Origin of the sequence: Hyphococcus sp., assembly GCF_041986965.1 — a bacterium.
GTDB lineage: Bacteria > Pseudomonadota > Alphaproteobacteria > Caulobacterales > Parvularculaceae > Hyphococcus.
The window spans coordinates 1-56881 of sequence record NZ_JBHIXB010000002.1; the positions used below are offsets into that span (position 1 = coordinate 1).

The window sequence follows — 56881 nt, forward strand, 5'->3', positions numbered from 1 at the left end:
CGCCGCTCGCACCTATGACGACCTCTGGCGTGCAATCGGAGACGTCTGCGATTTCTTCAAACCCGAAGAATGCTGGAACTTCTTCAAGGCGCAAAACTATGTCGCAGATTAATTGCTCGACGCTCTAAAGCAATCGCAAGCCAAACAAAAAGCCCGCCGGAAAACCGGCGGGCTTTTCTCTTTTGTGCGTTGTCACGCTAATGCAGCGGTCTAACGGTTTAGATCGTCAATGGCGCTAGTGGCGACCATTGCCCCAGCCGCTGCCCCAGCCATGATGGCCGCCGCGAGCGCCGCGGCCGCGATCGAAACGCTTGAGCGCAGCTTTGGCGTCGACCATGCCGAAGCCGGAGTCGAAGTCGAAGCCCTGGGGCCCGACTTCGTCAAAGATCTGGATGGTTTCGCCCGTGCCGTTATCCGCGCGAACGCTCATGTCCTGCGCAGTGGAGCGCATGACCCAGTAGACGCCTTCAGGCTCGGTCCGGTCGCAGGGGCCGAGCAGCACGCCTTCTTCAACAAGGTCAAGGACTTCATCCGGCGACACGCGCAAATCACGGCCGCGGATACGTTCCGATTGCGGGTGGCGTTTGCGGAAGAGACCGCGTCCTCTCGGATTGATTTTGCGCGGTTTGCACATTCTGTAGCTCACCATGCCGTTATGCGCGACTCTCACAATTTGAGAGTCCTCTGAGTCGAGCATCAGCGCCGCAACAGCCGCCGCATGCGGCGCAGCCGCAGAGGTGCCGAAGAAGTTCGGGAATTCGCCCGGTTCGCCGGTCTGATAGACGCCGTCGCCGTCATCATCGTCACGGCTCGTATCATTCGAGAAGAACGATGTGTTCGTGCCATCTGGCGCTGTGACGCCCGGCTTCAGACGAATGTCCGGACGTCTCAGGCGGTTGCCCTCCGTATCGAAGAAGATCGGTGTGCCGCCAGCGGAAGAAAAGTCGTTGAGGCAGGCGGGTTCGCATTCCGGTTCGCCGGCCATGGCCCGCAATTGCAGCGTTGAGGGATCGCCGATGAACTCTTCGGTGAAGTAAAATGCTGCTGCGCCGACGCCTTCAGCGCCAGCGGCGTTGTTATGACCAAAACCGGAAGGCGCATTGATCGGATATTCCGAGGCGACAATACCGCCGCCGAAGATGACGAATTTTGCGTATCCAGGCGCATCGCCGGATTGCGTTTCGAAACCGATCTGCACTTGCTGTCCGCCGATGAAGTCAACGAGAGACACCAGTTCAATTGCATCTCCGCCATTTCCGCCATCGATCGGCACGCCGCCGCTGGTGAATGTGAACTGACACAGTCCATTCGGCTGGCTCTGGCCGCCCGGCTCAAAGCAGTCAAAGACGCGATTGCCCTGCATGTCGAACATGATGACATCAACGTCGTTCTGGGCTCCGTCGCCGCCGGAGACAGAGAAGTTCGGGCTATCCCACTGGAAGGTAAGATTCGTTTGAAGCGCGCCATTAAGCTGCACGGTCATTAACGGATCTTCGCCAGCGCCGGGATCGAAGTCGTGAAAGGTTGAGTTGTCAAATGCAACCGGCCGGTATTCAGCCTCAAAGGCGTCGCGCGCGCGGTTGCCGTTCGATGAATAATATGGAACGCCGAGACGGGCGACTTCATCCGCCGCCTGGGCGATGATGCCGTCCTGGAACATTGGCTCCGTGAAGTAGATCACGTCATCGACGATCACGTCGGCGCCGGCGAGGGCGAGTTCGACGATGCCGCCCGCGAAATCCGCTTCGCCGCCAAAGGCGGTGTGGAACAGGATTTTTGCTTCCGGCGCGATATCGTGAATGAGTTGCGCCATGCCGCGGCCTTCGTCGATGCAGTCACTTTGATTGTAATCTGCAAGAATGCCTACACCTACCGGTATGTCGCCATTCGCTTCGTCTTCTGCGGGCGTTGTATAAACGCCGGCGGCGTTGAGCGGGCCCGGATCGCAGGCGAAGCTGTCTGAAAGCACGCCGATAGTCAGGCCGGAGCCGTCATATCCGAGTTGCTCGCGCACAAAGTCAGTGCGCATGGACCGGTCGCCTTGCGAGGTGACAAGACCGACATTGGTTGTCGCCATGGCTGGCCGCGCGAAGGCGAGATAATTGCTGGACGCCAGATCGCCGAGACGGTCCACGGGAAACTGTGCGGAAACAGTCTTGCCCATGCTTGAGACTTTGCGCGCGCCCATGGCTTCCATCGTGGCGGAGAGGTCGTCGGCCGATCCGGCTGCGATCGCGTCGAGAACGACGAAGCCGTCAGCGGTGACGGTTGCGACCTGAAGTTCCTTTGCGCCGTCAGTGCGTCCAAGCGAGACGCCTTCGCCCGACCAGTCGGGACGTTCTTTTACGGCTGGCGCCGCGCTGCGGGCGCTGCGCAGCGCGACCGCTGACTGGTTCTTGTTGTAGACGTAATTTAAGGCGCCGCCTATTTTCTTCATGCTGGAATTTGTTTCGCCGCCTTGGGCGGCCGCCAGCGATGGAGCAGCGCTTAAGACTGCAGCCATGCCGACGCCGAGAAATATTTTTCTAAGCATAGTCATTCCTTTCCGGTGTGACAGTAATCGCTCTTGCATCTCTTGAAGATGGAAGAGGTGTGAGAGCAGTTGCTTATGCGGAAGGCGCCCGAATATACGAACGATCTCCCCCAGAGCTTGTGAATATCATGAGCGCGAAATGTCGCGCAAGCGATCATTCCATCACATTATGAAATTATACGATTGCTGCATTTGCGCAGATTTATTGCGCTAAAATTGCTTCAATTTTTAGAAGCAACGCCTCTTTTAAAAATCGTCACTATACGAATTATTTCGATATTGCAGCGCCCGCGATATAACATAACTCGTTACTTTTTGGGCGCCTGGCAGAATCCCGCGTAAACAGCGACGCCGTCTTCCGGCGCCGGTCCGTAAGCAAGAAAGGAAAGATCTTTTTCAAATATGATCGTAACGCCGTCCTGATGAAAAACATGCAAATCGCTGGAGCGCAGTGCGTTGACCGGCGCGGCGAAAAGATCGGCGCTTATGCTTGCGTTAAAAGTTCGTGCGGGTTCTGGCTCGTACCGGTTGGTTTCACCGCTGAGGTCGCGATCGAGACCGCGCAAGGGGCCTTTCTGCAGTTCTTGCGGCGTGACCGGCGATTCATAGGCCGAAAAAACAAAAGTCTCGGGACTGCCCTTCAGATCATAGTATTGAGCCGAAGCGGAAATCCCCGCGACTTTATCAATTTTGCACTCATAGTCGCCAAAATCTGAAATGGGCGGCTGCGGGACTTGAGCGGACGCGCAAGGGGAAGTCATGGCCGCCAAGACCGGGCCGAATAAGAAAGACCAGCGGCGAAAGCGTTGCACGGCGGCAAGCCTCCATATGTTTTCGTATTCTGGGCGACGCTATAATCGGACCAGTTCAGCGACCGGGCAGTAACCGGGCAGCGACCGGGAAGGCCGGCGCCTGTATGCTATACAGACTTTACCGCCGAGGCGGCATTAACATAAAGCGAGTTTTGCATGCTGCGCTGCAGAGGGGCGCAGATGTCTAGGCGACACTCACCTGCGGCGCGGCTTCGGGCAGGTCTTCGCCAAAGGCGCGCTGGTAGAATTCAGCGACGGTCGGCCGCTCCAGCTCATCGCACTTGTTGAGGAAGGTCACGCGGAAGGCGTAGCCGATATTCTGGAAGATCTCGGCGTTCTGCGCCCAGGTGATGACCGTGCGCGGGCTCATGACGGTTGAGATGTCGCCGGCGATGAAAGCATTCCGAGTCATATCGGCGACGCGCACCATCGCGTCGATCGCCTGGCGGCCTTCTTTCGAATCGTAAAGCGGCACTTTTGAAATGACGATTTCCATCTCTTCGTCATGTTCAAGATAGTTGAGCGTCGTGACGATCGACCAGCGGTCCATCTGGCCCTGGTTGATCTGCTGCGTGCCGTGATAAAGGCCCGTCGTATCGCCGAGACCAATGGTGTTGGTCGTCGAGAAAAGGCGGAAATAAGGGTTCGGCGTCAGCACCTTGTTCTGGTCGAGCAGGGTGAGACGGCCTTCGGCTTCAAGGACGCGCTGGATGACGAACATCACATCCGGCCGGCCGGCGTCATATTCGTCGAACACGAGCGCGACGGGACGCTGAAACGCCCAAGGCAGGATGCCTTCCTTGAACGCCGTCACCTGAACGCCGTTTTCGACAACGATGGCGTCTTTGCCGATGAGATCGATGCGGCTCACATGGCTGTCGAGATTGATGCGGATGCAGGGCCAGTTAAGGCGCGCCGCCACCTGTTCGATGTGGGTCGACTTGCCCGTGCCGTGATAGCCCTGAACCATGACCCGCCGGTTTTTCGCAAAGCCCGCGAGAATCGCCATGGTGGTTTCCGGGTCGAACCGGTAGGCCGGATCGAGCGGCGGCACATAGGAGTTGGGCTTCGAAAACGCGGGGATCTCGATATCCATCGCCACGCCGAAAGTCTCCTTGGCGGAAACGGTCTTGTCGGGCGCATCTAAAAATTCGTCGTCGGTAATCACGGCCATGGAACGGACAATCTCTTGAAACTGATTTCGCAGCCGCAAACTCGCCTGAAAGGGCCCCCAAGACAAGGCCTTGTGGCGCCTTAAAAGGGTGTGGCGTGAGGCCGCGAAAAAAGCCCTAAAGGAACTGGGCTTTTTTCAGAATCTGATGGGCCTTGACCACTTCGGCGAGCTGCTGCTCGGCGCTGCGGTCGCCGCCATTGGAATCGGGGTGGAACCGGCGCACGAGCTCAGCGTAGCGCCGGCGGATGTCCCCCGCGGGCGCGTCGAAGGGCAGGGCCATGGTCTCGAACGCGTTGACCTGAAGTTTGGTCAGGCGCTTGCCGCCGCGATGCTGGCCGCGGGTATCGATCTGGACTTTCGCCTCCGAGCCGAAGACGCCGAACGAATCAGCCATATCGGCGGGGCCGCGGGCGTTGGCGGCGGCCCGGGCCCGGTCGTTTTTCCCCATGGACCATGTGGGGCGATCCCCATACTGGCTCGATTCACGCACTTTCTTGGCCTCGTCATCGGAGAGGCCGTCAAAATAATTCCAGCTGCGGTTGTGCTCCCGGGCGTGCTCCATACACAGCCAGACGCGTTCGCGGGGCTCACGCGGCGATTTCGGCAGGCTGCAGGCGGCCTTTGACTCACATCCCGGCGCCACGCAGTCATGCTTGGACGGATCTTCGCCCGATTGCGCCGCGGAGGCTGTCTTCTTCTGTCGTCCCGGGGGCTTCACTCTGATGTCGAAGCCGAGGCGGGGTTTGTAATTTTCACGTGCCATCGCAGCAATATGGGGGCGGTCGCCACTTGACACAATCTTGACGTCTGTGGCTGTTATGCCATCTCTGGGGACATGCGTGTTTCTGATTCAATCCAGCAAAAACTAACCGAAGCGCTCAAGCCCGAACGGCTTGAGGTGACGGACGAGTCTCACCTTCATGCGGGCCATGCCGGCGCCCGGGAAGGGGGGCAGTCCCATTTCCGGCTGCTCATTGTGGCGTCCGCTTTCGAGGGGCTTACCCGCGTCGCCCGTCAGCGTATGGTGAACGATGTCTTGCGCGAGGAGCTGCAAGGGCAAATTCATGCGCTCGCCATGAAAACGCTGACGCCGGAAGAGGCGGCGGCGTAAGGCCGAATGGAAAAGCAATAAATATGGAACTCCCTGGCGCGCCTGCAACCTACGCCATCATCATCGCGAATCTCGTGGCAAGCGTTTACGGCCTTTCTTTCGACCGGGGCTTTGTGCGCTCATTCGCCTTCAATGTGGGCGCGCTTGTCAACGCAAAGCAGCACTACCGGATTTTTACGTCATCGTTCCTGCACGGAGATTATTTCCATCTCCTGTTTAATATGATGACGCTGTTCTTTTTCGGGCCGCCGGTAGAGCGCCTTCTCGGTACGGACGGTTTTCTTGTGATTTTCTTCGGCGCTGTGCTCGCGAGCGGCATCGTCTCTTTTTATGTGAACCGCAACAATCTCGCCTACACCTCTCTTGGCGCGTCAGACGGCGTTTCCGGCGTTGTGCTGTCGTTCTGTCTCTTCGCGCCTTTATACCCGATTTATTTCATGTTCGTGCCGATCCCCATTCCGGCGATCGTCTATGGCGTGGTCTACATCCTCATTTCCGCCAATATGATCGGCCGCTTCGGCGGGCGCGTCGCTCATGAGGCGCATCTTGCCGGGGCGATCGCCGGCGTGATTTTGACCATCGCCATGCGGCCCGGCGTCGTCGCCCAGATCTTTTCCTGAGCGCCGGTTACAGGCCAGCCTTCTCTTTGCCCCTTAGAACAATGGGTTATGCCTCAAGGTGGGATGGCCTTCTGAAGGCTTCGGCGGCGAACTTTCCCGCGCTTCAAGGCGTGTTATAGTCGGCTTCACAGTCGTGGGGGCGTAGATGAGTCGCTTTGAACTTCCCGAAGGCGTTCCGGCCGATAATGAAGGCCTGAAGGCGGAGACGCGGTTTTCCGCGCCCGATATGGCCACGCCGAAATTCGACGGGACCGGCGCCGACTATTCCCGTGTTGTCGTTGTCGTCGATGAGGATGAGGACGAGGAAAATGAAACCGAAATCGTCGTCAAAAAAGAAGACGACGACGAGGACGAAGCCATCACTTTTCCCATGCCGCCTATGCCCTGGCTTGCCGCAGGCGGCGCGGCGCTGGCGCTCGTGGTGCTCGCCTTCATTGTGTCTAATAATCAGGTGGAGCCGCAGCCCTATTGTTCCCAGCAACCTGAGTGGAACCAGTATAACTGTATTCCGGACTAGAGTTTAGGCGGTGCGGTCGGTTTGCGCGGCGCCGCGTTCGCGCATGATCTTCTGATAGGCGTAATTGACTTTCTGCGTCGCGAGAACGGCGGCTTTCGAAATTTCTTCGTCAAGACCAAGCGATGCGAAAGTGTCAGGATGGACAGCCTTCATGCGCGCCTTGTAAGCGGCGCGAATTTCTTCGTTGCTGGCCGTTGGGGCGATGCGCAGCATGGCGTAGGGGTCGAAGCTTTTCTGCGGCGCGTCTGATTTCTGGCTTGTCGAAAAATCCTCGCCGTAGATTTTCGATTTGCCGCTTTCTTCGCTGCTCGCCTTGCCTTCCACAATCGTTGCGATCTGGCTCTTGGCGATGATCATGGTTTCACCGTCGCCAAGGCGGACAGGGATAAAGGCGCGGTCGTCATTAAGCAGATCGGAAGCGCGCTCGCCGAGGCTCAAGAACATGGTGGCGGGGACAGGCTTGTCGACGCCTGCGAGCGTCAGCAAGACGGTGGCTTCATTGCGATGCCGGTAGGTCTTCTGCTTTGTGTCGAAAACGCTCATTTCCGTGTTCCGTTTCGCCTCGCGGCGTTTCGAAACAGGACTTGCAACGGCCTTGCCAGTTTAACCTTTAGGAAAATTAACCGTCCAAGCCTTTGGGCTCGTTCGGGTCGCGCTCCATCCAGACCATGAGGTAGCGGGCCGGAAAGGCCCAGGCGATCCCGGCGACAAGGAAATAGGCGGCCTTCAAAAGCTGTATATTCGGCACAAGTTCGCCGAGCGCCGCCGCCGCGAAAAAGTAGAGGATCAGCGCGGGCAGGAAGAGGAGAAAGCCGATCAGTTTCTTGATGCGAGGGCTCATGGACGCTTCCGGCCGGGGCCGCGACGCGGGGTCGCGGGCGGGATTGACGTAAATGTCCTAAAGGACCGTCATGGCCTCTAGCATTTCCAGCACGCCTTCGCAAAACGGCTCAGCGCAATCCGTCAGGGCGGGCCGGCGCATCGCGCTCTGGCTGTTTTTCATGTGCGGGCTCATCGCCGCCATGGTGATCGTCGGCGGCGCCACGCGGCTGACGGATTCAGGCCTTTCCATTGTCGAGTGGCGGCCTGTCACGGGCGCGATCCCGCCCTTGAGCGAGGCGGACTGGCTGTCGGAGTTCGAGAAATACAAAACCATTCCTGAATATGAGGAAGTGAATTTCGGCATGAGCCTCGCCGAGTTCAAACAGATTTACTGGTGGGAGTGGGTTCACCGGTTGCTGGGCCGCGTCATTGGAGTCGCCTTCCTCCTGCCGCTGATTTTTTTCGCCGCAACAAGACAATTGACCCGCAATCTTTCATTCAAGCTTGCCGGATTGTTTGTGCTCGGCGGGATGCAGGGCGCTCTCGGCTGGTGGATGGTGTCGTCGGGCCTCGCTGACCGTGTCGATGTCAGTCAGTACCGGTTGGCGGCGCATCTGTCTTTGGCGGTGCTTTTATTTGCGGCGATGTTCTGGCTGGCGCTCGATCTCTGGCCTCAGAGAAAAATCGCGGCGCCGGAAAAGTTTCGCCTCGGCGCCCTTGCGCTGGCCGGCGGCGTTTTTGCGCAGATGGTGCTCGGCGCTTTTGTGGCGGGGCTCAGGGCGGGGCGCACATTCAACACTTGGCCGTTGATGGACGGCAAGTTTTTCCCGGACGGTTATTTCCGTGAAAACGCCACGTTCCATGATCTGTTTGAGACCATGGCGGCTGTGCAGTTCAACCACCGGATTGGCGCCTATCTCCTCGCTGGCGGCGCCCTCTGGTTTTATCTCGCCGCGCGCAAGGCGGGCTATGAAACACGGGCGCGGCTGGTGCTCGCGGCGGTGGGCCTTCAGATCGTGCTCGGTGTGTGGACCGTGCTCGCCGCGACGCCCATTTCCCTCGGTCTTCTCCATCAGGCGGGCGCCCTGATCGTCTTTGCGTCGGCGCTTTACGCCGCGCATGGATTGTCAAAAAACTGACCTTTGTCAGATCTTGGGCGGCTGGACCATAGAATACGAAGGATATTTATAGAGGCTTTGACTTGACGGTGTTGCTTATTTATACAATTAATTGCGCAATTAATTGTATATAAGAGCATTCCATGAAATCTCGGTCCTTTCTTGACGCTCATGCACTCCGCCACGCATTTGTGGGCAATGCGCTTGGACGCCTAGTTGATGTGATTTCCGAGCAGGGCGATACGCTGCTCGAGGCTGCGGGTCTAAGCTTTCCTTCGCGGGCCTCTTCAACAATGTTGTTGATCGAGGAGCGGGGCGATCTTTCTATCGCCGATATAACGCGTGAATTGCGCCAGCCTCATCAGCTTGTTGCGCAGCGCATTGACCTGTTGGCTGAGAAAGGGCTGGTGGTACGCATGGCCGATCCGAGTGATGGCCGACGCAAGATCTTGAGATTGTCATCAAAAGGCAAAAAGGAAGCGGTGATTTTGAAAGAGCGCCTTCAAGGCGCTGCGATCGCTTTTGATGAAATTTTTGATGAAATAGGCGTCAACCTTTCTGAGGCGGCAGAAGCTGCGTCGGTTGCATTAAAACATGTGAGCCTTGGCGAGCGAATAAATGCGCTGAATCAAAAGCCGAGACAGAAGAAAAATCAGAGAGCAACAACGAGATAAAAATGTTCGACAAGGCGTTCAAACTCAGCCGTCTCGCTTTTCTTGTTTGCCTGACAGGGTGTGTAAGTTATGCGCCGGTTGCAAATAATGAACAGTCATATAGTAAAGCCGCCGTCACGGAGGATTTCGATGCGTTTTTAAACTTTGTGAAAAGAACGCATCCGGATTTGTCTTATTCGGCTGACTTGTCGGAGCTTGACGAGATGGCCGACAATGTCCGGCGTTCTTTTCATGATGGCATGACGATGCGTGAAGCCTGGATGGAAATGGCGCGCGTGAATCCGTCTTTTCATGACGCGCATGTCGGCTTGCGTCGCCCCGTCGCTGCTTTGGAAGCTTATGAAAAACAAGGCGGCGCACTTTTCCCTGCGCAGATTGTCTTTGATGGAAATGGCGTGATGCATCTTGGCCCCGGCGTCGAAGGCGTCGCCGGCGCTGAAATTCTGTCAATCAATGGCGTCAGCTCGGACGCCATAGTAAGAACGCTTCTGCCTCGTATGCGTGGAGAGACCGAGGCCCTGCGACAGCTCGTGTTGGCGCGATATTTTTCACAATATTTCTGGATCGCCTATGGCGGATTCGAAAACTACGCTGTGCGCATCAGTAAAAATGGGCGAGCGCGCACATTGATATTGAACGCAGATGCAAACAGCGAGGCGCAAGAAGACGAAACGCTGTTCACCTATGAGAAAATTGATTTGGCGACAGGCTATCTCAACGTCACCACTTTCGAGATTGAGCATAAGGAGCGGTTTGAATATTTTCTGGAGACTGCTTTTGCGCAAATCCAGCAGGATGGTGTTACACGTCTAATTATCGACCTTCGCGAAAATGGCGGCGGCGCCCGCGATCTCAGTGATCTTTTGATGGCCTACTTAACAGATAAGCCGTATTCTGCGATTTCCGGGGTTAAGGCGCGTGTTACGCCTGAGAATGTCGAGCGAATTCCAGGTGCTAAAATCGGCGATGTGATTTCCCTGCCTTTTAAGCAACCGGTGTCACCACCAGAGGCATATCCATTGCGATTTGATGGAGACGTCTACGCGTTGATCGGTGGGATCACTTATTCACAGGCGATCGTGTTTGCTGCGACACTGCAGGATTTTGGCATTGCCCCCCTTGCCGGCGAGAAAACACAAGGGCCTGCCAATCAGACCGGCCAGGTGCAAAAGCATACTCTGACGAATACCACGCTCGAAGCGTTGGCCCCGATTTACATCTTTACAAGAGCAAGCGGCGATACATCCCGTCAAGGCGTCGTTCCCGAGATCGACATCGCCAACGATCCATTCGATCCCATGGGAAGCGTGCAGTTGTTGCTCGACAGCATTGCCAAATCCACGGACTAGGCTCTTCCAAAGTCAAACGAAGTTGGTCCGGCATTAACGTTTGTGAAGAGGCGTAAAGCCTTTCACGGTTGTGTTAAGGAGCAGGCCGTTTAATAGAAGCATACATTCACAGATTGAGGCCTTTGACGGCGGCATACCATGAAGATATCGCGCAAATTGACGTTGGCTACGTTGCTGACGGCGTTTTTTTTAACGGTCACATATTTTGCTGCGCCGGTTTATCACTTCTTTGCCGAGGATCATCCGGGCATGACCGGACCTTTCGGCTGGATGACGGTTCCCGATGAGGCGCCTTATACGGAAGGTGTTGTCGATCCGCGTTACAGCGCCGCTGCGAAGAAGGCGCAAGCCATCATGGCTGAGCATCGCGCTTCCATTCATGCGCCGGCGCTTTCCGCCGCGATCGCGATTGACGGCGAACTGGTCTGGTCTGCGGCCAGCGGATGGTCCAATCTCGGCGCTGAGACATCGGCGACGCCGCATACGCTCTTTCGCATCGGCTCCACCTCCAAGGCGGTGACGGGGACTCTTTTTGCGCGGCTGGTGGACGCCGGACTTGTCGATGTCGATGCGCCGATTTCCAACTATGTGACCAGCCTGCCCAATGACGCATGGGAAAACATCACGCCGCGCCAGCTTGCGTCGCACACTGCCGGCATTCCGAGTTATGAAGGCAATCGCGATTATGCCGGAATATATCGCGCGCTTGCGCTGCGTGAACATCATGATGATGTCGCCGAGGGGCTTTCCTATTTTGACGGCTCGCCGCTGATGTTCGAACCCGGTGATGATTTTGAGTATTCATCCTTCGATACGGTGCTTCTCTCTGTCGTCCTGCAGGAAGCGGGCGGGGCGCCTTTTCAGCAATTGATGAAGACTTGGGTGACAGACCCGCTTGGCATTGAAACGCCGGCGCCCGATGCGCCGGGCGAGCGGCATGCGCAGTCTTATTTGCGCAATGGCGACAAGGTCCGTCCCTGGTGGAAGGTCGACCTAAGCCACAAGCTTGCGGGCGGCGGGTTTATGGCGACTCCATCCGACCTCGCGCTGATGGGGTCCGCCTGGCTTGATGACGGGTTCATATCCGCTGAGACGCGCGACATGTTCTGGACGCCGCAACGCATCTCCGACGGCAGCGTCAACGAACAGGGTTATGCCATGAACTGGCGCTTTGCCGATGAAATGTGGTGGACGGACGATATGCCCTACGCCAATGCAAATCATGGCGGCGTGTCCAAGGGTTCACAGGCATGGCTGATTGTCATCCCGGAAAAACGCATGACGATTGCGTTCGCCATCAATACGCGGACCGACCCGTTCAGTGACTTTGGCCGGGTGCATGCGCCGTTGGCCGCGGCGTTTCTTGACGGCGAATAAGAAATCCGCCTTAAGGCGATCTATTCCTGATCGATATTGATCGGAATGATGAGACCCTCATCCGCTGTTTCCGGCGCTTCGCCGCGCGGCGACACGGGATCGCCGACAGGGATAGAGAGCGCATTTTTCATACTGCTTGCCGGGGCGATACGGATGACCGGTCCATCATCGCCATTGGCGACCCCAAAGGCGATGGCGCCGTTACGGTAAAGCCCGCCAAGATTGCCGCCGGTGACGCCGAAGGCTTCGCCGCTTTCGACGCCGGGCAGGCTGTCCGTCGCGGACAGCTCCACAGCGCCATGGGCCTTGCCGTCGACGCGGTCGAAAACATGGATGGCGCCGTTCGATAAATCGACTAGCAGGATTTCACCGGTGAGGACGGAAGGGTCGTCTGCATTTGCGGCCGTGATGACGGCGAGATCTTCCGGCAGGCTGACAGACGCCTGTGCAATGGGCGCGGCGAAGGCGTTTTCGCCGGAAAGGCGGTAAATATTGCCATTATCCGCCGCCACGATCAGGCTTCCGTCGATATCGACGGCGCAGCTGACGAGATTGTCGGGTGTTTCAAGCGTGGGCCCGTTTTCTATGGCGACGCCGCCCTCTGACGGCGAAAGGTTGAAAACCTGCACCTTGCTTTTCTGAATGGCAAAGAGCGATGGCGCAGGCGCGGTCATCGCGCGTCCCATGCAAAAGCTGCGCACGGCGCCGCGGATCGCCGGGCCGCCGTCAAGCGGCAGAAACGCCCGGCTGTTATTGTCGACGCCGTAGAACCGGAAGGTGTTCTCCGCCGCGTCGAGGAATGCGATAAAGCCGGCCGCCTGCGGCCCGAAACCGAAATACCCTGTCTCGACGCCATCTGCATCGAAACCGTCAATGCGCGAGACTTCATTGCCGTCTTCCATACTGTAAGAGACGACGCCTGCCGACGTTGCGACGATCATGGTGCTGTTGAAGGAAAGGGTGGGGTGACGCCAGAAGGCGATGCCCGTCGCCGCCGCCGGAAGGCCGGGCAGTTCGTCGCTCACCGGCGCCGGGTCGACTTCGGTGATCTGGGGCGCCGCCGGGGCGGCGTTTTCCGTTTTCCGGTCGCAAGCGGCGATGAAGGTCAGCAGGATGAGGCAGGCTGTTAGGAAAGCGGGGGGCAGTCGCATTCAATGCTCCGTGTCAGGATTTTTCGTCAGTTACAGTCTTGTCGCGTTTCCAGGTGTAGGTGCGCCGTTTACTCCATTCGCCGTCAACCACATCGAAGCTGGTGGTGACATGGATGTCAGCGTCGGGATTTGTGGCCTTATGCCCCTGTTCGGCGGCGGCGCCATCGGGCGTGTAAAAGGTCTGGAGCAGCTTGTTCGCATCTTCTTCCGGCCAAAGAGATCCGATCCCGAAAGCGCCGCCAATGCCGAACTGTTCGAGTACGGCTTCACCCTTGCCCGGATGCCAATATTGGCGGAAGCGCCAGAAATCCTGCGTGGGCTTGCCGTCGACGATCCCGTAGAGGCGGCCGGTGATCGAATTGGCGTAACCGGCCTTCCACTCCATCACATAGGCCTCCATGGGCTCATTCTCGCCCTGGTAATCGGCGTTGGACGTGATCCAGCGCCCGCCGTCACGGGAAAGGAAGTCATTGTCGTCAAGGAACCATTGCGGGGCCGGGACGCTTTGAGCGGCCTCGGGGTCGCGCGCCGAGGCGGGCGCGAAGGCGGCGAAAATCAGAAATAACAGCGAGAACAGGCGCATAAGGATGCTCCTCCGATAGAGATACGGTTATGCGCCCCCGTCCGGATTGGACGTGGCGGCAGCTTCCTGCGACGCGGTTTCCCGGTCAAGTTCAGGCGGCTTAACAGTTTGGACAGGCGCGGCCCATTTGTGAGGTATTAAAATACCACACAAATAATCGCCTGTTTTCCATATATTTCTTGGAAGGGTGTTGACCAAAATGAAAGAGGACGGTACCTGCCGCGCTTCCAATGGCGGGAGCGCCTTTCGCGCCTTCCGCCCGACAAGTTTTAACACAGGCAGTCATGCCAAGCCCGCAGGGAATAAGACCCATGAAAACCTACGCCATGAAACCGGCGGAAGCGGAAGCGCAGAAGAACTGGATCGTGATCGACGCCGAGGGCCTCGTTGTCGGCCGCCTCGCATCCATCATCGCCATGCGCCTTCGCGGCAAGCACAAACCCGCTTATACGCCGCATGTGGATTGCGGCGACAATGTCATCGTCGTCAACGCCGAGAAGGTCGTCTTCACCGGCAACAAGCTGAGCGACAAGAAATTCTACTGGCACACCGGTTATCCGGGCGGCATCAAGGAGCGCACCATGAGCAAGCTTCTCGGCGGCGCGCATCCCGAGCGCGTGCTGATGAAAGCCGTCGAGCGCATGATGCCGAAAGACTCGCCGCTCGCCCGCAAACAGATGACCAATCTTCGCATTTACGCCGGCGCGGAGCACCCGCATGAGGCTCAAAGCCCAGTCAAACTCGACGTCGCCGCGATGAACTCCAAGAACCAGAGAGACGCTTAATCATGAGCACGACTTCCCTTGAAGACCTGAAAGACGTCGCCGCGGAAGCGGGCGTCATCGCCGAAGCGCCGGAAGAAGCGACGCTGCCTGAGCCGAAAATCGACGATCTTGGCCGCGCTTACGCCACCGGCAAACGCAAAACCGCGGTTGCGCGCGTCTGGATCAAGCCGGGCTCCGGCAAGATCACGGTCAACGGCAAGGACCAGGCTGACTATTTCGGCCGCGCGGTTCTGCGCATGATCATCAAGCAGCCGCTGGTCGCCGCCGAGCGCAATGACCAGTTTGACGTCGTGTGCACCGTGTCGGGTTCGGGCCCGTCGGGTCAGGCCGGCGCCGTTCGTCACGGCATCGCCCGGGCGCTGACCTTTTACGAGCCGGGCCTTCGCTCGGTCCTCAAAAAGGGCGGCTTCCTGACCCGCGACTCGCGCACCGTCGAGCGTAAGAAATACGGCCGCAAGAAAGCCCGTCGGTCGTTCCAATTTTCCAAACGCTAGGAATTACGGGGCTTTTGGCCCTTTGGCTGTCCAAATCGTAATGTTGGACAGCCGACTTTACGAGGCTGTAATTTGCGTTTTGGGCCTCAATGGGGGATTTTTAAATCCTCCCACGAAACAGTTTCTCGCAAGCGCCGCCCCCCTAAACCGGGGCGGCGTTTGCTTTTGGGGAGCATTGCCGGCGGGGATCAAGCGCTGACGGCATAGACATAGCTCAGCAATCCGTCGCCATTCTTACGCTCGCCGATTTTGACGCCGCCGATTTTCTCAACCGCGCGCTGCGATCGCGTATTGTCAGGCCCAACCAGAAAAACGACGCGCTTCACGAACTGAAACGCATGGCGCAGCATGAGCGCTTTCATTTCGCCGTTGTAATCGCCGCCCCAATAGCGTCGCGCGAGAAACGTCCAGCCAATTTCAACTTCATTCTGTTCGGCATCGTATCCATGAAATCGCGAGCTTCCGATCATGGCGCCCGTTGCATTGTCGATGGCGGCGAGCGCGCCGCCGGACGCCATGGCGTCGTCAAAGAAGTTTTGGAAGACCGCGCGCTGGTAACGATTGCTGGCTGGATGCTGCGCCCAGATCAGCGGATCGGCGGCAGCGGTATGCAAGTCAGCAAAGTCTTTTCGCTCAAGCGGCCGCAGGAAAAGCCGCTCCCCACGCAAAACCGGCTGTAGATCGAATGTCATGCGCAACAGCGTAGCGCTCTCCAATCCGCCCCACAACGGCCTTCATTTATAGGGGGCAGGCGTCACTCATCGTTGTGCTTTGCAAATCCGATCGTCTCGCCCTTGTGATGGATCATGTCTTCACGAAGAACGAATGACTTATAAGTTGGCGTCAGCACCGTATCGACCGCAATAAAGCTCGCCGTCGCCGCTGCCGGCGTCAGCACGACGCGCACATACCCCTGATGGAAATTGTCGGTCCATACGACCTCTTCGAGTTCCTGCTCGAAAATCCGGTCGAGCCGCTCGGCTGTATCATGGTCCCAGCCGCTGTCGACGAAATCACCCGGTGACGAGACGCCTGCCGTGCCGAGCTCGAGCCCCATGGAGCGCCCGTCATCGTCATAAAGTTCATTCGCCCAAAAGCTATGACTATCGCCGGTGAGCACGAGAAGATCGCTGGCGCCGGCCTGTCGGCAAGTGTCGTAAAACGCCTCGCGCGCCGCCGGATAGCCATCCCAGGTATCAGTGTAGAAGGGCATGTTCCAGCGGCCCTTCCAGAACAGGTCCGCTGTTGCGCCGGGAACCGGCGCGCCATTCTGTTTCGCCGGATCGACGCCGAGCGCTGCGACATCGGGAACCAGCATCCGCGCAATCGGGCTGGCGTTGCCGATCATGCGCCAGGGCTGGCCGGCGTCGACCGACGCTGTCAGGCTCTCGCTCAGAAACTTATCCATCTCCTTTGAAATCATGGAGCGATCTGGATCGTCGATTACCTCGCGCTTGAAGGTTGCGGCGTCTTCCTCAGTTTTGATCTGGTCGAAATATGTCGAATAATCGACCTGTTCGCCGCGTCCCGTATGGCGCGTTTCCAGCGTCACCAGCGTCGCCAGATCACCAAACATGAAAGCGCGCCAGAGCTGCGCGCGCGTCATGCCGGCTTCCGGCTCGCGCACCGGCATCCATTCGAAATAGGCCTGAAGGGAGGCGTCGCGGCGCGCAATCCAGTCGCCTTCGGTTTCGTTCGTATGGTTTTGCGCGCCGCCAATCCACGGATTGTTTGCGCTCTCATGATCATCCCAAAGGCACAGGAGCGGGTGGGCCGCATGCATGGCGAGCGATCCGGCGTCGCGCTTATATTGCGCATGGCGCTTTCGGTAATCGTCAAGCGTGATGATTTCATGCGGCGGTTCGTGCTCGCGGCCGATGACTTTCGCCGTCTCGCCGCCCCATTCATCCGCGCCATATTCGTAAATATAATCGCCCGTATGGAGAACGAAGTCGATGGCGTCGTCTTTGGCGATCGCATCATAGGCGTTGAAATAGCCGAACTGGAAATTGGAACAGGAAACAAGCGCAATGCCCAGTTTGTCCAGGGCGCCGACGGGCAAGGTGCGTGTGCGGCCCGTGGGGGATGTGTCGCCGTTTGAAGAAAAGCGATAATAATAAGTTTCACCCGGCGACAGATCGCCGGCAATCACCTTCACCGTATGATCTGCATCGGCGCGGGCCATGATTTCGCCTTGACCGGCAATGTTGGTGAAGTCCTTGTCGCGAGCAATGATCCACTGCACCGGCGCTGCATCTTCCGCACTTTCAATCCGTGTCCACAGGACGACGCTTGAGGCGTCAGGATCGCCGCTGGCGACGCCATGACGAAACACAGGTGAAATTTTTTCTTCCTGGTGCGGCGGCGTCTTGGCGCAGGCTGAGGCGGCGAGCCCCGCGGTCGTCAATCCTGCAAGCGCCGTTCTGCGTGTGACTTTCATCGTTGTCAGCCCTTCAATAGACAGTATTAAAAATGAGGAAGGAGCGGCCGCACCCCCGCCGCTCCTTCCCGCGCGTCAAAGAATATCCCCGGCGGTTTAGAAATCCGCGGTCAGGCTAAGCGCCACGGTGCGCGGCGAGCCGATCCAGGCGCCGCTATTGACGGCGATGGACCCGAGATATTCCTTGTCAAAGAGGTTGTTGACCGTGATCCGAAGGTCAATATTGGAGAGATCATCGGAGATCGCTGAGCCGCTGACGCCGGCATAGAGATCCGCAACGACATAGCTTTCAGCAACGAAACCGCCATTGGCGTAGACATTGCGGTCGCCCACATATTTCGCCGACAGGCCGCCATAGAACTGGTTGTAGGTCACATCAGCGCTGGCGACGAACATGTGCTTGGCGATGCCAGCAACCTGTTCGCCGGGAACAATGCCCACAGTCGCATCGACAGCGGCGTCGCCGGTGCCGATATAAGTGGAGTCATTGTAGGTGTATGAGGTGTAAAGGCTCAGGAAGTCCGTCGCCTGGAAGGTTGCGAGGAATTCGATGCCCTGAGACTCGATGCCGCCGGCGTTGAAGAACGATCCATCGGTGCCGATCAGATAGTTCGGTCCCGCCGACGTCGACGAGTCGAGGAAGATCAGGCGATTGTCGAACTCAACGTCGAAATAGGTGATCGCCGCTGTGACCGGGCCGCCTTGATAACGAACGCCGGCGTCGATGACGCGCGATGTTTCCGGTTCGAGATCGTCAAGCGCGGAGGCCGGACGTTCGAGAATGAGGTCGTTCAACGCTTTGTAGTTCTCGGCGTAACCGGCGAAGACTTCGACGCCGTCCATCGGCGTGACGACAAGGCCGCCGGAAAGCAGCACGCCCGAATCGGATTCAATCTTCACATCAGACGCGAGGCCGAAATTGTCGATACGCTCAACGTCGTTGTTGAACTGCTTGACGCCGAAGGTCGCGGCCACCGGACCGAAGGTCACCGTGTCTTCCACATACCATTTGAAGGTGGTTTGCGGATAGCTGCGGTTGTACTGCATGTAATAAGGCTGGTTGTCGAACTCGTATCCAACCGTCGTGTCGGTGATCTTGTGCCAGTCGCGATATTCGTCGCGCACGGTGTCTTCATACCAGATCCCGCCGCGCAGCGTGTTCTCGACGTCGCCAAAATCGGCGACCCAGTCAAAATCGCCGGTCACGCCGGTACGGTGTTTCTGGTAGTGCGTGTGACGATAGGACTGAACAGCGATCGCATTCGCCGGATAGCAGGCCGGGTCATATTCCGGACCCGCGCCGCCATAAGGAAAGGTGATGGAGGAGGCGCAACCCATTGCCGGGGTGAGCGCGGCGCCTGACGGGTCGACGAAGTAGATGGTTCCGAGAACCGGGGCGCCGAAGGCCGTTCCCGCGCCAGTGAATTCCGTTTCCGCTCCGCCCATATCGTCAAAAACATCCGCGAGATAGGGCGGCACCCAGTCGCCGCGACCGTCATTGTCATGACGATAGGCGCCGGCCGAAAGGGTCAGGCCGTTCACGACTTCTTTCTCAAGTTTCAGATAAGCAAAGAAGTTTTCGCGGATTGTCGACCAGCCGCGGCGGTAAAGCTGATCCACATAGGGGATGCCGGTCCATTCGCCGGTGAGCTGGTCCCAGCGCGGATTGTTATCGAAATCCGCCGGGGAGTAGAGGCGCTGATAGTTGTCCTCATGGGTGTCGTCATACATCGCGTAAGCCGTCACGAGGAGGCCGTCATAATCGCCGACCAGTTTCGCTGCGAAATGATCGCGGCGGTTTTCAGCGGAGCCTTCGATCCAGTCCGTAGCGGTCTGCGAGGAAATCGAAACCCAGGCGCTGGTGGTGTCGTTGAAGAACAGGCCCGTGTCGAGACGGCCATAAATGCGTTGTGCATCGTGATCGCCGATCGTGCCGGAAATTCGCACGCGCATTTCATCGAGCGGATCTTGCGTGGTGAAGTTCAGCGTGCCGCCGAGGGCCTCGTTGGAGCGCGAGGCGATGTCCGCCGTACCTTGAAAAACCTCAACAGCGGCGAGGTTTTGCGGGTCGATATAACGGTTCGCTTTTGCGCCGCCGCCATAGTTCGAATCGCCATTGGGCATGCCGTCGACGGTGAGGCCGATCTGCTGTTCGCCAAGCGTCGTCTGAAAACCGCGCAGCGTGTAGTTCGTTGACCAGTCATCGAAGCCGTAAGTGTCGCCTTCGGTGACATTGACGCCCGGAAGATTGTCGATCTGTGCGAGAACGCTTGTCAGCGGCGCCTGTTGCAACGCCATTTCTTCGCTGGATGCGTTGGAGTTGTAGGTTTGTCCAACGCCGATAACGATGATTTCATCGGCGGCTTCGGCGTATTGACGCGGTTCGCCGTCAACAGCTTGCGCGAACGCCATGGAGCCCAAATTCAGCGCGAGCAAACTCGCTGCGGCGCGAAGGCCGCCTTTGTAGGATTTCAATTTCATTTTCCCCGAAAGCCTTTGTTAGAGGTGAACCCGCCACAGTCGACGTCGGACAGCCCCACTCCCTGACCGAAAACCGAACGGTTAACGGTCGCTCTTTGCCAAATTATCGAGAAGGAAATGATTCAATTATCAGACATTTTTGTGAAATTGAATTTTGCTGTGGAGAACTTCGTGACGCCGCACTGAGTGTTGCGCACTCAATGCGGCGGTGAAGTCAGATAATCCGTAATCGGAGCAAAAATTGTCAAAATAGGAGGCTAAAAATCTTTCTTCCAGTTCGCTGAAACGGTCTGGTCGCCTTCCTGTTCGAGCTCGGTCTCGACGGTGATGTTGTCGGTGATTTCGTATTTGACGCTGACCGACCCTTTTCGCCCTTGCGCGTCCTGGCTGGCGGAAACAAAGAAGCCTTCCGCCACATATTTGCCGACGGTCAGTGAGCCGCCGCCATTTTCAGGGTCGATATCCACATTGAGAAGATCGAGGCCGACGGCGCGCCGCAGCTTGCCGGTGACGCCGCCGCCGCCGCCGCCAAAGGGGCCAATCCCGCCGAGGGAGGCGAGCGCCTGCGCCGTCTGCAGGGATTCAAGAGCCGAAAGATTTTCCGCCGGTTTGCCGAATAGGATGAGGGACATGACGTCTTCCGACGGCATGGTCGGCGTTGAAGTCAGTTCGATCTCCGGTTCGTCAGCGCGGCCGGAGACAACAATCGCCGCCGTGACGCCGTCCCCGGCGTCGAGTTCGGCGCGGATATCGAGGCGCGGATTATTCGCCTGTTGCCGGTCGAATTCGATCGCTCCCCGCGTCAGGTCGAAGCGGCGTCCGGAAAAGTCGAGCCAGCCGCGCCGCAGGGACATGTCGCCCAGCACCAGCGGCTCTTCTCGTCCTTTGACGGCATGAACATCCGCCGACCATTCGCTCTCAAGGCCGCGCCCTCGAATGAAGATGCGGTCGTCCGCTGAGATGCGGATGTCATAGTCGAGGCCGTTATCCGGCGGCGCCGATGTCAGGTCCGCCGGAGGGGCGCCATCCGTTCCGTCGAGAGAGACGACTTCAATGTCGACTAGCCCGGTGCTCTCAGGCGTGATGATCTCGGCGTCGAGTTCGCTGATGGCGATATCGCCTTCGGCTTTGAGGCCGCTCAGTGGTCCATTGATCTTAACCTCGCCATCGGCGCGAAGCTGATTGATTGGATGGGCGGCAAGCTCGGCGCCGTCGAGTGTAACGGTGAGGTTAAGCGCAGAATTCTCACCAAAATTCATATCGCCGTTAAAGGCGATGGTATCGGCGCGATCTTGCCCGGCGCCTCTGGCGCCGCCTTTGAAATCGATTTGGCTTTCGCCTCCGCCATAGGCGGCCTCCGCCTCGACATGCAGACCGGCGAGGGAAAATCCGCTTTCGATTTCCGTATATGCGCCATTGGTCAATCTTGCGCGGCCCGACAGGTCTGGCTCGGCGAATGTGCCGCTGATTGCGAAATTCGCGGTCAGACCGCCTTCGATTGTTTGCAGGACGGGCGGCAGATAGGCGGCGATCGCCTGCATGTCGCCGTCATAGCGCACCCGGCCTGAAAGCGCCCCGGAGGTATCGACGGAAAGTTTCGGCGCGCGCGTTAGCAAAGCGGGCAGACGCACATCCAGCTGGAGCTTTTCGTCTTCCTCCAGATCGGTGAGACGCAATGTTTCGCCGTTCCAGACGGCGCGGCCGCTGAGCGATGCGGCTTCCTGATTGAGAAGCAGCGAGCGCAGGGTGAAGTCGCCGCGCGCCGGGACTTTCTGTCGACTGGTGTCGAGATCGAAGCGTCCGGTTATCTGGCCGTCGGCGCCCGGAATTGTCACATTGTTGACCTGCGCGTCGGCCCGCCACTGGGTTGCGCTGAATGCGCCATCCAGCGCAATCGCGCCATTGCGGCCCCAGGCGAGGCGAAGATTGTCAATCGCAACCCCGTCGGAGAAATCGAAATGTGCGGGTTCCGTCAGGCGCGCTTCATTGTCTTGAAGAACGGCCTCGAAGCGGTTGAGGGCGAGGGTCGGCTTGCCGCTCGCATTGGCGACGCCCGAAATCGCAATATCAGAGGCGAGCCCTGTCTGGAGGCTTTCAAATTGCGCGGCTTCAACGCGAATGCGCACGGCGCCGGGCGGGCCTTCCGCGGTGAGGTTCAGACCGGAAACGGTAAAGTCGTTCACAGCAAATGAGTCGGCTGTGGCGTTCATCCGGTTGAGGGCGCCGTCCCGGGACAGAACGCCTTTGGCTGTCGCAGCGCCTTGCGCCTTGACGCCGGGCCAGGGCTCGGCGTCGTCTTCGCCCTCATATTTCAGATCGAGATTGACGGTTTGACGGTCAGGGTTGATCTGCGCTGATCCATCCAGGGCGAATCCCCGCCCGCCATAGATGAGTGCGGGAATGCGGATCGTTCCGTCTTCGGAGGCGCGAAGCTGTGCGCTGAGACGGCGCGGCGCGTTATTGCTGGCCCGCGCACTGATCTCGCCATTGGGAAGACGCGGCAAGCCGGACAGGGCGGCCGTGATATTCATGGGCGGCAAGGCGCCGTCTTTGACGTTGAGCGCCGGCGCTTCGAGCGCCGTCTTCAACGTGAAACGGTCGAGGGGGCCGGAAAGCTCTATATCGCCGGCAATATTTCCCTGCGGCGACATTCCCGGCAACACAAGTTCCGCGAATGCAGGCGTCAGCAAGAGATCTCCATTGACCGTGAGCGCATCGTCTTCAAGCCCGTAGGCGACGTTCCCGCTGAAGCGCGATCCATCGCCGGTCGTTCCAACGGCTTCATTTAGCCGGACCGCGTCGTCGAAATTGATGTCGAGCTGTGTCGTGAGCGTTATCCCGTTTTGCAGCCAGAATTCACTGTCATCGCGCGCGACGGCGTTGAGCCGCGTATTGCCGGAAATGAGATTGCGGAGATCTGTGCGGCCATCCTCGACGGTAAGCGTCGCCAGCGGCCCGGCAATGGTGGCGTCGAGCCTGTAGTCGTTGCGGCGCCAATCGAGCGCGCCCTTGATGTTGAGCTCCCGGCCGGCGATTTCCTGCACCGTCGGCTGATAATCTTCTGCAAGCACGGTGTTGAGGTCGACATTAAGCCGTTCCACAAAGCCGCGCGGCGCACGCCAGTCGAGATGGCCTTCGATTTCCGCAAAGACAGTGGAAAGACCTTTGACGGTCATCGCGCCGCCATCCTTGCTGGCGTCATAACGCGCCGAAATAGAGACCGGGCCGGCGAGCTCTCCAACGCCGTCGAAACGTTCGCCCGGCTCGATAACGGCGTTAATGTCAGCGCCGTCAAAATTATCGAAACTCCCTGCGAGCTCTGCGCTGATCGCGCCGTAATAACCGACATTGCCGTCGATGGTGATGACGGCTTCGTTGACCGGGCTGTCGCCTGACGCGCGCAGCTCGGTCGCGCCATTCAGCCCAAGAAGCGATGCGATCGCGCCGCCGGTGTCGGCGAAGATGCTTGCATCAAGTGTGAAGCGCTCCGTCTCCGGCGATTTGGCGAAGGCGATGGCTGTCTGATCGGCGCCGGTGTCGCTTTCAGCGTTCAGAAAGATCGCGATATCGGGCCCGTCCAGATGGAGTGATCCGCGCGCACTGAGCTTATGCTGGGCGCCGTTAATCGCAGTTTCAAAGTTGTCGATCGTAAATGCTTTGACAGTGATCCGCGGCAGGCTGTCGAGGATTCTGATCTGACGCGCATCATCGTCATCTTTTTTCTCACCTTCGGGCGGGTCGGCGAGAAGTTGTGCATGAGTAAGGGTGACGTCGTCAGCAAAAATGCGTTTGCGCAGGAGCGCCAGGGGCCGCCAGCGCAGTTCCAGGCGCTCCGCTGTTAACCAGGGCGCGCCGTTATCGTTCATCAACTGAATGTCGGTCGCCACGATATGGCCCGGCGGCGCCCCTGTAATTGCGCCAATATCGGCCCTGCTGTTCAGGGCGCCGCCAAGCTGCTCTTCAATGATTTCTTCAAGCAATTGCCGCCCCGGCGGCGTGTAGAAAACGCCGATCCAGACGATCGCGACCAGCGCCGCGAGCGCCGCCAGCGCATAAAGGGATATGACGCCGACTCGCTTCATCAAAAGGGCTGCCCCAATGCGATGTAGATTTGGAACGCGCTGTCAGAATCGCGCTTGTCGAGCGGAAAGGCCGCGTCGACGCGGATCGGGCCAATGGGCGAGAAGTAGCGAAGGCCGCCGCCATAGCCGACAAAATATTCATCGGTGAAACTGGGAATAGACTTGGTGGAAACCGATCCTGCATCCACGAAAGCGGCGACTTGTAAGTTATTCATCACTTTGACCCGCGTTTCGAAAGCGCCCTCGATTTTTGAACGTCCGCCGAGCGGGTCTCCGTCGGCGTCAAGGGGGCCCGCTTCCTGATAGCTGTATCCGCGCACCGATCCGCCCCCGCCGGCGTAGTAACGCTTGTTGAGCGGAAGGTCAGTGAAAGAACTGCCGATTGTCGCGCCGAGCGCCATTCTTGCGGCGAGGGTGACAACGTCGTTTTCACCGAAGTGAACGCGCCCGCGCGCGCCAATCTCCGACTGGGTGAAATAGTCGGAGCCGGCATAGGGCGTGACATTCCATGAGGCGCGAAAGCCTTTCATGGGATTGAGGAGATCGTCTTCTGAATCCCAGATCACGGACAGGGGCGTTGAGACAAAATAATTGCGTTCGTCCTGAAAGGTGCGCGCGTCGGTGCTGAAATTGCGGATGCGCGAGGTTTCGAAAGCGACCGCGCCGCGAGTTTCAAGTCTGTCTTTGAGCCATTTCTTGGAGACGCCGCCGGACACTTCAAACGAACGCGCATCGAAGGCGTCTGTTGTCTCGTTTGAAAAAGCGGCGTTCGCGAAGGCCTCGCCGCCAAGTTTGGGCCATGGGCGCGTGCCGGTCACCGAGGCGGATTGCTCGATTTTAGAGCCTTTCAATTCGACCCTGATATTCTCCGCATTGCCGAAAACATTGCGGTGTTCGAAAAAGATGCGCCCGCCCGGTCCTTCGCTTGTCGAATAGGAAACGCCGAGGCCGATGGTGCGGCGCTTGCGTTCCTGAAGTTCAACAATGATCGGCGCCGTTCCATCCGCTTCCGGCTGGCCCGCACGCACCTGAACCGAGGAGAAAATCCCGGTCTTGCGGAGGCGGTCCGTATAGGCGGTCATCTTCGCCCGGTCGAAGTCTTCGCCTTCCTCCCAGGTTTTCAGGCGTGCAATAAAAGTCGGATCCGTGTTTTCAGCGCCTTCGATCCGGGGTTTTCCAAAACGCGCTCTTGGCCCGCTGACAAAAACGAAAACGGCTTCCGCTTCCGCTTTTTCAAATTCGGCGAGGACGCGCCGGGTGATGATCTCCGCGCCCGGATAGCCATTGTTCCACAGATAGGTGAGGAACCGTTCCTGTTGATCGCGCAGGCTGGCGCCGTCGGCTTCGCCTTGTGTTTTGATACCGGCGTCCTCAAGCGTTTGCGGTCGGCCTTCGGCGTCGTCCTGATAGAGGATGTTATAACCGGTGACGCGAAAGAGCGCGCCGGGTGTGATGGTGAAAACGACGTTTGCGGGTCCGCCGTCTTCCCCCGTCGTGACCTCGAAATCGGCGGCGCCTGCATAATAGCCGGCGGCCTGAAGCGCGTTGTTAAACGCATCCACATCACGGCGGGCGGCGCGGCGCAACGCCGCAGTGGTTGCGTAATCGCGGTTGGCCTTCACGAGTTCGGAGATGAGGTCGAGCTTGTCGCGAAGGTCTTCCGGGGCGCCTTCAATCGTGGTCTCGAAAGAGGCCCCGGCTTCATCCTGGGCCGCGCTTGCGGCAAGCGGCGCTGCGGCGGTCAGCGCCAAGGCGGCGGCGAGCCTGCGGAGCGTCCTCAGGCGCCGGTGATTTCGCGGCTGAAAACGCAACATGGTCTCGCTCAACTGACGCCTTTCGCCCTGCGGGCTTTACGGGCGCCCGCTCCAACTCCAGCCCCCGCCATTCCGGAGTTCGCCGAGCCTGTCACGCCATGGTTAACCATATGCTGAGAAATGGCCCTCGCGGGCCCGATTTCCAGCCTCAAGGGCCAGATTTTACGCCGCTTTTTGGCGAATTTCAGGCGGCTCCCTTGTGGCGGGGGGCGGCGGAGTGCGCTATCCCCTCAGGTCTGGGCAACAGGTGAGAGGCGATTAAGTTCATGGCGCATCCTTTAAGCGGAGCCAATCTTGGAACCCTGGCGGCGGTTATGGGCCGGTCGGGGGCGCCGAGCCACGCCGGTGCGGGCGCCGTCATCGGGCTTGCCGCGCTTGCCCGCTGGCCGTTTTCGACGGCTGAAAAACTGGTGATGGACGCGAAGCTTCCAAAGCTTGAGGAGATGCCGGCGCCGGTATTCATCCTCGGACATTGGCGTTCCGGCACCACGCATCTTTACAACATCATGTGCGACAGCGGCGAGTGGGGCTACGTGCCGCCGGTGGCGACGGGGCTTCCCTGGGATCTGTTCGGGCTGGCGAAAGTTTTTAATCCGCTGCTTGAAAAGGCGCTGCCCGAACATCGTTATATCGACAACATTCCGGTGACGCCCACAAGCCCGCAGGAAGATGAAATCGCCATCGCCAACATGTCGGAGGCCTCCTTCTATCACGGCATCTATTTCCCCCGGAACTTCGCCGAGAACGTCAATCGCGGTCTGTTTTTTGACGGATGTTCAACGGCGGATATCCGTAATTGGCGAAAGCAGTTCACCTATTTTCTGCGCAAGCTTTATCTCCATCAGGGAGAAAAGCCGCTCCTGATCAAGAACCCGGTCTATACCGGCCGCTTTGCGATGCTGAAGGAAATGTTCCCGAACGCAAAGTTCATCCACATTCACCGCAATCCGTATGATGTTTTCGTCTCGATGCGGAATTTCTATTCAAAGCTCCTGAAGGAGTTTGCGCTCCAGGGTTACGATCATGTGGATATCGACGAGACCATCCTCACTGTCTATGAGCGAATGATGAACGCTTATCTCAAAGATGCAGACGGGATGGCGTCAGACAAGTTGGTGGAATTGCGTTATGATGCGCTTGACGCCGATCCGCTCGCCGCGGTGGCGCAGGTTTATGAGCAATTGTCCCTGCCGGGCTTTGAGGAGGCGCGTCCTAAATTTGAGCAATATCTTGCCTCGGTCGCGACCTTCAAGAAGAATAAGTTCGATTACTCCGACGAAGCGGCGGCCAAAGTAGAGGCGCGTCTGAAGCCCTTCATCGAGAAATGGGGATATAAACGGCCCGGCGCGACGCCTGCGCACGGGACTGGCCAGAATGAGGCCGATGAGGGGACGCGTCATGGGGAAACCGCAGCTTAAAGCGTCGTTCGCCGCCGCATTGCTGATCGCAGGGTGCGGCGCAAAAGAAGACATTGGCCCTGTTCAGTACGGGCTGGAAGATTGCCGGCGTGTCGCGCTTGTCGATGCGGTGAGCGGCGAGCCGGTTCGCGGCGCAGAAGATCTTGCACTCGATCTTGAGCGCGGACGCTTGTTCGTTTCCGCCTATGACCGCCGCGCCGTTGAAAAAGCCGCCCGTAAAAAACGCGATGCCTTGCCCCAGGGTGGAGTTTATGCAATCGCGATTGAAACCCTGTTCGATCCGCAAACTGAGAAAGTGACCGTTGCGTCATTGGCGGCCCCCGGCGATTTCGCCGGCGGCTTGCGCCCGCACGGCATTTCCTATGATGAGCAAAATCACGAACTGATTTTCATCAATCGCACCTATGAGCGTCAGGGACGGCGCTGGCGCATGGTTCCGCATCTCCAGCGCATCGGCGCCAATGGCGAAATGTTTGTTGGAGCGCCGTCGCCAGCCCACTGCGCCGCCAATGACGTGGCGGCGGGCGAGGGCGGTGTCGTGACGACATTTGACCACGCCTCCTGCGGTCTCGGCGGCGGCGTTGAAAATCTTTTCAGTCTGAAACGCAGCGGTCTCGCCGATGAAAACGGTCCGCTGTTTTCAAAAGCGGTGTTCGCCAATGGCGTCGCACGACTTGAAAATGGCGAGGTCGCCATGGCGGCGACACGCGAAGGCGCAATATTGTTGCTGGAGCCTTCTCAAAAGGGGTTTTCCGAGCGCACGAGACTGACCCTGCCCGGTAATCCGGACAATGTCACGATATCTGCGGAAGACGATATCATCGCAGCCCTTCATCCGTCGCTGATCAAGCTTGCCATGGCGCGTAAATTCAGCCTTGGCCGAGCGCCATCGCGTATTGTCGTAGCCGATCCTGAAACCGGCGCCGTTTCGGTTCTTTTTGAGGACGCAAAGGGCGAAGTTTTCAGTGCGGCGACGGCGGCTGTGAAGACCCAACTCGGACTTGTCGCCGGGTCCGTGCTCGATGAAGGTTTGCTTGTCTGCCGGGCGGACGCATGAGTGACGTGACGCTTGTCACCGGCGGGGCGGGGTTTGTCGGCAAACATCTTGTCGCCGCCTTGCGCGCGCGTGGTGAGAAAACCCGCAGTCTCGATCTTGCCGATCCGGCTCATGTGTATGACATCAAGGGCTCCATCACCGATGCAGCCGCCGTCGCGCGCGCCATGGAAGGCGCCGCCAGTGTGTTTCATCTTGCCGGCAACGCCCAGCTCTGGGCGAAAGACGCGTCTGTTTTCGATCGGGTAAACCGGCAGGGAACAGAAATTGTCGCCGCCGCGGCGCGAAACGCGGGCGCGAAACTCATTCATTGCTCGAGCCTGACGACGCTGGTTGGCGAAAAGACGCCGATTGGTTCGTCGCACGCGGATGAAGATACGCGGCTTTCACCTGAAGACATGCTCGGTCCTTATCCGCGCTCGAAACTCGAAGCGGAACGCCTTGTGGAAGAAGAAGTCAACCGTGGCCTCAACGCCGTGATCGCGTTACCGACGGAGCCGCTTGGACCCGGTGATGACAGTTTGACGCCGCCGACGCAGATGATCCTCGATTTCGCTAATGGAAAAACGCCCGCTTATATCGACTGCATTTTGAATTTCGTGCCGGTGGAGAGCCTCGCCGAAGGCCTGATCGCCGCGCGTGACAAAGGTCAAAGCGGCGAGCGCTACCTTCTCGGCGGCGAAAATACGGCGATGGCTGATTTGCTGGGGATGATCGCCGAGCTCACAGGAAGGTCCATGCCGAAAACAAAAATGCCTTACGGCGTGGCGCTGATGGCGGGCGCTGTTGATACGGGCGTTGTCTCCACGATCACCGGCAAACCGCCGAAGGCGCCGCTGACGGGCGTGCGCCTCGCCGGGCGGCAGGTTTCTTTTTCGTCGGAAAAGGCGGCGCGCGATCTCGGCTGGCGCGCCGCGCCGATGCTGACAGCACTCAAGGCGATGTTTCTATGGGCGAAAGAGAAAGGCTTGTTGGTATGATTGAGCCCGAGCCTTTTTCTCCTTTGTTAGCGGCGATCCTTTTTCCAATAGGCTGGTTTTTAATAATGCATTGGATATCCATATTGGGCGGCTGGCGAAGATTCGCAGAGGTTTACGCTTCAGAAAGCGAGTTTGCCGGGACGAAAAAGTATTTTCAATCGGCATTGCTCCATCATATTCCTCTGTTGCCAGCCAGTTATTCCAACATGATTAGTATCGGCGCTAACCAAAGCGGTGTTTATTTTGGCGTGCTTATCCTTTTTCGTCCCGGTCACGAACCCTTTTTCATTCCATTTGAAGAGTTGGAAGGACAAGAGCGCCGGTTTCTCTTTGTCTTCCGCTATGTCACACTTCGGGCGCAGAGAACGCCGGAAGTGGCGATCTCGGTTAATCAGAAGCTGGGAATTTGGCTTGAAGAGCAATCGCAAGGGGATTGGTCTTTTCAGCGAAGATCCGAAATGTCGCAATAATCCCGGTCACTGCTGAAACCCGTTTAACCTGTCACAAAAACGCGCCATCATACCGCCCGTGAGGTTCATATGAGCGCAGTGCAGAAAATAAACACAGCGGACCTTTCTCCCTGGCTTGGTGGGCGGTCATTTGATGACTGGCGCGCGCAGTTCGACCGAGACGGTTATCTCGTTTTTCCCAATGTCCTGACCGCCGCCGAGTTGAGCGATGTGAAAGCGGCGCTTGCGCCTTATCTCGGCGAGAACATCAAGGGACGCAACGAATTCGAAGGCCGGGAGTCAAACCGCGTCTACGCCATGCTGGCGAAGTCGCCTGTCTTTGCCGATCTGGTGACGCATCCATTGGCGCTCTCTTTCGTTGAAGCCGATCTTGGCCGCGATTGTCTCTTGTCCGCCTGCCTTGCGATCAATCTTCATCCCGGTGAAACGGCGCAGCCCTGGCATTTCGACGACAGCCATTATCAATGGCCGCGGCCGCGGCCATCGCTTGGCGTATCGACCTTCTGGGCGCTGACCGACACGACCGACACAAACGGCGCCACGGAAATTCTGCCGGGCAGTCATCTCTGGCCGGAGGATCAGATTCCTGGCGGCATCGCCGAAGAGGACTTTTCAAAAACCGGCAAGCGGGAGGGTGATCCGGGCGCGCGTCCGGATGCGATGAAAGTCGTGATGCCGGCGGGCTCTCTGATGATCGCCAAGGGAACCCTCTGGCATCGCGGCGGCGCCAATGTCTCAGGCGAGGAGCGGCTTCTCATTACACCGCAATATTGCCCGGGCTGGACGCGCACGCTCGAAAACATGTCGCTCGCCGTGCCGCCGGATGTGGCGAAGACGCTGCCGCCGCGCGCGCAGGAGCTGCTTGGTTACTCCATCTATCCGCCCTTTATGGGCTATGTAGACGGCCGTCATCCGAAGAGGCTGTTTGATCGCTCGTAAGCGATCTCCGTACGCAAATGATCCAGATCAAAGTGAAAGGCGTTATTTCCTGATTGGATCGCGGCGTTTCGCCCTCTTCAAATTCGCGTTATGGTTCCCATATCGAAGTGAGCAGCGGACAGGAGAGATGCATCCATGCAATTCAAATCCATTATCGCAGCCATTGATATCGACGATGATCTGGCCGAAGGCGTTATTCGCGCCGCCGATAGTCTGGCGCAAAAGGATGGCGCGAAGCTGGAAGTGGTCAGCGTATGGCCGTTGCTGGCCGCAGGCGGCGCCGGTTTTTCGGCGGAGCTTGGCGGCGGTTCTGCGGTCGTCAATGAAACCCTGATGGAACAGCATCGTCAGGGTAGAAATGAAAGCCTCAATCTCTTGGACAGTATGGTGAAGCGTCTGGCGCCGAGCGCAACGCCGGTGATGCTTGACGGTGAAGCGGCGGATGAAGTCGCCGAATACGCCAAGAAACAGAACGCTGATCTCATTGTCACAGGCTCGCATCAGCGCAAATTCTGGGGCTCTTTATTTCAGGGCAGCGCCTCTATGGAGCTTGTGCGCGAAGCGCCATGCGCAGTGTTTCTCGTGACAAAGGCGTTCGCCGAAACGCTGACTGATTAGTAGGCCCGGCCTTTCCATTGGGAGCCTTCTCCGCGCCAATGTCTGAGCGCGGAGGAAACGGTCATTGCCGTATAAAACCCCGCAGCGACGGGCAGCAGCGCCGCCTCCCAGGGCGCGCGTCCGTAAAGCCGAAGCGTCGGCCAATAGGTGTAGGCCATCAAGGCGCAGGCGCCCGCAGCATAAAAGAGCGCGGTGAAATTCCAGTGCCACATTGCGGTCAGGAGAATTAAAGGCGCGGCGAGATAGACAAGCGCCATGCCGATAACCGTGCCGCCAAGCAGGAGCGGCGAGAATCCAAGTTGCGCATAGGCCGTGCGCGCCACCATGTTCCAGATCGATGAAAGGTCGCGATTATCGCGCAGGCTGATGGCTTCATCCTGGGCCAAACCGAGCCATATCTTTGTCGATGGCGTTAGATCCTTCACTGCTTTGGCGAAGGTGCAGTCGTCGATCAGCGTAGCCTTGAACGCCGCAACGCCGCCGATCGCATCAATTGCATCGCGTCGGACCAGCATGCAGCCGCCCGCCGCCGCCGCCAAATTGTCGTTCGGGTCGTTGGCGCGTGGGAAAGGGTAGAGTTTCTGGAAAAAATAAATGAAAGCAGGAATGAGAAAAGACGCCCACGGACCTCGCGAATCCAGCCGCGCCATGAGCGAGGTGAGTGCGAGGTCTTCATCTTCCGCCTTGGCGGCAAGACGGCTCAACGTATCGCGGGCAAGCGCAATGTCAGCATCGGTGAGAAGAACATATTTGGCGTCCGGCGCGATTTCTTTTGCGCGGCTCAATCCGTTCTCGACCGCCCATAATTTACCGGTCCACCCTTCGGGCAAAGGCGGGACTGAGACGACCTCGAAGGGCCGGGCGCTTTGCGCCGCCGCCCCGCGGGCGATCTCGGCGGTGCCGTCTGTCGATCCGTCATCGGCGAGAATGACGGTGAGGCTTCCGGGATAGTCCGCCGTCATATGGGCGCGGATAACCTCGCCGATGGTTTCGGCCTCATCCCGGGCGGGGATGACGGCGACAATGTCGGGCCATGCCGCCGGATCGGCTTTATCAGTCAGGCGCGCATCGGCGCGCCAGAACCCGCCCCGAAGGAGTGTCAGCCAGCCCCAGGCGGCGAAAGCGGCAAAGGCGATGAAGGTCAGCATGGCCCCGCTGATAGCGCGGCTTGACGCCCTAAGCAAAGGGGCCGCCGCCCGACATGCTGGCTTGGAAATGGGCCGAAAATCCGTAAGGTGCGCCCATGTCAGCCGCGCCCGAAATCACCGCCCCGCAAGCCGAGAAAAAGGGCGCCAGTCCCGCTCTCGCCGAAACGCCCTCCGGAAAAGGGGCGAAGGATGAGAATTTCCCCGTCGGGTCTTTTCTGCTGCCCAAACATTTGCGGCCTCATGTGGCGACCTATTACGCTTTCGCCCGCGCGATCGACGACATCGCCGACAATGGCGCGCTCTCACCGGAAGAAAAAATCAAGCGGCTGACGGCGTTTGATGCGGCGCTCAAAGGCGAGCCGGGCTATGGCGCAGAATACGCCAAGGCGCACGCGCTGCGCGAAAGCATGACGGAAACGGCCGTCACAACGAAACATGGAAGCGATCTTGTCGCCGCGTTCATTCTCGATGCGGAGAAAAGCCGCTATCGTTCCTGGGACGAGTTGCTCGGTTATTGTGAATTGTCAGCTAATCCCGTGGGCCGTTATCTTCTCGACCTCCATGGCGAAGACAAAGCCGGCTACCGTTATTCCGACGCGCTTTGCACGGTCTTGCAGATCGTCAATCATTTGCAGGATTGCGGTGACGACAAGCGTGAGCTCGATCGGATCTACATCATTGGCGACTGGCTCGCGGAAGAAGGCGAGGATTTCACCGTCGTCGAGCGCGCCGCCGTTGCGCCCGGTTTCCGCAAGGTGATCGACCGCATGCTGGATGGCTGCGACGCGTTGATGATTGATGCGCGCAAGCTGCCCGCTGCGCTCAATTCGAAACATCTCGCGATGGAGTCTGCGATCATCGTGCGTCTCGCCGACCGTCTGATTACGCTTCTGCGCAAAGGCGATCCGTTGGCTAGCCGCGTTGCGCTCAACAAACTTGATTTCGCCGCCGCCGGGCTTTTTGGCGCGGCTTCCGGATTTTTTCAGGCTGGCAGAGGCGCGGACTGATGCTGGCTGCCGCCATCTCCCCGGATGACGCGCGCCGCCACGCGGAGGAAACCGTAAAGCGGTCGAAAACGTCTTTCGGGCCAGGCATGCGCATTCTCTCAAAAGCGCGGCGCGACGGCATGTATGCAGTCTACGCTTTTTGCCGCGAGGTGGACGACATCGCCGATGAGGGCGGAACCCGCGAAGAAAAACTGAAGGCGCTGGACGACTGGCGCGCGGAGATTGAGCGGTTGTTTGACGGCGCGCCGCAAACGCCGACCGGCGTTGCGCTGCTCGCGCCGGTGCGCGCCTTTGGGATTCCAAAAGATGAATTCATCCTCATGATCGAGGGGATGGAGATGGACGCAAAGGGTCCCGTCATCGCGCCGAGCTTTGATGAACTCGCCGCCTATACGCGCCGCGTCGCCGGCGCCGCCGGACAGCTCTCCATGCCCGTCTTTGGCGCGCCCAAAGGCAAAGCGTCAGACGATTTTGCTATTTCCCTCGGCGACGCGTTGCAGCTGACCAATATCCTGCGCGACATCGAACAAGACGCCGAAGAAGGCCGTCTTTATCTGCCGCGCGAGCTTCTTGAAAAACATGGCTGCCCGCTCTCGCCGGCTGAAATTGCAGCGGCGCCGGGTCTGCCGGCCGTGCGCGCGGAAATCGCGGCGATGGCGCGGGAGAAATTCGCCGCCGCGCGCGCCGCCCTGAAATATCTGGATTGGCGGGTTTTGCGGCCCGCGCTCTTGATGATGGGCGTTTATGAGCGCTATCTCGACAAGATGACGACCCGCGGCTGGGCCAACGGGCAGGCGCGCGTGACTCTCTCCAAAGCCGAGAAAACCGCGATCGCCCTTCGCTGGCTTCTCGCGCCAAAAATCTGATTGAAAATCTGAACCCGTAACGGAAAAAACAAGAAACGAAGCAGGATCACAATATGTATAATGACCGCGGTTATATTGAAGGGGGCCCACTGCGTCCCGATCGCTGGGCCGAATTCCTTTCCGATCAACCGGGCGGCGTCATCATCACCGCCGGCGGTGTGCCGCCCGGATTTTTGATGGTGCAGAATTTCCTGACGCCCCAGATATGCGACGCCATTGTCGCCGAATGCGAGAGCCAGCTTGGCGAACAGCATACCGTTGCGGACGGGGGCGAGCTGTCACCCCAGCGCTCGGAAACGCGCACCTCAGAATTCATCGACACCCGTTCGCTTTCCGCCGACATCAACGGCATTGTCAAACATGTCTTTGGCAATGTGGTGGGGCATCATTTCAAGGTTGGCATTGACTGGTTCGAACTGCCGGAAATTTTGCGCTATCGCGATGGCGGGGAATACAAACCCCATGCTGACGCCGATAACTGGGATCCGGTGAAACGCGAATGGAAGCGCGTTCTCGACCGGGACTATTCAATTCTGCTTTATCTCAATGAAGGCTATGCAGGCGGCGAAATCGACTTCCCGAATTTCGGTCTGAAGCTGCAGCCGAAAAAAGGCCTGTTGCTCGCTTTTCCGTCGGATGCGCGTTACGTCCATGCTGCAAGGCAGGTGACCGCTGGCGTTCGCTACGCCCTCGTTTCCTGGGCGGCGGCGAAAGGAACCTTGCGCACCAGTCTCGAAGCCCGCCCGCATTCGATCCGGATGTAAGGTCTCCATGCCCCGCGTTCATATTATCGGCGCCGGTCTCTCGGGCCTCGCGGCGGCTGTGCGTCTCATCGAGCATGACGTGCCGGTGACCGTCTATGAAGGTGCGGGGCAGGCGGGCGGTCGTTGCCGCACGTTCTACGACAAGCATCTCGAACGCGAGATCGACAACGGCAATCATCTCATCATGTCCGGCAACAAGTCGGCCTTGTCCTATCTAAACCGGGTTGGCGCCGTTGATCCGTTAACGGGACCGCCCTTCGCCATGTATCCCTTTGTGGACGTCAAGACCGGCCAGCGCTGGACGGTGCGGATCAATGAAGGCTTCATTCCCTTCTGGGTGTTCGACAAGAAATGGCGCGTGCCGGACACCGGCGTGATGGACTATGTGAAGGCGGCGGGAATCGCCTTTGCAGGCGATAACAAAACTGTCGAGCAAGTCGTTGATAAGAATAGCGTTCTCTATGAGCGCTTCTGGGAGCCTTTAACGCTGGCTGTGTTGAATACGACGCCGGAACAGGGCCAGGCGAAACTCCTCTGGCGGGTCATCCGCGAAACCTTTTTGCTGGGCGGGCAGGCGTCCATACCCCTGACAGCGAAGACCGGGCTTGGTCATGCCTTTATCGACCCTGCGGTGAAGTTCATCGAGAGCCATGGCGGTGTTGTCCGCCTCAATGCGCGCGTCAGAAGCGTCTGGATGGAAGGCGGCGAAGTGACGACCTTGAACTTCGCCGATGAGACTGTGACGCTGGAAGAAGGCGACAAGGTGATTTTCGCCATTCCGCCGACGCGCCTCAAAGATCTGCTGCCCGATGTGGACCCGCCCGATGACGACGCCAGCATTTTGAATATCCATTACCGCCTCGGCAAACCGGTTCCGAAAGACGCGCTTGGTCAAGGGCCGTTTATCGGCATGATCGGCTCCGACGGTCAGTGGGCGTTTGTGCGCGATGACGTCATCAGTCTCACGACGTCGGCGTCGCACGCTATCGGCACGGATGAGTTGCCCAATGACGACGTGGTCTCAAAAATCTGGCGCGAAACGCAAGTCGCGCTCGATCTCGGCGATACGGAGTATGAACGCGTGCGCGTCATCCGCGAAAAACGCGCAACGCCGGATCAGTCTCCCGCTGGTGCGCGCAAGCGCCTGAGACCGGAAACGCAATGGCGCAATCTCTTCCTCGCCGGCGATCATACGGATACGGGCGTTCCGGCGACGATTGAGGGGTCAATCCGCTCGGGCGACAAGGCTGCGGAGTTGATATTGCAGCAGATTTTGTAAGGTCTTGGTTTTTCAGTCGCGATACGAGGGATTTGCGTGATAGAAAAAGTGCTCTTTATCAGGCCGATATGGGTAGTCACGATCTATGTTGTGACCTTCATTCTTGGCGCACTTAATAATGCCTTCAATCCTCCTGAATTTTTCATATTTGGAATCATCGCTGTTCTGCCAGCAGTCATGTTTCAGATGTGTTGGGCTTTGAGCTTACGATTCTATTTCGTTGCTCGCGTGAACCCACGAAAAATATCCAGAAACGGCTTTTCCAAGTTTGTTTTCTTTGCGGGTCTGTTAGGTTACTTTTTTATGGCCGCTGCGCTTGTCTCTGGGGCGTTCGGTTTGGTCAAAGATGCGGATCAGACCTTGATGCTTGCTCTAGTGCTGGGCATGATTGTTGGGAATCTATCTAATTTTTTACTGATTGGAATCGCCGCTCACACATTTGAGAAGGCGGAAAAAGGGCCTGGTGCGGGGATATTGAACATTCTTATCTCATTCTTGCTTATATTTTATCTGCCAATTGGCATTTGGTTTATACATCCTCGGTTAAATCGTCTTCGCGGTAGTTCTGACGTGATTTCCATTTAAAGATCGTGGAAACGTAGAGTTGTGAACAATACTTCCTTCATCGGTGTCATTTGCGGCCTGAAATCCGAAGCGGAAGCGGTGTCGGCGAGCGTTGACGCGTCAAAAATCCGTATCGGCATTTCCGGCGCTGATGCAATGCGCGCCGAGGAGATTGCGCGCGGCTTTTGCAATGACGGCGCGAGCGCGATTATCTCGGTCGGCGTTTCCGGCGGGCTCGATCCGGCGCTGAGACCCGGCGACCTCATTATCGGCGAGACCATCATCGCCGATGACGGTTCCATCTATGGCGCCGACACCTATCTCCTCAGCGTTATTCGTGAAGACATGCCGGCCGGCGCAAAGTTCGCGTCCCTGTTCGGCGCCGATGAAATCGTCGACAGCGCCATGAAGAAGTCTGCGCTGTTCCAAAATCATGGATGCGCAGCGGTCGATATGGAAAGCCATGGCGCGGCAAGAGCCGCAGCGCGCGCCAGCGCGCCCTTCATCGCCATTCGCGCCATTGCCGACCCGGCGGATCGGGCCTTGCCGCAAGCTGCGCTGGGCGCTGTGGCGCCGGACGGTTCAACGCGTGTGCTCTCAACGCTGGGCGCCGCCATGCGCGACCCCAAACAATTTCCGGAATTGATGAAGCTCGGGCAGGACTCCGCCGCCGCGACGAAGAGCTTACGCCGCAGCCTCGGCCCGCTCTTTGCTCGCCTTTTTCTCTGCTTCGATCTTTGACATCTCGGCGTCGACGAGTTTTTCGTGCACGTCCTCGGCGGGACGCGCATTTGTGAGATCGAGCTCCGGCGCCATCGGGCCTTCGGTCGGGATTTTGAACATGTCCGGGATCTTGAACATCTTGAACGGGTTCTTCACTGCGTCCATGGCCGCCGTCGGCTCATAGCCGCAATGGGCCATGCAGTTCGAGCATTTCTCGTATTTGCCGGTGCCGTAGCTGTCCCAATCGGTCGTTTCCATCAGCTCTTTAAAGCTTTCGACATAGCCTTCGCCGAGCAGGTAGCAGGGCTTTTGCCAGCCGAACACATTGCGCGTGGGCGAGCCCCAGGGCGTGCACATATATTCTTCATTGCCGGCGAGGAAATTGAGGAAGAGCGAGGAATGCGACAGGTTCCATTTGCGCCCGCGCTCCTTGCCGATCTTGAAGATGTCGCGGAACAGGTTCTTGGTCTTCTCGCGCGACAGGAAATGTTCCTTGTCTTCGGCGCGCTCATAGGCGTAGCCCGGCGAGATCGAGATGCCGACGCCGAGATCGGTGGCGAAATCGAGATAATCGGCGACCTGCTTCGCGGTCATGTTGTCGAAGATCGTCGCGTTGACATTGACCTGAAAGCCTTTGTCCTGCGCCGCCTTGATGGCTTTGACGGCGATCTTGAACGTGCCCTTCTGATCGACTGCGTGATCGTGCTCTTCTTCAAGGCCATCGAGATGGACGGAGAAGAACAGGAAAGGCGACGGCTTGAAGAGGTCGAGTTTTTTCTCAAGCAGCAGCGCATTGGTGCAAAGCGACACGAATTTCTTGCGCGCGACGATGCCTTCAACGATCTCGCCGATTTCCTTGTGGATGAGAGGCTCGCCGCCGGGGATCGCCACCACCGGCGCGCCGCATTCATCAACGGCGTCGAGGCATTCCTGAACCGAAAGACGCTTGTTCAGGATCGGCGCCGGATAATCGATCTTGCCGCAGCCGGGGCAGGCGAGGTTGCACCGGAACAGAGGCTCCAGAAACAGCACCAGCGGGTATTTATCCCGGCCCATGAGGGTTTGCTTCGCTACATAGGCGCCGACGCGGATCTGCTGGTGAAGCGATACTGACATGAAGGCTCTCCGGTTCTTTTTCTGCTTAGTGACTCTTCGATATTGGCGGATTTAGGCGTTTTCGGTAGCCGCGGCGCCCCAGGCTTCCATGGCGTCTTTCGGACGCGGCACGTCAGCGAGTTCGCGCGGCAGCTTGAAATGAACGTTCTCTTCGACGCCGTCGAGAATGTCGACGGTGACGTCACAGTAATTTCTGAGGCGTTCGATTGTTTCCTGCACCAGCGTTTCCGGCGCCGAGGCGCCTGCGGTGAGACCGATCGTGGCGACATTTTCAAGCCAGGCGGGATCGAACATGGCGGCGTTCTCGATCAAGTAGCTCGGAATGCCGAAATTCTGGCCGATCTCGCGCAGCCGGTTGGAATTGGAGCTGTTATGCGCGCCGACGACCAGCAGCAAGTCCACCTGCTTCGCCATGGCGATGACCGCGGTCTGACGGTTCTGGGTCGCGTAACAGATGTCGCGTGTGTCGGGCCCGACAATTTTCGGGAAGCGGGTTTTCAGCGCCGCGATGACATCCTTGGTGTCGTTCACGGACAGCGTCGTCTGCGTCACGAAGGCGACGCGCTCGTCATCGGCGACGTTAAGTCCTGCGACGTCTTCGGGTTCTGAAATGACATGCACCGGGCCCGGGATCTGGCCGAGCGTGCCTTCCACTTCCGGGTGGCCGATATGGCCGATCAGGACAATGTCGAACCCTTTTTCGGCGTAGCGGCGGCCCTCTTTGTGAACTTTGGTGACGAGCGGGCAGGTGGCGTCGATGACATCGAGCTCGCGAACCAGCGCGCCATCCTCAACTTTCTTGGCCACGCCATGGGCGGAAAACACCGTCACGGCGCCAGTGGGAATTTCGTCGATTTCCTCAACGAAGATCGCGCCCCGGGCGCGCAAGGTCTCCACCACATATTTGTTATGGACGATCTCGTGCCGGACATAGACCGGCGCGCCATATTTCTCGAGGGCGCGCTCGACAATGTCGATGGCCCGCTCAACGCCCGCGCAAAAACCCCGTGGCTGGGCAAGCACGACTTTTACATTATTTTTCGCCGCCGCCATATTCGTCTGCTTCTCCGCCATATCCCAACGTGCAGCCATCCCCCGGAACGGCCATAAAGACCGGCCCGTTATTTCATGGCGCCAGAGGCCCGGCAACCGGGGCAGGGTCAGAACATCCCGTATATCGAATGTCGCGCTGCAGTGCAAAAAAGAATGCCTGCGATCACGCGGAATTGGCCGCTGCTGTGGCTTTCGGGCGGCGCGGCGCTGAGTGCGCCCCCCTGAGCCGGCCCCGTGGCTTATGGTTGGCGCAAGGCCCCGCCTCGTGTAGCTTAAAGCCCGGGTATGTTCTGTTGAGGGGATCGGGGAGATGCTTGGCAAATTTTCAGGCGGTCAAGGCTCGGGAAAACGGGCGATGGCCGCAGAGGGCGCTTGGCCGGTGGACAAGGTCGTGGCCGCGCTTGAGAATCAATATGGCGCACTGGACCGGCTGGGCGAGGAAGGCCCGCTTTCGGTTTTCGGGGTGCAGGAAAATGGCGTCAATTTCGTCATCGCGCTGATGCAGACGGCGTCTGGCTCCGGCAAGATCGCCGAGCTTGGCTTTCTCGCGCGCTTTGTCGGGTTTGAAATCGACGCCCATCTCGTCGAATCGGTCAACCGCAATCTTCATATCGCCGTCGCGTCGGTTGAGGCGAATGGCGATCTCTTCCTCATGGCGGGCATGCAGCCGGTGGGGGCATTCGATGCGGGCCAGTTTGCGCTGGTGCTCGAAGCCTGGCGGCGCGACTTGATGATTACGCTGCACGGGCTTTCCAGCGGTCAGGCCTCCATGGCGGCGGCGTTCCCGGCGGCGAAGCTTGAGGCGGCGCGCAACTTCGCCATGAATGTGGCGCCCGCGCCGGTGGACGGCAAACCCATCGACATGTTGTCGAGCTTCCTGGGCGCCAAAAAGAACGCCCGCGAACTCTGCGGCGATTGCGCCGGGCGCGGCAAGCGCGGCTTCATCGCCCGCGAATGCGTCAGCTGTGACGGATCGGGGTTCGTCAAAGCGGGCTAGGCGCGGGGTGGCGTTTTTGGCTGAGGCCGAATAATCCTCCGTTCATCCCCGCGAAAGCGGGGATCCAAACAATGGCGAATTCATAAATGGATCCCCGCTTTCGCGGGGATGAGCGGAAAACGAGAGACCAGCCTGATGTCAGCCTTCACTAGTACAATCAAAGAAACAGCCGCTCTTGTTGAGGACGCGCTGGACGCGTTCCTGCCGACACGGGACGGGCCTTTGGGACGGGTCGTTGACGCCATGCGCTGGGGGGCGCTCGACGGCGGCAAGCGGTTGCGTCCGTTTCTGGTGATCGCAGCGGCGGACATGTTCGATGCGCCGCGCGCGCGCTCGGTGCGCGTCGGCTGCGCCGTTGAAATGATCCACTGCTATTCGCTGATCCATGACGACCTTCCGGCGATGGACGACTCGGATTTGCGGCGCGGCCGCCCGTCGGTCCACAAAAAATATGATGACGCCACGGCGATCCTCGCAGGAGACGCCTTGCTGACGCAGGCGTTCGAGATTCTGGCGGAGAAGGAAACGCACCCTGACGGTGATGTGCGTTGCGCCATCGCGCTGGAACTCGCCCGCGCCTCGGGCAAGATCGGCATGGTTGGCGGTCAGATGATCGACATTTATGCGGAGCAGAAAGACTTCGACCTCGCCGGCATCGAGGAGTTGCAGCGGCTAAAGACCGGCGCCCTGATCCGGTTCTCCGCCGTCGGCGGCGGATTGATTGGAGATGCCTCAAGCGACGAAGTCGCGGCGCTTCAATCTTACGCCGAAGATCTCGGCCTCGCCTTCCAGATTGTCGACGACATTCTCGACGCGACCGCCGACGCGGAAACCCTCGGCAAACCGGCGGGGCAGGACGCGGAAATGGACAAGGCGACTTTCATCAAGCTGCTCGGCATGGACGGCGCCAAGTCGAAAGCCGCCGATCTCGTCGAGAGATGCAAGGCGCATCTCGACCGCTTCGGCCCCGCCGCGGACCCGCTTAAAGGCGCCGCAGACTTTGTGTTTGAACGGAAGAGTTAAAAGCTGGGTTTTGCAGTTCGAACTATTCGCTCGAAGTCGCAAAAAGATAAACAACAGCACACCAGCAGCATAAGAAAAGCACAAAGCCGAGCGGGAAATACACAAGAGCAAGAAGTATGGACACAACGGCTCCGATAGGAGCTATGCGTGACGCCAGCTTTACCTTGGGCCGTTCAAGGAATCTTCTCTAAGCTTCTTCGATTCGGGATGGGTTCAGTTTGACGAGAAGTTCCTCGATAGTTTCCCGAAATCCTTTCTTGCGCTCAGTGTTCATTAAGCCGCTTCTTCCTCCAGCCGGTCCAGCAGCGCATCGACGCCATTCGTCGCGATGAAGGAAGAGAATTCTTCGCGCTTCACGAGCATGATGGAAACGCCTTGCACGATAATGTCGATGGCCTTGCGTTCGCCGGAGCGAAGGTTCCTGACGCGCCAGTCGACCATGATGGGAGAGCCTTCCTCGCGGTCGAATTTGGTGCGGACGATCATATCGCGGGCGCCGAGTTCTTTGGCTTCCAAAACTTCCAGCGGCCTGCCGACAATGTCCTGAAACTGTTCGGCGTAGAGTTTGGTCAGATAATCGGGAAAGACGGCGTCGTAACGCGCGAGCTGGTCGTCGCTCATGGTCTTGCGCGCTTCGCCAATCATGAATTTGCCGATCACATCGAGCGCCATGCCGTCCGCCAGCACTGCCTGAAAATCGGTGAGTTGCTCCGCTTCGCTTTTTTCCGAGGTGAGGGCGACGGTGGCGTCGGCCGTCAGGGCCTTGGCAAAGGCGACCGCGCCGTCGACGGCGCTTTCCTCCGCCTCGGCGGCGGGTTCCGGGTCTTGCGCGGCGGCGACCGGGGTTGCGGAGGCGGCGGCGATCAGCGCGGCGAAAATGCGGACGCGAGACATGAACATGGATGTGGCCCTCAGACTGGTCGGCGCTCGATACGGCGCTCTTTCTCAAGTTTGGTGAATATGGGTCGATTGCGGCCAAATTCCAGCAGGAATGCGCCAGCGCTGGGCGCCGTCAATGACATTTGCGTTAGGCGGCCTCGGCTGCGCCTCAGCTATATGGCGGCAACCCCTTGAAAATAAAACAGATCGCCCGCCGCGCCTCTTAAGGCGTCGAGGCCGGTTTTTTGTCGAACCGGAAGGCGGCGGGCAGGACGATGAGGGTGCACAGAAGCGTAAAGGCGATGGCGATGGAGAGGAGCTCGCCCATGGAGGCGGTGCCCCGGTGCGGGGAGAGCATGAGGCTGCCAAAGGAGGCGACCGTCGTCAGCGCCGAGAAAAGGACCGCCCGCGGCGTCGATGTGCCGTAAACGCCTTCGCCTTTCTTGATCTGGTCATTGCGCAAAACAAGGTGAATGCCTGAGTCGATGCCGATGCCGATCAGCAGCGGCAGAACGATGACATTGGCGTAGTTGAATGGAATGTTGAGAAGGACGCCCGTCGCCGAAGTGAGCACCGCCGCGAGCGCCAGCGGAAACAGCATCAGCAAGACGGTGCGGAAGCGTCTTACGAGGAGCCACAGGAAAACGGCGATGACGGCGAAGGCGATGCCCGTCGCCTCAAGCATGGCGAAGGAAATCGTTTCGCCGGCTTTTTTCGCCTGATAGGCGCCGCCGGCGAGATCGGGCAGGACGCCTTCAACATCGGCGACGAATCTGTCGAGCGCGCGATAGTCGCGCACATCGGCGCTCGGCAAAATGTCCACGCGCCATTTGCCGTCGGCGCTGAGATAACGTTCGCGCAACGCGGCGGGGAGCGTTTCAAGTTCTACATAGTCTGCGTTCATGCTGTCGCGAAGTTGCGCAACCAGTTGCGGCCAGAAGGCGAAAACATTTTCCTGCATGAGCGCCTGCGCGGCATCATTATTCTCGATCTGTCCAAGCAGACCCGCAAGGGTTGCGCCGGCGCCGTCCTGATACGCTTCGTCAAGCCGGGCTTTGAGCGCGGCGATTCCGTCGGCGGCCGACGGCCCATCGACGGAGGCAGGCTCGGCGTCGAGGGCAAAGACAAGCGTGCCGGCGCCGAAATCGATGAGCTCAAGCTTTTCATCCTGATCGTCAGGAACGAAATCAGTCAGGGATCGCGTCGCCTCGACGCTTTCAAGCGGGCTGACAAGGTTGTGGGTCTCAATCGCGTCCGCCGCGCTATCTACAAGGCGGCTCAGGCGATAGGGCGCCGTTTCCGGATCGTCGAAAAGCAGGTTGAACCCCTGCACTGACGGCGCATTCGGATTTCTGAGCGCCATCTGGTCCGCGTCGAACCGCACCTGCGGCATCAAAAGGAGCGCCGCGAGGCCGAAGATGACGGTGGCGGCGGCGACCGGTCCTGCGTGGTTTTCGATCCAGGTGAAAAGACCGCGCACGCGGCCTGAATGGGTTCTGCCCGGCTGGCCCTTGAACAGCGCCAGCGCCGCAGGGGCGAAGGTGATAGTGACGAAGAAGGCGATAATGACGCCGGCCCCGGCGATCAGGCCGAGCTGGGCGATGCCGTCAAAGCGGGTCGGCATGAAGGAAAGAAAGGCGATGGCCGTTGTCGGCGCGGCGAGCGCGAGCGCAGGGCCCACTTCGTGAATGGCGCGCCGTAAGGCGCTTCGATTATCGCGGCCCGCTGCACGGTGTTCCTGAATGTGAAGAAGCAGATGGATCGCGAAGTCGAGCCCGAGCCCCACCAGCAACACCGTGAAGGCCACGGAGACAAGATTAAGCTCGCCGATAAAGGCCGCTGCAAAAGCCGAGGTCAGCATCAGCGTGACAACCAGGCCGGAAAGGGTGAGCGCGGCCATTGGCAGGGAGCGATAGCAAAGCAGGAGCAGGAGCGAGACCAGCACAAAGGACAACAGGAATGACAGGCCGATCCCCGTTGTAACCGATTCCAGTTCTTCCATCCGCAGCGCGGGATCGCCTGTCACATAGGTTTTGACCCGCCCGCCATAAGCGTCGCTCATCGCGTCGGTTTCGGCGCGCAGCGCGGTGATCGCTGTCTTGGCGGGTTTGAGCTTCGTAAAGTCGAGAACCGGCGTCGCATAAACGAGCCTCGTATGGTGCGGCTCGTTGCGGGTGTCCTCATCAAGCGCGCCCATCCATGAAAAAGGGCGACGCTCGCCGGCAAGGCTTGCCTCGGCGACGGCGGCGAGTTCGGCGTAAATATCCTGCAGCGTCTCCTGACCGAGATCGGAGCGTTCGGCGAGTTCGTCATTCTCGGCCAGTGTGGTGAAGAGGGTTCCGAGCGAGGGGTCTTTGATCAGCGTTTCGATTAACCCCGCAGCCTTCGACATTTGGGTGAGCCGTGTCTCAAGCTCGCTCTGGCTCAAATAGAGAAGGCCGTTCTCCCTGAAAAACGGATCGGAAGCGGGCGCAAAAACGGCGGTGAAATTACTCTGGTCAGCGAGAAGCCTGGCGCGCAACTCGCCCGCATAGGCGTCCGCCTCGTCCAGCGTCGGCGCGCGGATGATAATGACGACATCATTCTTGATCTGGGGGAAGGCGTCGCGCAGCTCCGCCGCGCGCTCCTGAAACGGAAGCTCCGGGTCCAGCATGGCGCTGGTGTCGGTGTTCACCTTCAGGTGCGTGGCGGCGTAATAACCGGCGAGCCCGCCCATCACGAGGATCGCCGCCGCCAAGGGCGCCCCGGCGCGGCGCGCGGTTTCGGCCCACGCCGCCAGCAGTTTTTCAATGAATGTCAGCATTCGCCTTAGAGCCCAATCAAATATTCAACATCACCCTGGAAAGGTGGTTCATCAGACGTTCGTTCGCCCGAACACGATGCGTCTCGGGCTCTAAAACCAAGGAATAAGAGCCTGGCGCCGTATCGTGCTGGAGCTGGCTGACGTCTGACCACCTATTTTCACTCCGTTGCTAAATTTTCGCTCAGGCTCTGAGAATATCCCCTTTTGGCCCGGACTATAGGCCGCTTCGGGTCAGGGGGAAACGGTGAACAACCATTCCCAAGGGCCTGCTCTTGCGGGGATTTGCAAGGATCGCTAGTGCTCTCGGCCATGGCAGACACTTATAATTATAAAGCCGATCTCGCCTTTCTCGACGACAAGCGCGCCCCCATGACCGAAACCTTGCGCGCCTGGTGCGCGATCAATTCGGGCAGCGCCAATCTTGCGGGGCTCAAGGCTATGCGCGAGGCGCTGGGCGGCGCATTTTCCGAGCTCGGTGCGGAGGTGGAAACCGTTCCCTCGCGCCCGCACCGCATCGTGACCCAGGAGGGCGAGACGGTGGAGCAGCCGGTCGGCGACATGCTGCGCCTCGTGAAGCGGCCGCAGGCGCCGGTTCGGGTGCTGCTTGCCGGTCACATGGATACGGTCTTCGGCGCCGACCATCCGTTTCAGGGCGAAAAATTCCTCGATGACGACACGCTGAATGCGCCGGGCGCCGCCGATATGAAGGGCGGACTGCTCGTTATGCTGAACGCGCTTCTGGCGATTGAGCATTCATCGCTTGCCGATCGCATCGGGTATGAGGTGCTCATCAACGCCGATGAGGAAATTGGCTCCATCGGTTCGGCGCATATGCTGACCGAGGCGGCGAAGCGCGCGCAGTTCGCCTGTGTTTATGAACCAGCGCTGGCGGACGGGACCCTCGCCGGCGCGCGCAAGGGCAGCGGCAATTTCGCAGCGGTCATTCGCGGCAAGAGCGCTCATGCGGGCCGGGAGCATCACCTTGGCCGCAACGCCCTCGCTGCGGCGGCGGATTTCATTTCCGGCATCGACAAGCTGTCGGGCAAACGTGAAGGGCTGACCGTCAATGTCGCCCGCGTCGATGGCGGCGGTCCCAACAATGTCGTCCCCGATCTTGCGGTGGTGCGGTTCAATGTGCGCCTCGAACAGCCCCAAGATTCCGACTGGTTGCTTGAGCAGGCGCAGGCGCTGATCGCCGACATTGACAGGCGCGATGGCTATTCGGCGTCTCTTGAAGGCGGGTTTACCCGGCCGCCCAAGCCGATGACGCCGCAATTGAAGGCGTTCTTTCTGTCTTTGCGCGCCGCTGGCGAAGAGCTTGGCCTCAATATCGACTGGGTTCCCACCGGCGGGTGCTGCGACGGCAACAACATCGCCGCGGCGGGGATTCCGGTGATCGATACGCTGGGCGTTCGCGGGGCGAATATCCATTCGGCGCAGGAATTCTGCAAACTCGACAGCCTTGTGGAGCGCGCGAAGCTCTCCACGCTGCTGCTTTTAAAGATCGCCGCCGGTGAAATTCCCAATCCCGGCGAATTTATAAACACGGAGAAACGGTAATGTCGCTCGCCTTTATGCGCCCGGTGCGGCGCGAGGATTTCGATGCGATTTTGGAGCTCGCCAAACAGTCCGGCGGCGGCATGACCAATTTGCCGTCCGACCCCGAAGCGCTGCGGCCGCGCATTGAATTTGCTGCGGACAGCTTTACGTCAAATCCGAGCGGGCCCGATGGCGAAGTCTACACCATGGTCCTGGAGGAAAATGGTAAAGTGATGGGGCTGTCCGCCGTCTTTTCGGCGGTGGGTCTCGAAAACGGTTTCGTCAATTATCGCATCAACAAGACCGTTCATGCGTCGAAGCAGTTGAAGAAGCGGATCGAGCGGCGCCTCCTGGTGCCGACCCATGATTTTACCGGCGCATCGGAAGTTGGATCGCTGTTTCTTTCGCCCGAAGCGAGGGGCGGCGGCTTCGGCAAGTTTCTCGCCAAGGCGCGCTATCTCTTCATTGCGCAGCATCGCGACCTCGTCGCCGATCCCGTCTGCGCGGAATTGCGCGGCTGGCGCGCGCCTGACGGCAAACAACCCTTCTGGGAGTCCCTCGGCAAACTGTTTTTCGACATGGAGTTCGAGGACGCAGACCTCGCCAACTCCGCCATGGGCAACCAGATTATTTCCGATCTGATGCCGCGCCACCCGATCTATGTGGCGCTGCTGCCGGAAGATGCAAAAGATTGTCTCGGCAAGCCTCATGACAGTGCGGCGCCAGCCTATAGCATGTTGTTGAAGGAAGGGTTCGCGTTCAATCGTTATATTGACGTCTTTGACGGCGGTCCGCTCGTCGATGCGCGCATTGACGACATCAAGACCATCAAGGAGAGCCGGCTTCATCCGGTGGAGATCGGCGATCCGGAAGATGCGCCCTTGCAGTTGATGGCGGCGGGCAGGCTCACCTCTTTCCGCGTCACGCGCGCGCCCGGCAAAATCGATGGCGAAGCGATGGTCATTTCGAAAGAGGCGGCGGCGACCCTTGGCGTCAAATCAGGCGATGAAATCCGCGCAGTGAAGTGGTGATAAAATGACAAATAAAATCCTCATCAACGGCAAGTGGCGCGACGGCGCGGGCGCGGAATTTTCAAGTTTCGATCCGTCAACCGGCGAAACAATCTGGACCGGGGCTGCGGCGACGAAGAATGATGTGAGCGACGCCGTCAGCGCGGCGCGCGCCGCCTTTGAGAAATGGGCGCTGACGCCGATCGCTGAACGCATTGCTGTGATGGAGCGCTATCGCGATCTCATCAAACGCGACGCCGAGGATCTGGCGCGTCTTATCTCGCGCGAGACCGGCAAGCCGTTCTGGGAGACGAAAACAGAAGCGGCGACGGTTTCAGGCAAGGTGGATATTTCGATCCGCGCCTATCACGAACGCACAGGCGAGAAGGAAACGCTGACCGGCGCGACGCGCGGGATATTGCGGCACAAGCCCCATGGCGTGATGGCGGTGTTGGGACCCTATAACTTCCCGGCGCATCTGCCCAATGGTCATATTGTGCCCGCGCTGATCGCCGGCAATACGGTCGTCTTCAAACCGTCGGAAATGACGCCGGGGCCGGGCGCCTTTATCGTAGAACGCATGGTTGAGGCGGGCGTCCCCGAAGGCGTCGTCAATCTGGTGCAGGGCGGACGCGAAACCGGCGAGGCGTTAACGGCGGGAGATGTCGACGGCGTGCTCTTCACCGGCGGGGCGAAAACCGGTCTCGCGATCCACAAGATGTTTGCTGATCGCCTCGATGTCATTCTCGCGCTCGAACTCGGCGGCAACAATCCGCTGATCTGGTGGGATGTGGACGACGTGGAGGCGGCGGCTTTCACGGTGGTGCAGTCGGCCTTCCTGACCAGTGGTCAGCGCTGCACCTGCGCGCGCCGGCTCATCATTCCCGACGGACCGCAGGGCGATCACGCGCTGCTGGCGCTTGGCAAGCTGACGGAACGCCTCATTGTCGGCGCGCCCTTCGATGAGCCGCAGCCCTTTATGGGTCCGGTGATTTCGCCGAAGATCGCGGAAGGGTTGGAGCGCGCTTTCGACCAACTTGTGGACCGCGACGGCGTGCCGGTGAAAAATCTTTCCGTGATCGATGACGGCAAGGCGTTCGTCTCGCCGGGGATTATTGACGTCACCATGTGCGCCGACGGTGTGCCCGATGAAGAACATTTCGGTCCGTTCCTCAAAGTCTATCGTGTGAAAGATTTCGACGACGCCATTGTTCGCTCCAACAAGACGCGCTTCGGCTTGTCTGCGGGCATCCTTACCGACGATAAGGCGAAGTGGGAGAAGTTTCTGGCCTTGTCGCGCGCGGGCATCGTCAACTGGAACCGCCAGACGACGGGCGCCTCCGGCGCCGCGCCCTTCGGCGGCATCGGCGACAGCGGCAATCATCGCCCGTCGGCCTATTACGCCGCGGACTATTGCGCTTACCCGGTGGCGTCGATGGAAGGCGAAGGCTTGCTCGCGATGCCTGAAGGACAGGTGGGCGTTAAGTGATCTACGCCGAATACAATTTCGACGGGCTGATCGGTCCTACGCATAATTATGCGGGGCTCTCATTCGGCAATATCGCGTCCGCAACCAACAAAGGCGCGGCGTCGAACCCGAAAGAGGCGTCGTTGCAGGGCCTTGCCAAGATGCGTGCGGCCATGGAGCTGGGACTTAACCAGGGGTTCCTGCCGCCGCAGGACCGGCCGCACTTAAAAACACTTCGCGCGCTCGGCTTTTCCGGAACCGACAAAGAGATCATCGAAAAGGCGGCGAAGGCCGAGCCGCAATTGCTGGCCAATTGCTACGCCGCTTCGTCCATGTGGACGGCCAATGCGGGCACCGTGGCGCCGTCGCCCGACACCGCAGACGGCAAGGCGCATGTCACGGCCGCTAATCTCGCGGCGAATTTTCACCGCTCCATTGAAGCGGACACGACCGCGCGGGTGCTTGCGCATATTTTCGATAACGAAGACTATTTCGTGCATCACCCGCCGCTGCCCGGCGCCATGCATTTCGGCGATGAAGGCGCGGCGAACCATGGACGTCTGTGCGAAAGCCACGGCGACAAGGGTGTGCACTTGTTTGTCTATGGCGAAGACGGCGAAAAGTTTCCAGCCCGCCAGAAGAAACGCGCAAGCGAGGCCGTGGCGCGCAACCACTTGCTTGATCCGGTGCAAACCGTTTTCGTTCAACAGTCGACGACAGCACTCGACGCCGGCGCCTTTCATAATGACGTCGTCGGCGTCGCCAATGGAACGGTGCTGTTCCTCCATGAACAGAGCTTCGCCGATCGCGACGCCGCTTATAAAGCGATCCGCGAGGCCGCGCCCTTTGTCGACATCATCGAGGCGCCCGCGAAAGACGTGTCCCTTGAGGACTGCATCAAGTCCTATCTCTTCAACTCGCAACTCTTGACCTTGCCCGCCAATAATGGAAGTGGCGGTGAAATGGCGCTTCTCCTGCCGCAAGAGGCGGAAGAGAACGCCCGCGTCAAAGCCTTCGTTGAGGCGACGCTCTCAAAGAACAATCCCGTCAATCGTGCGATCTACAAGGATGTGCGTGAGTCCATGCGGAATGGCGGCGGGCCCGCCTGTCTTCGCCTGCGTGTGGTGCTGTCGGAAGAGGAAGCCAAGGCGGCGAACCCGAACTTCATTCTCGATGAGGCGCGCATCACGGCGCTGGAGCATTGGGTGAAGGCCCATTATCGCGATCGCCTGACGCCAGATGATTTGCGTGACCCTGCGCTGATGGAGGAAAGCTTCGCCGCGATGCAGGCGCTGACCGACCTTCTTTCCATGGGCGCCTTTTACGATTTCCAGCGATAGCGGCGGGAACAAGCCGTCTTAAATGGGCCCCTGCGGCGTTCCCATTTGCGTGATCGCTTCAAAACGCAACACTCCCGCCCATTTCCTGTTTCATTCCGGATCGCGAAACGCATTTCAAAACGGTTAGGCGGCGTTCCCGGTAGGCACCGATTAAGACTTTCCGGCTAAATTTTAAGGATTCACGGCCCGGCGCCGTGCAATCCCGTATCCGCCTATTGAAGGGAGCCGTGACAGTCATGACGAAAGCCATGCCCGAGGGAGAGCGGGCCGGCGGAAAAGACCAGGCGTCGATTCTGTCAGGCTTGATTACAACGGCGCAAAGCCGCCGGCGGGAACTGAAAACCCGGATTATTATCGCCGCTATTGGTTCGCTCTTGCTGTGGGGCGCGATCAGTCATGTGCTGTCCGCCGTGTGGTTTGCGGCGATCGTCGTTACGCAGCTCGCCGACGCTTATGCGTGGCGCGGGTTTACAGACAGCGCGCGCAAACGGCCGCCCAGCAAAACTGAATGGCTCGCAATTCTCGCATCATCGTTGCAGGCGACCCTGGTCTATTCTCTCTTTCCTGCGCTGCTTTGGTTTATGTGGGGCACCCCGGGCAAGGTTTTCGCGATCTTGTGGCTGGCCGGTTCGCTATTGCATGTGACCATGCATATGCATCACGAAAGGCGTACATTCCTCGCGGCCGTCACGCCGCATGCCTTGTATTTTTTCGGGCTTCCGCTCTACGCACTTGCGACTGGCGCTGAACCGGGACGGGCCGGCGCGGCGGCGATCCTCTTGGCGGCGACCCTTTATGCGTCGCATCTTGCGTCGGCCTTCCGCGCCCATGAAGCCTCCAGCGCCGATATGCGTTCCGAGCGCGATCGCGCTGAAGAACGTCAGGCGCAGGCTGAGCAGGCGAACCAGGCGAAGTCGGCGTTTCTCGCCAATATGAGCCATGAAATCCGGACGCCCATGAACGGTATTCTCGGCATGGCGGCGGCGCTCGAAGACACCAAGCTGACGCAGACGCAACAGGAAAAGCTCAAGATCGTGCGCGATTGCGGCGACCTCTTGATGATGGTGCTGAATGATCTTCTCGACTTCTCCAAGATTGAGGCGAACAAGATCGAGCTTGAAAAGGCGCCGTTTTCCTTCAGCGAGATCGCCCGCAATGTGGAAAGCCTTCACGCCCTGAAGGCCAGGCAAAAAGGCGTTGATTTTCGCGTGGAGTGCGACGGCGATGCGGATGCCCTGCGCCTTGGCGACGGTCACCGCATTCTTCAGGTGCTGTATAATCTGGTCTCGAACGCCATCAAATTCACCGAGAGCGGCGCGGTGCTGATGCGTATCACGGCGCCGCGCGCTGAGGGCGATCACACGGTCATTGAGGTGAAAGATTCCGGCATCGGCATGTCCGCCGATCAGATTTCCAGGATTTTCGACCCGTTCACGCAAGCCGACGCCACAACGACACGCAAATTCGGCGGCACCGGGCTGGGCCTTTCCATCGCGAAAGGGTTGGTGACGGCGATGGGCGGCGAGATTTCAGTGCGCTCGACGCTGGGCGCCGGTTCCATTTTCAAAGTTTCTTTTCCGGCGCCGCTGGCGCATGGCGATGATGCGGCCGAAGCGGCGGAGGCGTCCGGTGCGGCTGCGCTAAAACAGCAAAAAGGCCTGCGCATTCTCGCTGGCGAAGACAATGCGGTGAACCAGGCTGTGTTGAAGGCGTTTCTTGATCAGCGCGGGCACAGAACGCTTTTTGCGTCCGACGGCCTTGAGGCGGTTGCAGCTTTCAAGCGTGATAAATTCGATGTTGTGTTAATGGACATATCCATGCCGCGGCTGGACGGCCCTGAAGCCATGCGTCAGATCCGCTTTCTTGAGCGTGAGCTTGTTGCGGGCAAGCCGACGCCGATCATCGCCATTTCGGCCCACGCCATGCGTCAGCAGATCGAGGAATTTCTTGAGATGGGCTTTGACGGCTATGTGACGAAGCCGATCCGCGCCGAGGAGTTGCATGCCGAGATTGATCGCGTCACGGCGCCGCCAGAAGTCGCTGCGAGCGTTGCGTAAGGGCGCTCCAGAAAACAAACCCAATCTGGAAATTCTCTAACGGATGATGGACTGCGGCAACGGCGTCACCACCTTGCGCGCCACTTCGCGCAGCGTGAAACTCGATTCCACTGTCGCAATATTTGGCATACGGAGCATTGTTTCCGACAGGAAGGTTTCATACGTCGCGAGCGACGGCACGACAACGCGGATGAAGTAGTCGAACTTGCCGGTGACGAGATAGCATTCCATCACTTCTTCGCGGTTCTTGATCGCGGTTTCGAATTCTCTGAGCGTTTTGTCGTCTTCGCGCTCGAGCTTGACCAGAATGATCACCGTGACATTGACGCCGAGCGCCTCACGATTGATCTCGGTGCGATAGCCCTTGATGATCCCTTCGGTCTCCAGCCGTCTGAGGCGCCGAAGGCAGGGGGTTGGCGACAGGCCCACCCGTTCTGCGAGTTCCGCATTGGTGATCCGGGCGTTCTCCTGAAGGTGTTTCAGGATCTTGTGGTCGATATGGTCGAGCTTCATAGGTCCGCTTTCACTAATCCTTCCTGTATTTAGCATTATATGCTAACCGTCAAGCGGCCAAGCCCGATATTTGACCGGAAGCGCTCGACGAAAAGGTATAGGAAGCCTCCCATTCTGGCCGGTTTGGGCGCAGGGCTCGCGGCTGCATGGAGGACGTTCCCAATGAAATCTGAGGTTCTGCCGGTCGAGGGCTGGCGCAAAGTCGTGCATTTTACCGAAGAATCTACGGGCCTTAACGCGATTATCGCCGTGCATGACGCGACTCTCGGGCCTGGCTGCGGCGGCTGCCGGATTTACCCTTATGCGAGCTTCGAGGCAGGGCTTGAGGACGTAAAAAATCTTTCCCGCGGCATGACCTACAAGAACGCCATGGGCGGCATTCCGTTCGGCGGCGGCAAGGCGGTGATTTTCGCCGATCCGAAGAAAGACAAGACGCGGGAATTATTGAAGGCCTTCGGCCGCGCCGTGGATAGCCTTGAGGGCCTTTATTACACCGCGGAAGATTCCGGCGTTACGGAAGCCGATCTCGCGACCATCCGTTCCGTCACCAAATATGCGGCGGGAATGGAGAAGGAAGGCGTCGGCGGCAACCCGTCGCCTTTTACGGCGCGCGGCGTCTGGCGCGGCATGCAAGCGGCGGCAAAGCGCAAATTCGGCAAGGACAGTCTGAACGGGATGACGGTGTCGATCCTCGGCGTCGGCGCAGTCGGGATGGAGCTTGCAAGACTCATCCATGAAGAAGGCGGCAAGCTTGTCGTTGCCGATGTCAATCAAGCCGCCGTGACCGAAGCGGTGACGCGCTTTGGCGCGGAAACCGCGACGCCGGAAGACGCGGTTGCGGTCGATGTCGATATTTTCGCGCCCTGTGCGCTTGGCGGTTCCATCAACGCTGAAACGCTGCCGCGCCTTAAAGCCAAAATCATCGCCGGCGCCGCGAACAACCAGCTTAAAACGCCGGATATGGACCAGGCGTTGAAAGACAAGGGCGTTCTTTATTGCCCGGACTACGTGATCAATGGCGCAGGCGTGATCTCCGTCGGGCTTGAAATTCTCGGGAAGTGGACGACACCTGAAATGAACAAGCGGATCGACAATATTGGCGCCATGCTCACCGATATTTTCAACCGCGCTGAAGCGGAAAACGCCCCCACCGGCGCGATCGCCGACAAGATGGCGCTTGAGATTATCGCCCGCGGCCGTAAGGCCGCATAACAGTTAGGTGGCCGTAAGGCCGCATAAAAACGGGCGAACGCGCATCATCACGTCATGAGGATGAGGGTGGCGGGCTGCCGGCGCGGGGCCTATATATCCGTCCAAAAGGAGACATCCCATGACAGCATCAGATCCCGTCCTCATCGCCGGCATGGCGCGCACGCCCATCGGTAATTTCCTTGGCGCCTTTGCGACCGTCAAAGCGACGGAGCTCGGCTCGACCGCCATTAAGGCGGCGCTGGAGCGGGGCGGCGTGAAGCCTGACGATGTGGATGAAGCGCTCATGGGCTGCGTTCTTCCGGCGGGCCTCGGCCAGGCGCCGGCGCGGCAAGCGTCTCTGGGCGCGGGGCTGCCGAAATCCGCAGGCTGCGTCACCGTCAACAAGGTTTGCGGCTCCGGCATGCGGACGGTCATGATGGGTCATGACTCAATTGCGGCCGGCTCCGCCTCGATTGTGGTCGCAGGCGGCATGGAGTCCATGACCGGCGCGCCGCATCTGCTTCCCTCTGGCCGCACCGGCATCAAATTCGGCAATGGTCAGGTGTTCGACCATATGTCCTATGACGGCCTCGAAGACCCCTATAACAATCACGCGGCCATGGGGATTTTCGCGGAGAAATGCGCCAGGGAATGGCAGTTCTCCCGCGAAGAGCAGGATGAATATTCCATGCGCTCCGTGACGCGGGCGCAGGACGCGATCAATACCGGCAAGTTCAGGGACGAGATCGTGCCTTTTGAAGTCGCGGGCCGCAAAGGTTCTGTGACCGTTGCTGACGACGAAAAACCGGGCCTTGTGGACGCCGCGAAAATTCCGTCTCTGCGCGCCGCGTTTGAAAAAGACGGCACAGTGACGGCGGGCAACGCTTCGGCGATTTCCGATGGCGCCGCCGCGCTGGTTTTGATGCGCCAGTCCATGGCCGACAAGAAGGGCGCCAAGCCGATTGCGCGCATCGTCGCGCAAACTAACCATGCGCAGGAGCCGGAATGGTTCACGACGGCGCCGGTCGCGTCCATTCAGAAAGTGCTGGAAAAAGCCGGCTGGTCTGCGGGCGATGTCGATCTCTATGAAATCAACGAAGCCTTCTCCGTGGTGCCTCTTGCGGCCATGCGCGAACTCAAGCTGCCGGCCGAAAAGGTCAACATCCATGGCGGCGCCATTGCGCTCGGCCACCCCATCGGCGCCTCCGGCGCGCGCATTCTCGTGACGCTGATTAACGCGCTCCAGCAAACCGGCGGCAAAAAAGGCGTCGCCTCCCTCTGCATCGGCGGCGGCGAAGCAACGAGCCTGGCGGTGGAGTTGATTTAGCGCCGCACCACTATCCAAACACGCGCCGCAGGATTTCCGAAGTGCGTTTCGCCGGGTTGGAGCGGATCGCCGCTTCTTCCCTGGCGATATAGAGGAACATGCCGTCGAGCCCATACTGAACGCCATGACGGATCAGGTCGGTCTTGGCGTCCGCGCCAAGCTTCGGCGCCAGCGGTATGGATTTCATGCTGGCGGTCAGTTGGTCGAACGTCCTGATCGCGCCCGCTTCCTGCAGGGCGTTCGACATGATCGGCGTAAACAGATTGGTGAGGGGCGAGAAGGTTCTGTTCTTCAGATAATTGGTCGCCGCATTGTCGCCGCCACGCACGACGCCAATGGCATCATTGATGCTCATGGATGAAATGGCGTTGATGAAAATGCGGCGCGCGCGCGGAACCGCCGTCTCTGCGCCACGATTGAGTTGTGTTTCCAGCCTATCAAGCGGGCCAGACAGGCCGAGGCGTCCCAGAGATGACTGCATGTCCTGCAAGAAGCCGGGCAGGGGAATGTGAATTTGCGGATTGCGCAGGAAGCCATCGCGCACGCCGATGGTCGAAATCGCTGAGCCAACGCCATTGTTCAGCGCTGCGCGAATGCCCGCTGCTGCATCCGCTTCCGAGAGCGGGCCGCTGCTTCCCGGAATGCTCGGAAATGTCACGCCATCGGTGACGCAGCCGGTCAGCATGCCGGCCGCGCCGAGCATCAGAAACGACCGCCGCGGCAGTGGCGATGAGGAGAGATTGGTGGTCATGGAGCCTCCTGAATTTTCAAAAGCCTAGTCGCCGCTCACCGCCGGAA

The 56881-nt window shown here is 59.1% G+C and carries 51 protein-coding genes (1 of these 51 cut by a window edge); 30 read left to right on the forward strand and 21 right to left on the reverse strand.

Annotated features, from left to right (window positions below):
• Window positions 1–235: 235 nt before the first annotated feature.
• The 4 genes from ACFC5L_RS09025 to ACFC5L_RS09040 all read right to left on the reverse strand — a co-directional run bounded on the left by ACFC5L_RS09025 (window position 236) and on the right by ACFC5L_RS09040 (window position 5282).
• Window positions 236–2533: a S8 family serine peptidase gene (locus ACFC5L_RS09025; protein ID WP_375203273.1), complete on the reverse strand. Its 2298-nt coding sequence runs from the start codon at window positions 2531–2533 to the stop codon at window positions 236–238.
• A 308-nt stretch (window positions 2534–2841) separates the two neighbouring features.
• Window positions 2842–3294 (reverse strand): hypothetical protein, encoded by a 453-nt coding sequence (locus ACFC5L_RS09030; protein WP_375203272.1) that lies wholly within the window; start codon window positions 3292–3294, stop codon window positions 2842–2844.
• A 235-nt stretch (window positions 3295–3529) separates the two neighbouring features.
• Complete coding sequence (gene cobS / locus ACFC5L_RS09035; protein ID WP_375203271.1) at window positions 3530–4519, reverse strand: cobaltochelatase subunit CobS; 990 nt, start codon at window positions 4517–4519, stop codon at window positions 3530–3532.
• 115 nt (window positions 4520–4634) lie between these two features.
• Window positions 4635–5282, reverse strand: coding sequence for a J domain-containing protein (locus ACFC5L_RS09040; protein ID WP_375203270.1), 648 nt, complete (start codon window positions 5280–5282; stop codon window positions 4635–4637).
• Window positions 5283–5354: 72 nt separating this feature from the next.
• Here ACFC5L_RS09040 and ACFC5L_RS09045 point away from each other — a divergent pair, with 72 nt between their 5' ends.
• From ACFC5L_RS09045 to ACFC5L_RS09055, 3 genes are all read left to right on the forward strand, one after another.
• A complete protein-coding gene (locus ACFC5L_RS09045) occupies window positions 5355–5630 on the forward strand; it encodes a BolA family protein (protein WP_375203269.1) in 276 nt (91 codons plus the stop codon).
• 23 nt (window positions 5631–5653) lie between these two features.
• Window positions 5654–6250, forward strand: coding sequence for a rhomboid family intramembrane serine protease (locus tag ACFC5L_RS09050; RefSeq protein ID WP_375203268.1), 597 nt, complete (start codon window positions 5654–5656; stop codon window positions 6248–6250).
• A 145-nt stretch (window positions 6251–6395) separates the two neighbouring features.
• Window positions 6396–6767: a hypothetical protein gene (locus ACFC5L_RS09055; protein ID WP_375203267.1), complete on the forward strand. Its 372-nt coding sequence runs from the start codon at window positions 6396–6398 to the stop codon at window positions 6765–6767.
• Window positions 6768–6770: 3 nt separating this feature from the next.
• On the opposite strand, the gene ACFC5L_RS09060 is transcribed toward ACFC5L_RS09055, so the two are convergent.
• Both ACFC5L_RS09060 and ACFC5L_RS09065 read right to left on the reverse strand, forming a co-directional pair.
• Complete coding sequence (locus tag ACFC5L_RS09060; RefSeq protein ID WP_375203266.1) at window positions 6771–7310, reverse strand: J domain-containing protein; 540 nt, start codon at window positions 7308–7310, stop codon at window positions 6771–6773.
• Between the two features lie 76 nt (window positions 7311–7386).
• The gene (locus ACFC5L_RS09065) at window positions 7387–7608 is read right to left on the reverse strand and encodes a DUF2842 domain-containing protein (RefSeq protein ID WP_375203265.1); all 222 of its coding nucleotides are present in this window, start codon (window positions 7606–7608) and stop codon (window positions 7387–7389) included.
• 70 nt (window positions 7609–7678) lie between these two features.
• Between ACFC5L_RS09065 and ACFC5L_RS09070 the strand changes: the two genes are divergently transcribed.
• The 4 genes from ACFC5L_RS09070 to ACFC5L_RS09085 all read left to right on the forward strand — a co-directional run bounded on the left by ACFC5L_RS09070 (window position 7679) and on the right by ACFC5L_RS09085 (window position 12107).
• Entirely contained in the window at window positions 7679–8728 is a 1050-nt protein-coding gene (locus tag ACFC5L_RS09070) for a COX15/CtaA family protein (RefSeq protein ID WP_375203264.1), read from the forward strand.
• 122 nt (window positions 8729–8850) lie between these two features.
• Window positions 8851–9381 (forward strand): MarR family winged helix-turn-helix transcriptional regulator, encoded by a 531-nt coding sequence (locus tag ACFC5L_RS09075; protein ID WP_375203263.1) that lies wholly within the window; start codon window positions 8851–8853, stop codon window positions 9379–9381.
• A 2-nt stretch (window positions 9382–9383) separates the two neighbouring features.
• Window positions 9384–10730 (forward strand): S41 family peptidase, encoded by a 1347-nt coding sequence (locus tag ACFC5L_RS09080; RefSeq protein ID WP_375203262.1) that lies wholly within the window; start codon window positions 9384–9386, stop codon window positions 10728–10730.
• 138 nt (window positions 10731–10868) lie between these two features.
• Window positions 10869–12107 (forward strand): serine hydrolase domain-containing protein, encoded by a 1239-nt coding sequence (locus tag ACFC5L_RS09085; RefSeq protein WP_375203261.1) that lies wholly within the window; start codon window positions 10869–10871, stop codon window positions 12105–12107.
• 20 nt (window positions 12108–12127) lie between these two features.
• On the opposite strand, the gene ACFC5L_RS09090 is transcribed toward ACFC5L_RS09085, so the two are convergent.
• Entirely contained in the window at window positions 12128–13258 is a 1131-nt protein-coding gene (locus ACFC5L_RS09090; RefSeq protein ID WP_375203260.1) for a hypothetical protein, read from the reverse strand.
• 13 nt (window positions 13259–13271) lie between these two features.
• Entirely contained in the window at window positions 13272–13841 is a 570-nt protein-coding gene (locus ACFC5L_RS09095) for a hypothetical protein (RefSeq protein ID WP_375203259.1), read from the reverse strand.
• Window positions 13842–14152: 311 nt separating this feature from the next.
• Here ACFC5L_RS09095 and rplM point away from each other — a divergent pair, with 311 nt between their 5' ends.
• Window positions 14153–14626, forward strand: coding sequence for a 50S ribosomal protein L13 (rplM, locus tag ACFC5L_RS09100; protein ID WP_375203258.1), 474 nt, complete (start codon window positions 14153–14155; stop codon window positions 14624–14626).
• Between the two features lie 2 nt (window positions 14627–14628).
• On the forward strand, window positions 14629–15120 hold the full coding sequence (gene rpsI / locus ACFC5L_RS09105; protein WP_375203257.1) for a 30S ribosomal protein S9: 492 nt from the start codon (window positions 14629–14631) through the stop codon (window positions 15118–15120).
• Window positions 15121–15308: 188 nt separating this feature from the next.
• On the opposite strand, the gene ACFC5L_RS09110 is transcribed toward rpsI, so the two are convergent.
• The 5 genes from ACFC5L_RS09110 to ACFC5L_RS09130 form a co-directional block, all read right to left on the reverse strand.
• Window positions 15309–15812, reverse strand: a complete 504-nt coding sequence (locus tag ACFC5L_RS09110) for a GNAT family N-acetyltransferase (RefSeq protein WP_375203256.1) — start codon at window positions 15810–15812, stop codon at window positions 15309–15311.
• A 62-nt stretch (window positions 15813–15874) separates the two neighbouring features.
• Window positions 15875–17560 carry an alkaline phosphatase D family protein gene (locus ACFC5L_RS09115; protein WP_375203255.1) on the reverse strand — a complete coding sequence of 562 codons (1686 nt, stop codon included), beginning with the start codon at window positions 17558–17560 and terminating at the stop codon, window positions 15875–15877.
• Window positions 17561–17656: 96 nt separating this feature from the next.
• On the reverse strand, window positions 17657–20041 hold the full coding sequence (locus tag ACFC5L_RS09120) for a TonB-dependent receptor domain-containing protein (protein ID WP_375203254.1): 2385 nt from the start codon (window positions 20039–20041) through the stop codon (window positions 17657–17659).
• 257 nt (window positions 20042–20298) lie between these two features.
• The gene (locus ACFC5L_RS09125; protein ID WP_375203253.1) at window positions 20299–24123 is read right to left on the reverse strand and encodes a translocation/assembly module TamB domain-containing protein; all 3825 of its coding nucleotides are present in this window, start codon (window positions 24121–24123) and stop codon (window positions 20299–20301) included.
• On the reverse strand, window positions 24123–25949 hold the full coding sequence (locus tag ACFC5L_RS09130) for an autotransporter assembly complex protein TamA (protein ID WP_375203252.1): 1827 nt from the start codon (window positions 25947–25949) through the stop codon (window positions 24123–24125). Before ACFC5L_RS09130 ends, ACFC5L_RS09125 begins: the two co-directional genes overlap by 1 nt.
• Before the next feature lie 254 nt (window positions 25950–26203).
• Here ACFC5L_RS09130 and ACFC5L_RS09135 point away from each other — a divergent pair, with 254 nt between their 5' ends.
• The 6 genes from ACFC5L_RS09135 to ACFC5L_RS09160 all read left to right on the forward strand — a co-directional run bounded on the left by ACFC5L_RS09135 (window position 26204) and on the right by ACFC5L_RS09160 (window position 31416).
• A complete protein-coding gene (locus ACFC5L_RS09135) occupies window positions 26204–27355 on the forward strand; it encodes a sulfotransferase family protein (protein ID WP_375203251.1) in 1152 nt (383 codons plus the stop codon).
• A complete protein-coding gene (locus ACFC5L_RS09140) occupies window positions 27336–28412 on the forward strand; it encodes a hypothetical protein (protein ID WP_375203250.1) in 1077 nt (358 codons plus the stop codon). Before ACFC5L_RS09135 ends, ACFC5L_RS09140 begins: the two co-directional genes overlap by 20 nt.
• Window positions 28409–29389 (forward strand): NAD-dependent epimerase/dehydratase family protein, encoded by a 981-nt coding sequence (locus tag ACFC5L_RS09145; protein ID WP_375203249.1) that lies wholly within the window; start codon window positions 28409–28411, stop codon window positions 29387–29389. Before ACFC5L_RS09140 ends, ACFC5L_RS09145 begins: the two co-directional genes overlap by 4 nt.
• The gene (locus ACFC5L_RS09150; RefSeq protein ID WP_375203248.1) at window positions 29359–29859 is read left to right on the forward strand and encodes a hypothetical protein; all 501 of its coding nucleotides are present in this window, start codon (window positions 29359–29361) and stop codon (window positions 29857–29859) included. The genes ACFC5L_RS09145 and ACFC5L_RS09150 overlap by 31 nt, the downstream gene beginning before the upstream one ends.
• A gap of 69 nt (window positions 29860–29928) precedes the next feature.
• On the forward strand, window positions 29929–30798 hold the full coding sequence (locus ACFC5L_RS09155; protein WP_375203247.1) for a phytanoyl-CoA dioxygenase family protein: 870 nt from the start codon (window positions 29929–29931) through the stop codon (window positions 30796–30798).
• A gap of 135 nt (window positions 30799–30933) precedes the next feature.
• Window positions 30934–31416 (forward strand): universal stress protein, encoded by a 483-nt coding sequence (locus tag ACFC5L_RS09160; RefSeq protein WP_375203246.1) that lies wholly within the window; start codon window positions 30934–30936, stop codon window positions 31414–31416.
• Here ACFC5L_RS09160 and ACFC5L_RS09165 read toward each other — a convergent pair.
• Complete coding sequence (locus tag ACFC5L_RS09165) at window positions 31413–32564, reverse strand: glycosyltransferase (RefSeq protein ID WP_375203245.1); 1152 nt, start codon at window positions 32562–32564, stop codon at window positions 31413–31415. The two genes, ACFC5L_RS09160 and ACFC5L_RS09165, sit on opposite strands and share 4 nt — an antisense overlap.
• A 95-nt stretch (window positions 32565–32659) precedes the next feature.
• Here ACFC5L_RS09165 and hpnC point away from each other — a divergent pair, with 95 nt between their 5' ends.
• From hpnC to ACFC5L_RS09195, 6 genes are all read left to right on the forward strand, one after another.
• On the forward strand, window positions 32660–33571 hold the full coding sequence (gene hpnC, locus ACFC5L_RS09170) for a squalene synthase HpnC (protein WP_375203244.1): 912 nt from the start codon (window positions 32660–32662) through the stop codon (window positions 33569–33571).
• Window positions 33571–34437 (forward strand): presqualene diphosphate synthase HpnD, encoded by an 867-nt coding sequence (gene hpnD, locus ACFC5L_RS09175; RefSeq protein ID WP_375203243.1) that lies wholly within the window; start codon window positions 33571–33573, stop codon window positions 34435–34437. Before hpnC ends, hpnD begins: the two co-directional genes overlap by 1 nt.
• Window positions 34438–34490: 53 nt before the next feature.
• Window positions 34491–35201 (forward strand): prolyl hydroxylase family protein, encoded by a 711-nt coding sequence (locus ACFC5L_RS09180; protein ID WP_375203242.1) that lies wholly within the window; start codon window positions 34491–34493, stop codon window positions 35199–35201.
• A 7-nt stretch (window positions 35202–35208) separates the two neighbouring features.
• Window positions 35209–36480: a hydroxysqualene dehydroxylase HpnE gene (gene hpnE, locus ACFC5L_RS09185; RefSeq protein WP_375203241.1), complete on the forward strand. Its 1272-nt coding sequence runs from the start codon at window positions 35209–35211 to the stop codon at window positions 36478–36480.
• A gap of 90 nt (window positions 36481–36570) precedes the next feature.
• Window positions 36571–37065: a hypothetical protein gene (locus ACFC5L_RS09190; protein WP_375210745.1), complete on the forward strand. Its 495-nt coding sequence runs from the start codon at window positions 36571–36573 to the stop codon at window positions 37063–37065.
• Window positions 37066–37086: 21 nt separating this feature from the next.
• Window positions 37087–37785: a phosphorylase family protein gene (locus tag ACFC5L_RS09195; RefSeq protein ID WP_375203239.1), complete on the forward strand. Its 699-nt coding sequence runs from the start codon at window positions 37087–37089 to the stop codon at window positions 37783–37785.
• Here the strand turns inward: ACFC5L_RS09195 and hpnH are convergent.
• Both hpnH and ispH read right to left on the reverse strand, forming a co-directional pair.
• Window positions 37729–38883 (reverse strand): adenosyl-hopene transferase HpnH, encoded by a 1155-nt coding sequence (gene hpnH, locus ACFC5L_RS09200; protein ID WP_375203238.1) that lies wholly within the window; start codon window positions 38881–38883, stop codon window positions 37729–37731. The two genes, ACFC5L_RS09195 and hpnH, sit on opposite strands and share 57 nt — an antisense overlap.
• 51 nt (window positions 38884–38934) lie before the next feature.
• On the reverse strand, window positions 38935–39975 hold the full coding sequence (gene ispH / locus ACFC5L_RS09205) for a 4-hydroxy-3-methylbut-2-enyl diphosphate reductase (RefSeq protein ID WP_375203237.1): 1041 nt from the start codon (window positions 39973–39975) through the stop codon (window positions 38935–38937).
• Between the two features lie 271 nt (window positions 39976–40246).
• Here ispH and ACFC5L_RS09210 point away from each other — a divergent pair, with 271 nt between their 5' ends.
• Together ACFC5L_RS09210 and ACFC5L_RS09215 are read left to right on the forward strand one after the other, a co-directional pair.
• A complete protein-coding gene (locus tag ACFC5L_RS09210; protein WP_375203236.1) occupies window positions 40247–40933 on the forward strand; it encodes a hypothetical protein in 687 nt (228 codons plus the stop codon).
• Between the two features lie 135 nt (window positions 40934–41068).
• A complete protein-coding gene (locus ACFC5L_RS09215) occupies window positions 41069–41956 on the forward strand; it encodes a polyprenyl synthetase family protein (RefSeq protein ID WP_375203235.1) in 888 nt (295 codons plus the stop codon).
• 273 nt (window positions 41957–42229) lie between these two features.
• Here the strand turns inward: ACFC5L_RS09215 and ACFC5L_RS09220 are convergent, their stop codons facing one another.
• Together ACFC5L_RS09220 and ACFC5L_RS09225 are read right to left on the reverse strand one after the other, a co-directional pair.
• The gene (locus ACFC5L_RS09220; RefSeq protein ID WP_375203234.1) at window positions 42230–42856 is read right to left on the reverse strand and encodes an MlaC/ttg2D family ABC transporter substrate-binding protein; all 627 of its coding nucleotides are present in this window, start codon (window positions 42854–42856) and stop codon (window positions 42230–42232) included.
• Between the two features lie 202 nt (window positions 42857–43058).
• Complete coding sequence (locus tag ACFC5L_RS09225) at window positions 43059–45638, reverse strand: MMPL family transporter (RefSeq protein ID WP_375203233.1); 2580 nt, start codon at window positions 45636–45638, stop codon at window positions 43059–43061.
• Between the two features lie 297 nt (window positions 45639–45935).
• On the opposite strand from ACFC5L_RS09225, the gene ACFC5L_RS09230 reads away from it, so the two are divergent.
• The 5 genes from ACFC5L_RS09230 (at window position 45936) to ACFC5L_RS09250 (ending at window position 53052) form a co-directional block, all read left to right on the forward strand.
• Window positions 45936–47198 (forward strand): hydrolase, encoded by a 1263-nt coding sequence (locus tag ACFC5L_RS09230; protein ID WP_375203232.1) that lies wholly within the window; start codon window positions 45936–45938, stop codon window positions 47196–47198.
• Complete coding sequence (locus tag ACFC5L_RS09235) at window positions 47198–48208, forward strand: arginine N-succinyltransferase (RefSeq protein ID WP_375203231.1); 1011 nt, start codon at window positions 47198–47200, stop codon at window positions 48206–48208. Before ACFC5L_RS09230 ends, ACFC5L_RS09235 begins: the two co-directional genes overlap by 1 nt.
• Before the next feature lie 4 nt (window positions 48209–48212).
• Window positions 48213–49676 (forward strand): succinylglutamate-semialdehyde dehydrogenase, encoded by a 1464-nt coding sequence (astD, locus tag ACFC5L_RS09240; RefSeq protein ID WP_375203230.1) that lies wholly within the window; start codon window positions 48213–48215, stop codon window positions 49674–49676.
• A complete protein-coding gene (gene astB, locus ACFC5L_RS09245) occupies window positions 49673–50995 on the forward strand; it encodes an N-succinylarginine dihydrolase (RefSeq protein ID WP_375203229.1) in 1323 nt (440 codons plus the stop codon). Before astD ends, astB begins: the two co-directional genes overlap by 4 nt.
• Before the next feature lie 236 nt (window positions 50996–51231).
• Window positions 51232–53052 (forward strand): ATP-binding protein, encoded by a 1821-nt coding sequence (locus ACFC5L_RS09250; RefSeq protein WP_375203228.1) that lies wholly within the window; start codon window positions 51232–51234, stop codon window positions 53050–53052.
• A 36-nt stretch (window positions 53053–53088) separates the two neighbouring features.
• On the opposite strand, the gene ACFC5L_RS09255 is transcribed toward ACFC5L_RS09250, so the two are convergent.
• Window positions 53089–53565: an Lrp/AsnC family transcriptional regulator gene (locus ACFC5L_RS09255; protein WP_375203227.1), complete on the reverse strand. Its 477-nt coding sequence runs from the start codon at window positions 53563–53565 to the stop codon at window positions 53089–53091.
• A 162-nt stretch (window positions 53566–53727) separates the two neighbouring features.
• Here ACFC5L_RS09255 and ACFC5L_RS09260 point away from each other — a divergent pair, with 162 nt between their 5' ends.
• On the forward strand, window positions 53728–54777 hold the full coding sequence (locus ACFC5L_RS09260) for a Glu/Leu/Phe/Val dehydrogenase dimerization domain-containing protein (protein WP_375203226.1): 1050 nt from the start codon (window positions 53728–53730) through the stop codon (window positions 54775–54777).
• Between the two features lie 118 nt (window positions 54778–54895).
• Window positions 54896–56083 carry a thiolase family protein gene (locus ACFC5L_RS09265; RefSeq protein WP_375203225.1) on the forward strand — a complete coding sequence of 396 codons (1188 nt, stop codon included), beginning with the start codon at window positions 54896–54898 and terminating at the stop codon, window positions 56081–56083.
• 10 nt (window positions 56084–56093) lie between these two features.
• On the opposite strand, the gene ACFC5L_RS09270 is transcribed toward ACFC5L_RS09265, so the two are convergent.
• The gene (locus tag ACFC5L_RS09270; protein WP_375203224.1) at window positions 56094–56834 is read right to left on the reverse strand and encodes a DUF4197 domain-containing protein; all 741 of its coding nucleotides are present in this window, start codon (window positions 56832–56834) and stop codon (window positions 56094–56096) included.
• Window positions 56835–56858: 24 nt separating this feature from the next.
• On the reverse strand, window positions 56859–56881 hold the end of the coding sequence (locus ACFC5L_RS09275; RefSeq protein WP_375203223.1) for an amidohydrolase family protein. 2038 nt of this gene lie beyond the right edge of the window; 23 of the gene's 2061 nt are visible here — the last part of the coding sequence; its start codon lies off the right edge, out of view — the gene reads right to left on this strand; it ends in the stop codon at window positions 56859–56861.

Excerpts from the sequence above, each read along its gene's own strand:
- ACFC5L_RS09110 (WP_375203256.1), bottom strand. The coding sequence starts at position 15,812 with ATGACATTCGATCTACAGCCGGTTTTGCGTGGGGAGCGGCTTTTCCTG.
- hpnC (WP_375203244.1), top strand. The coding sequence starts at position 32,660 with ATGTCAGCCGCGCCCGAAATCACCGCCCCGCAAGCCGAGAAAAAGGGC.
- ACFC5L_RS09080 (WP_375203262.1), top strand. The coding sequence starts at position 9,384 with ATGTTCGACAAGGCGTTCAAACTCAGCCGTCTCGCTTTTCTTGTTTGC.
- ACFC5L_RS09120 (WP_375203254.1), bottom strand. The coding sequence starts at position 20,041 with ATGAAATTGAAATCCTACAAAGGCGGCCTTCGCGCCGCAGCGAGTTTG.
- ACFC5L_RS09150 (WP_375203248.1), top strand. The coding sequence starts at position 29,359 with ATGGGCGAAAGAGAAAGGCTTGTTGGTATGATTGAGCCCGAGCCTTTT.
- ACFC5L_RS09210 (WP_375203236.1), top strand. The coding sequence starts at position 40,247 with ATGCTTGGCAAATTTTCAGGCGGTCAAGGCTCGGGAAAACGGGCGATG.
- ACFC5L_RS09040 (WP_375203270.1), bottom strand. The coding sequence starts at position 5,282 with ATGGCACGTGAAAATTACAAACCCCGCCTCGGCTTCGACATCAGAGTG.
- ACFC5L_RS09090 (WP_375203260.1), bottom strand. The coding sequence starts at position 13,258 with ATGCGACTGCCCCCCGCTTTCCTAACAGCCTGCCTCATCCTGCTGACC.
- hpnH (WP_375203238.1), bottom strand. The coding sequence starts at position 38,883 with ATGTCAGTATCGCTTCACCAGCAGATCCGCGTCGGCGCCTATGTAGCG.
- ACFC5L_RS09115 (WP_375203255.1), bottom strand. The coding sequence starts at position 17,560 with ATGAAAGTCACACGCAGAACGGCGCTTGCAGGATTGACGACCGCGGGG.
- ACFC5L_RS09145 (WP_375203249.1), top strand. The coding sequence starts at position 28,409 with ATGAGTGACGTGACGCTTGTCACCGGCGGGGCGGGGTTTGTCGGCAAA.
- ACFC5L_RS09165 (WP_375203245.1), bottom strand. The coding sequence starts at position 32,564 with ATGCTGACCTTCATCGCCTTTGCCGCTTTCGCCGCCTGGGGCTGGCTG.
- ACFC5L_RS09055 (WP_375203267.1), top strand. The coding sequence starts at position 6,396 with ATGAGTCGCTTTGAACTTCCCGAAGGCGTTCCGGCCGATAATGAAGGC.
- ACFC5L_RS09220 (WP_375203234.1), bottom strand. The coding sequence starts at position 42,856 with ATGTTCATGTCTCGCGTCCGCATTTTCGCCGCGCTGATCGCCGCCGCC.
- ACFC5L_RS09075 (WP_375203263.1), top strand. The coding sequence starts at position 8,851 with ATGAAATCTCGGTCCTTTCTTGACGCTCATGCACTCCGCCACGCATTT.
- ACFC5L_RS09050 (WP_375203268.1), top strand. The coding sequence starts at position 5,654 with ATGGAACTCCCTGGCGCGCCTGCAACCTACGCCATCATCATCGCGAAT.
- ACFC5L_RS09180 (WP_375203242.1), top strand. The coding sequence starts at position 34,491 with ATGTATAATGACCGCGGTTATATTGAAGGGGGCCCACTGCGTCCCGAT.
- ACFC5L_RS09225 (WP_375203233.1), bottom strand. The coding sequence starts at position 45,638 with ATGCTGACATTCATTGAAAAACTGCTGGCGGCGTGGGCCGAAACCGCG.
- hpnD (WP_375203243.1), top strand. The coding sequence starts at position 33,571 with ATGCTGGCTGCCGCCATCTCCCCGGATGACGCGCGCCGCCACGCGGAG.
- astD (WP_375203230.1), top strand. The coding sequence starts at position 48,213 with ATGACAAATAAAATCCTCATCAACGGCAAGTGGCGCGACGGCGCGGGC.
- ACFC5L_RS09260 (WP_375203226.1), top strand. The coding sequence starts at position 53,728 with ATGAAATCTGAGGTTCTGCCGGTCGAGGGCTGGCGCAAAGTCGTGCAT.
- ACFC5L_RS09025 (WP_375203273.1), bottom strand. The coding sequence starts at position 2,533 with ATGCTTAGAAAAATATTTCTCGGCGTCGGCATGGCTGCAGTCTTAAGC.
- ACFC5L_RS09085 (WP_375203261.1), top strand. The coding sequence starts at position 10,869 with ATGAAGATATCGCGCAAATTGACGTTGGCTACGTTGCTGACGGCGTTT.
- ACFC5L_RS09155 (WP_375203247.1), top strand. The coding sequence starts at position 29,929 with ATGAGCGCAGTGCAGAAAATAAACACAGCGGACCTTTCTCCCTGGCTT.
- ACFC5L_RS09215 (WP_375203235.1), top strand. The coding sequence starts at position 41,069 with ATGTCAGCCTTCACTAGTACAATCAAAGAAACAGCCGCTCTTGTTGAG.
- ACFC5L_RS09060 (WP_375203266.1), bottom strand. The coding sequence starts at position 7,310 with ATGAGCGTTTTCGACACAAAGCAGAAGACCTACCGGCATCGCAATGAA.
- ACFC5L_RS09265 (WP_375203225.1), top strand. The coding sequence starts at position 54,896 with ATGACAGCATCAGATCCCGTCCTCATCGCCGGCATGGCGCGCACGCCC.
- ACFC5L_RS09255 (WP_375203227.1), bottom strand. The coding sequence starts at position 53,565 with ATGAAGCTCGACCATATCGACCACAAGATCCTGAAACACCTTCAGGAG.
- cobS (WP_375203271.1), bottom strand. The coding sequence starts at position 4,519 with ATGGCCGTGATTACCGACGACGAATTTTTAGATGCGCCCGACAAGACC.
- ACFC5L_RS09045 (WP_375203269.1), top strand. The coding sequence starts at position 5,355 with ATGCGTGTTTCTGATTCAATCCAGCAAAAACTAACCGAAGCGCTCAAG.
- rplM (WP_375203258.1), top strand. The coding sequence starts at position 14,153 with ATGAAAACCTACGCCATGAAACCGGCGGAAGCGGAAGCGCAGAAGAAC.
- ACFC5L_RS09070 (WP_375203264.1), top strand. The coding sequence starts at position 7,679 with ATGGCCTCTAGCATTTCCAGCACGCCTTCGCAAAACGGCTCAGCGCAA.
- hpnE (WP_375203241.1), top strand. The coding sequence starts at position 35,209 with ATGCCCCGCGTTCATATTATCGGCGCCGGTCTCTCGGGCCTCGCGGCG.
- ACFC5L_RS09160 (WP_375203246.1), top strand. The coding sequence starts at position 30,934 with ATGCAATTCAAATCCATTATCGCAGCCATTGATATCGACGATGATCTG.
- ACFC5L_RS09135 (WP_375203251.1), top strand. The coding sequence starts at position 26,204 with ATGGCGCATCCTTTAAGCGGAGCCAATCTTGGAACCCTGGCGGCGGTT.
- rpsI (WP_375203257.1), top strand. The coding sequence starts at position 14,629 with ATGAGCACGACTTCCCTTGAAGACCTGAAAGACGTCGCCGCGGAAGCG.
- ACFC5L_RS09250 (WP_375203228.1), top strand. The coding sequence starts at position 51,232 with ATGACGAAAGCCATGCCCGAGGGAGAGCGGGCCGGCGGAAAAGACCAG.
- ACFC5L_RS09270 (WP_375203224.1), bottom strand. The coding sequence starts at position 56,834 with ATGACCACCAATCTCTCCTCATCGCCACTGCCGCGGCGGTCGTTTCTG.
- ACFC5L_RS09140 (WP_375203250.1), top strand. The coding sequence starts at position 27,336 with ATGGGGAAACCGCAGCTTAAAGCGTCGTTCGCCGCCGCATTGCTGATC.
- ACFC5L_RS09125 (WP_375203253.1), bottom strand. The coding sequence starts at position 24,123 with ATGAAGCGAGTCGGCGTCATATCCCTTTATGCGCTGGCGGCGCTCGCG.
- ispH (WP_375203237.1), bottom strand. The coding sequence starts at position 39,975 with ATGGCTGCACGTTGGGATATGGCGGAGAAGCAGACGAATATGGCGGCG.
- ACFC5L_RS09235 (WP_375203231.1), top strand. The coding sequence starts at position 47,198 with ATGTCGCTCGCCTTTATGCGCCCGGTGCGGCGCGAGGATTTCGATGCG.
- ACFC5L_RS09095 (WP_375203259.1), bottom strand. The coding sequence starts at position 13,841 with ATGCGCCTGTTCTCGCTGTTATTTCTGATTTTCGCCGCCTTCGCGCCC.
- ACFC5L_RS09065 (WP_375203265.1), bottom strand. The coding sequence starts at position 7,608 with ATGAGCCCTCGCATCAAGAAACTGATCGGCTTTCTCCTCTTCCTGCCC.
- ACFC5L_RS09030 (WP_375203272.1), bottom strand. The coding sequence starts at position 3,294 with ATGACTTCCCCTTGCGCGTCCGCTCAAGTCCCGCAGCCGCCCATTTCA.